This is a genomic window from Bradyrhizobium manausense, from assembly GCF_001440035.1.
GTDB lineage: Bacteria > Pseudomonadota > Alphaproteobacteria > Rhizobiales > Xanthobacteraceae > Bradyrhizobium > Bradyrhizobium manausense.
Genome location: NZ_LJYG01000116.1, coordinates 114,743 through 171,213 on the forward strand (window position 1 = coordinate 114,743; position 56,471 = coordinate 171,213).

A 56,471-nucleotide genomic window follows, 5' to 3' on the forward strand; every position below is an offset into this window, starting at 1 on the left:
CCCGGCCATGACGCGTCGAAGCAGGCGCTCCCGACTACGTCTTGAAAAAACTGTTCGCCGCATCGCGCGAGGCGCGCTTCCTGGTGGCGGCTTCCTCCAGCCTTGCGATCTCGGTCTTGAGCAGGGCGACGCGCTCGGTCAGTTCCTCCACTGACAAGAGTGAGAGATCCTGTCCGATCTCGTGGGTGACCTTCTTGCGCGGGCGGTCGTCGTCTTCCATCGGCATCGTCGTTCCTCCTCTCGTCCGCGGACCGGACCACACCGCTTGAAACCGGCTTGGGCGGTTGCCAGCCAGGACCGCGCTGGCTAATCAAAGGCCTCGTTTCCCTCGCACCTTTGCTCAAGGACACATCATGGACAAGCTGCCAGCGCAAATGACCGTGGTCGCCATCTCCAAGCCTGGTGGACCGGAGGTCCTGGTGCCGGAACAACGTCCCGTTCCGCAGCCCGGTCCTGACGAGATCCTGGTCAAGGTTAAGGCTGCGGGCGTCAACCGGCCCGATGTGGCGCAACGCTCCGGCGCCTATCCGCCGCCGCCCGGCGCCAGCGACCTGCCCGGCCTCGAAATCGCAGGTGAAGTGGTCGCGGTTGGCAGCAACGCCAGGCGGCACAAGATCGGCGACATCGTGATGTCGCTCGTCGCCGGCGGCGGCTATGCGCAGTACTGCATCGCACAGGACGCCCAGGCCATGAGCGTGCCGCCGGCGCTCTCGATCCAGGAAGCCGGCGCGCTGCCGGAAACCCTGATGACGGTCTGGCACAACGTGTTCGAGCGCGGCGGCTTGAAGTCCGGCGAGACGCTGCTGATCCATGGCGGCTCCTCCGGCATCGGCACCATGGCGATCCAGCTCGCGAAGGCGTTTGGTGCAAAGGTGTTCGTCACCGTCGGCTCGCAGGACAAGATCGACGCCTGCCTCAAGCTCGGGGCGGATCGTGCGATCAATTACAAGACCGAAGATTTCGTCGCTGCCGTCAAGGAAGAGACCGACAAGGTCGGCGTCAACCTGATCCTCGACATGGTCGCCGGCGACTATGTCGACCGCAACTACGACGCCGCTGCCGTCGACGGCCGCATCGTCCAGATCGCGACCCTCAACGGTCCCAAGGTCAGCGTCAACATCGCCAAGGTGATGGTGAAGCGGCTGACCCATACCGGCTCGACCTTGCGTCCCCGTAGTAATGCGGACAAGGCGGCGATGGTGGCTGCCATTGAGGCGAAAGTGATGCCGCTGCTGCGCGAAGGACGGGTCAAACCACTGATGGACAGCGCTTTCCCGCTGGAAAAGGCCGCCGACGCCCATCGGCGCATGGAGACCTCAGCACATATTGGCAAAATTGTGTTGGAGGTCTAGGCCGCAGGGCCAGCAAACCGGGCGGAAACCCTTTGATTTTCCTCGCTTTCGTGGCATCTATCGCGAATGCCGAACCACTTCCGTCCGGCCTGAAATCGTCCTTACGTACCAGCCTTGCGTGCCGTTCTTGCACTCAGAGTTTGCGTCCAACGCGGAGAACTGACCTTGCGTCTGATCAGGTGCCTCGCGCCCATCGCGCTGGGCCTCATGATTCTTGTCGCCGCGTATCCCGCGCGCGCGCTTGACGCCGTCAGCGTCCGCAGCGACGCGCCCGCGATCGATCTCACCGGCGTGCTCGAGCATCAGCGCAGCGACGCCGATCGCATCCAGGTCTCCACTGCGCCCGGCACCGACGGCATCGTCCGCCGCATCGAGGTGCGCGCGCGCGAGGGCGGCCAGAACTGGGTGGTGTTCGCGCTCGCCAACAACACCGACGACCAGCTCGACCGCCTGATCGTCGCCCCGCATTACCGCATCGTCTCATCGGGATTGCTCTGGCCAGACCTCGGCCTGTCGCGCATCGCAACCATCACGCCGTCGATCGGCGACCGGCCGGAACGGCAGGAAAGTGCGACGGCCGACGTATTCCGCATCACGCTCGATCCCGGCGCCGTCGTCACCTTCGTCGCGGAACTACGCACCGACAAGCTGCCGCAGCTCTATCTTTGGGAGCCGGAAGCCTACAAGGACAAGGTCAACTCCTTCACGCTGTACCAGGGCATCGTGATCGGCATCTCCGGCCTGCTGGCGCTGGTGCTGACCATCCTCTTCGTGGTGAAGGGCAGCATCATGTTCCCGGCCGCGGCGGCGCTGGCCTGGGCGGTGCTGGTCTATATCGGCGTCGATTTCGGCTTCTGGGGCAAGGTGCTCGACATGTCGAACAACGCCGAGCGCATCTGGCGCGCGGCGGGTGAAGCGATCCTGGCGGCGACGCTGCTGGTGTTCCTGTTCGCCTACCTCAATCTCAGTCGATGGCATGTGCGCTACTCGCACATCACGGTGGGCTGGCTCGCCTTCCTCGGCTCGCTGGTCGCGCTGGCGCTGTTCGATCCGGCCGTCGCCTCCGGCATCGCGCGCATATCGCTGGTGCTGATCGCCTTCGCCGGCTTCGCTCTGATCGTCTATCTCTCCACCCACGGCTTCGATCGCGCGGTGCTGCTGATCCCGACCTGGTTCCTGCTGGTGGTTTGGGTGGTCGCAGCCGGAATGACAGTCGCAGGCTCGGTCACCAATGACATCGTCGGCCCTGCCCTGCTCGGCGGCCTCGTGCTGATCGTGATGCTGATCGGCTTCACCGTCATGCAGCACGCCTTCGCCGGCGGCGGCGCCAGCACCGGCGTCGTTTCCGACATCGAACGGCGAGCGCTGGCGCTGGCCGGTTCCGGCGACCTGATCTGGGACTGGGACGTTTCCGCCGACAAGGTTTTTACCAGCCCCGAGACGGAAGCCCTGCTCGGACTGAAGCGCGGCACGCTGGAAGGCCCAGCGGCCTCCTGGCTCGAGGTGCTGCATCCGCTCGACCAGGACCGCTTCCGCGCCGCGCTCGACAGCGTGCTCGACCAGCGCCGCGGCCGCCTGGTGCAGGATTTCCGCCTGCGTACCCCCGACGGTCACTTCATGTGGTTCGCGCTGAAGGCGCGGCCGGTGGTGGGCTCCGACGGTGAGGTCTCGCGCGTGGTCGGCACGCTCACCGACGTCACCGAGCTGCGCAACGCCGAGGAACGCATGCTGCACGATTCCGTGCATGACAATCTCACCGGCCTGCCGAACCGCAAGCTGTTCATGGACCGCCTGGGTGCCGTCGCGCATTTCGCCAAGTCGATGCCGACGCTGCGCCCGACGCTGATGGTGATCGACCTCGACCGCTTCAAGCAGGTCAACGATTCCGTCGGCATCGCGGTCGGCGATTCCATCCTGCTGACGCTGGCCCGCCGCCTCACCCGCATCCTGAAGCCGCAGGACACGCTGGCGCGGCTCGCCGGTGACCAGTTCGGCCTGATCCTTTTGTCGGAGCAGGACCCGGCCCGGATCACCAATTTCGCCGAGACCATCCGCAAGACCATCCGCGCGCCGATCGCCTTCAACGACCGCGAGATCTTCCTGACCGCCTCGATCGGCATGGCGCTGTCCGATCCGCAGACCCAGCTGACGGACGAGATCATCAAGGACGCCGAGCTTGCGATGTATCATTCCAAGCGCATCGGCGGCGACCGTATCGACGTCTACAAGCCCGCGATGCGCGCGCGGAAGACCGACCGCCTGACGCTGGAAAGCGAGCTGCGCCGCGCCATCGAGCGGCAGGAGCTCACGATCCTGTATCAGCCGATCGTGCGGCTGGAGGACCGTTCGGTCGCGGGTTTCGAGGCCTTGGCGCGCTGGGATCATCCCAAGCTCGGCCGCATGGCGCCGTCGGAATTCATCACCATCGCGGAAGAGACCGGCCTGATCGTCGATCTCGGCATGTTCGTGCTCGACCAGACCGCCAAGCAGCTCTCGGTCTGGCAGCGCGCGATGCGGTCGCGCGAGCCGATCTTCGCATCCGTCAACGTCTCCTCGCGGCAGCTGCTGCGCCACGATCTGATCCACGATATCCGCACCGTGCTGTCGCGCTCGTCGGTCGCACGCGGCACGCTGAAGCTGGAACTGACGGAATCGCTGGTGATGGAGAATCCGGAGCACGCCGCGCAAATGCTGACGCGCATCCGCGAGCTCGGCACCGGCCTGTCGCTCGACGATTTCGGCACCGGCCATTCCTCGCTGGCCTATCTGCAGCGTTTCCCGTTCGACACCATCAAGATCGACCAGTCCTTCGTCCGCACCACCAATCGCGGCACGCGGCCGGTGATCCTGAAGTCGATCATCGCGCTCGCACATGATCTCGGCATGGACGTGGTGGCGGAAGGCGCCGAGACCGATTCCGACGCGGTCGAGCTGTACCAATTGGGCTGCGAATACGCGCAGGGCTTTGCCTTCGGCGAGCCGATGGACGCGGATGCCGCGATGCGCCTGCTGACGGAAGTGCGGCTGGAAGCGGCGAGCTGATCTTTTCGCGCGAGGTGCCGTAGGGTGGGCAAAGGCGCACTTGCGCCGTGCCCACCATTCAGAAGACGTGGGCATGCTTCCGCCTTCGCTCTTCGAGCTACGGCGGACAAGTCGCTTTGCCATCTACGATACTTAAGACCAGCGTTGGCTCTCGTTTCCGCGCATGAACCCATTCCGAGAACATTGACCTGGATCAATGCAGCCTACGGTCCGGGTGCACCGAATGCTGCGCCACTTGGAGGAAGATCCAATGCGCGCATTGGCTTTGACGATTTTGACCACAGGCATGGTCTTAGCAGCAGGGCATTCCCGGGCTCAGACATATGATCCGGCTTTTCCCGTTTGTCTGTACGTCGTCGCCTTCGGCGCTACCCCCTACTATCGATGCAGCTACCATACGATGGACGAATGCAGGGCATCGGCCAACGGTCAGATGTGCGTCCTCAACCCGTATTACGCTGGTGCGACGGCGACGATGAAAGGAAGATCGGCCGCACACGCCAAGACCAGATCGTATGTGCCACCCAAGTCACCGATCCGCTCCCGGTCCGCACCATACAATCAATCCAATGAACCGTATTACGGAGCTTCCCAGGGTTACGCGCCTGGCGAAAAGCAACAATTTCTCGAGAGCGTGAGACGAAGCCTGTAGAGCAGGATGTCTTGGTGCGCGGTGCCGGAGGGTGGGCAAAGGCGCACTTGCGCCGTGCCCGCCATCCAGAGGACGTGGGCACGCTTGCGCTTTGCCCACCCTACAAGACCTGATTGCCGGCCGTCATTCCGGGGCGCCTCGAAGAGGCGAACCCGGAATCTCGAGATTCTCTGGTGCGCAAGTGCGCACCATAGTTCGATGCTTCGCATCGCCCCGGAATGACGGCTTGGCTCTACCTCCGCCCGTCCTTCTTCCGCTTCGTGAACCGCACGCTGGCGCCATCCGGCATCCGTGTCGCGACAAATCCCGCGGCGAGGCAGGCTTCGCGTTGCGGCATCTTGATATCGGGGCTGCGCAGGCTGTCCCACCATGACGCACGGTTGGCCGCGCGCGGCAGGGCTGCGCCGATGATCTCCTCGATCTGCTCAAAGCTCAGCACGAATTCCGTCTGCTTCTGCCGCAGCAGATAGTCACGTAGCGCGTCGTAGTCGTTCACATCAGTCCTCTCGTCCGAAGCCGGGATCCAGCCGATCAGGCCTGCCGAAAATCGTCAGCCGGATAAACCAATCCTTAACTGATCGCGGCAGTGCCGTCGCGGCTTAAACACTACGCAAGATTTCAGGCGCATCCACTAGGATCGGGAGCAAAGGATGCTGTCTGGATGGCGCGAAGCCACGGCCCGCCGGCCCTGGCGTATGTCGGCAAAGCTGTTGATCATCACGTCGGTCGTGACGGTGATCGGCTTTTCCGCCATTTGCGTCAACGTCATGCTGGACATGCGTCGCGGCGAAGAGGCGCTGGCCCGCCAGACGCTGGAAAACCTGGCCACCTCGATCGACGCCGACATCAGCCGCAACATCGATATCTACGACCTGTCCCTGAAGGCGGTCGTCAACAACATGCTGCTGCCGGAAATAGCCACGGTCTCGAAGCCGATCCGGCAGCTCATCCTGTTCGATCATGCGACCACGGCACGGCATTTCGGTGCCATCCAGGTGTTCGATGCCGACGGCAGACTGAGCATCGATGCCTCGACGCTGGATCCGCAACCGGAGAACCGCGCCGACGAAGAGTATTTCAGGGTTCATCGCGACAACCCGGACGTCGGACTGTTCATCAGCCGCCCGATGCTGTTCCGCAGCGCCTTTTCGATCGTGCTGAGCCGGCGCATCAGCGATAGCGACGGCGGCTTCATGGGGGTCGTCGCCGGCTCGATCCGCTACACCTATTTCCACGAACTGTTCGAGCGGCTGAGCCTCGCCACCGAAGACACCATCACGGTGCTCAAGCGCGACCGCACCATCATGATGCGGCGGCCGTTCGATCTCGACATCGTCGGCAAGAATCTGGGAACGCAGCAGGACTGGAAACCCGAAAATCTCAAGGCCGGCGGATCCTACGCCGGAAAAGGGCCGGTGGATGTGACGCCGCGCCTCTACGTGCGCAGCAGCGGCGCCGGTCCGTTGTTTGTCGTGGCAGGCAAGCCGCTGAGCGCGGTGTTTGCACTGTGGCAGAGGGAAGCGCTGCGCATCGGCGCCGTGGTGCTGGTGCTCTCCCTGTTCGTGCTGGGCTCGGCCATCGTGCTCGCCCGCGAGATCGGCCGGCGCGCGGATGCCGAAAGCAAGCTCGAGGAGATGGCGACGACCGACGCGCTCACGGGCCTGCGCAACCGCCGCAAGTTCGACCAGGTCATCGACATGGAATGGCGGCGCGCCATGCGCCAGAAGACGCAAGTAGCGCTGCTGATGATCGATGCCGACCATTTCAAGGCCTACAACGACACGTTCGGCCACCAGGCCGGCGACCAGGTGCTGGTCGGCATCGCCATCTGCATTTCGGACTCGGTGCGTCGCGCCAGCGACTGCGCCGCGCGCTATGGCGGCGAGGAGTTCGCCGTGCTGCTGCCGAACACGTCGGCCGCCGACGCGTTCAAGATCGCCGAGACCATTCGCGCCAAGGTGCTGGGCTGGTCCGATGGCGGCGCGGGATCGACCGTCTCCTGCGGCGTCGCCAGCCTTGCGCCCACGGCCGGCATGGACTGGGCCGTGCTGGTTGCGGCAGCCGACAAGGCGCTCTATGCCGCGAAGGCCGGCGGGCGGAATCAGTCGGTGGTGGCGAGCTTGCCGCAGCTGTCGCTGGTGGCGTGAAGACCGCTGTCATTCCGCGGCGATGCGAAGCATCGAACTCTGGTGCGCACTTGCGCACCAGAGAATCTCGAGATCCCGGGTCTGGTCCTTCGGACCATCCCGGGATGACATCGAAGGCATTTCGCCTTCGATGTCACTGCCCGAGATACTTCTTCATGTCCGCGATCAGCCCCTCGCGCAACTCGGGGCGCTTGAGCGCATAGGCGATGTTGGCGCGGAGGAAGCCGGGCTTGGAGCCGCAATCATGGCGCTCGCCCTCGAACTCCACGCCGTAGAACTTCTGCGATTTGGAAAGGCCGATCATCGCATCGGTGAGCTGGATCTCGCCGCCGGCGCCGCGCTCCTGGGTCTCCAGAATCTTGAAGATCTCGGGCTGGAGAATGTAGCGGCCGGTGATGGAAAGGTTTGAGGGCGCGGTGCCCTTGGCCGGCTTCTCCACCATGCCGTCGACCTCGAACATTTTGCCGCTGCGTTTTCCGACGCCGCAGATGCCGTATTGATGGGTGAGATGGTCGGGCACCGCCTCGACCGCGATCAGGTTGGACTTCTCGCCGAGCGTTGCAGCCGTCTCGATCATCTGCTTCAGGCAACCCGGCGTGTTGAGCACGAGCTCGTCGGGTAGCACCACCGCGAACGGCTCGTCGCCGACGATGTCGCGCGCGCACCAGACCGCGTGGCCGAGACCGAGCGGCGCCTGCTGGCGGGTGAAGCTGACGGCGCCGGCTTCCGGCTGGTTCTGCGCCAGGATTTCTTGCTCGGTCTTCTTGCCGCGTGCGGCAAGCGTCGAGTCGAGCTCGAACATCCTGTCGAAATGATCCTCGATGACGTTCTTGTTGCGGCCGGTGACGAAGACGAAGTGCTCGATGCCGGCTTCCCGCGCCTCGTCATAGACGTACTGGATCAGGGGCTTGTCGACGATGGTGAGCATTTCTTTCGGCATCGCCTTGGTGGCGGGCAGGACGCGGGTGCCGAGGCCGGCGACGGGAAATACGGCTTTGCGGATTTTCATGTGATTGATCGAATACCTTGGAGCGCGCGTGAAAGAAGCAATGGCATCTTGCTAGCCGTTTTGCAGCCGGTAACAAAGGCGGATGTTGGGCTCCGTCTCCGAGAATTTGCGAAAAAGGTGACCAGCAAAAATTCACCTTTGTTAAGATATTGGCAATCGTAACGAGGCCTCCTGATGGCGGATTTTCGGCCGACGAGTGGGATATGAGACGATTGGTGACAGCGGTAACCTCAACATTGGCCGGCGCAACAATGCTTGCGGCCGGCTTGCTGTTCCCCGCGCAGGCCCAAGCGCAACAGGGGCAAGCACAACAGGGGCAAAACGGCCTGTCCAACCTGTTCGGCGGTATTTTCTCCGGCTCGAACCCGCAGCCGTCGCAAGCCCCGCCCGGCCCTGGCGGTGCCCAACCGTGGTCTGGCGAGGACGGCGCCTCCGGCCATCCGCTGATGACGGCGGCTGCGATCCGCGAGGCGGCCGGCAATTTCGACAATTGCGTTGCGGGGATGTGGCCGGATGCCGCACGGCGCGGCATCACGCAGGAGAATTTTCAGCGCTTCACCGCCGGGCTTACGCCCGACCTGCGCATCATGGACCTGATGGATTCGCAGCCGGAATTCTCGAAGTCGATCTGGGACTATCTCGACATCCTCGTGAATGACAACCGCCTCGCCAAAGGCAGGGAGATCCTCGTCCAATACAAGGCGCAGTTCGACGCGACCGAAAAGGCCTATGGCGTCGATCGCTATATCATCGCCGCGATCTGGGGCATCGAGTCCAACTATTCGACGCAGATGGGCGACCGCAGCGTGCTGCAATCGACCGCGACGCTCGCCTGCATCGGCCGCCGCCAGGCCTATTTCAAGGACGAGTTCCTCTCGGCACTGGAAATCCTCAACCGCGGCGATCTCAGGCCGGAGCAGATGCGCGGCTCCTGGGCCGGCGCGTTCGGCCCGACCCAGTTCATGCCGACCGCGTTCAAGCGCTTTGCCGTGGACGGCGACGGCGACGGACGGCGCGACGTCGTCGACAACCCGACCGACCTGATCGCCTCGACCGCCAACAATCTGAAGAAGGACGGCTGGCAGAGCGGCCAGAGCTGGGGCTTTGAGGTCGTGGTGCCCCAAGGCTTCAACTACATGCTGGCCGACCGCGCCAAGATGATGACGCTGGCGCAATGGGAGAAGCTCGGGCTGAAACGGGCGACGGGCCAGCCCTTCCCGCATCCGGCGGAGAAAGCCTATCTGCTCGCGCCCGCAGGCGCGCAAGGGCCGGGCTTCCTGATGCTGCAGAACTTCCGGGTCATTATGAAATACAATCCCGCCGAGGCCTATGCGCTGGCGATCGGCCATTTCGCCGACCGCCTGCGCGGCGGGCAGCCGTTCGTGCAGCCCTGGCCACGACAGGAACGGGAGCTCTCGCGGACCGAGCGGCTGGAACTGCAGCAGTTGCTGGCCCAGCGCGGCTTCTACAAGGGCACCCCGGATGGTCAGTTGGGCGGCCAGACCCGGGATGCGCTGCGCAATTTCCAGGTCTCGATCGGGCTCCCTGCCGACGGATTTGCCACCTCCGACGTGCTGGACCGGCTGCGCGGGAGGTAGAAACGGCCCGAAAGTAACCCTGAGCGGCGATTTCGTCGATCGGCGGTGCATTGCCCCAAGAAATTGCCCAAGAAATTGCCCCAAGAATCTGCAAGAGAATTTGCCCGTTTGGCGCCCGATTCCGTTATTATAACGACCTGTTTCCAGACCCCGTTGCGCGCGCCCGAGATCGCATGTCGAAGCCAAAATCCTTTTTCAAGGCGCTGACCGAGACCGGCCCGCTGATCGCGCTGGGGACGGCGCTTGCGATCCTGGTCTCGGTCGCGGGACCGGCCTCGGCGCAGTTCTTCAGCTTCCCCGGCTTCGGCGGCCCNCGCAGCGCCAGGCGCCGCCGCCGCAGCGTGGCGGCGGCTGGTTCGGCGGCGATTTCTTCGCGCCGTTCCAGCAACAGCAGCCGCAGGCTCCGCGCCAGGATTTTTCGCGCGCGCCGGCGCCCGCCAAGCGCGACACCGTTGCCGACAAGAACGTGCTGGTGATCGGCGATGCCATGGCCGACTGGCTCGCCTACGGCCTGGAAGACGCCTATACCGAGCAGCCCGACATGGGCGTGATCCGCAAGCACAAGACCACGTCCGGGCTGATCAAGTATCAGCCGAAGGGCGAGCCCTCGGACTGGGCCGCTGCCGCAAAGGGCATTCTGGAGACCGAGAAGCCTGACGTCATCGTCGTCATGCTCGGCCTCAACGACCGCATTTCGATCCGCGAGCCCGTCACCGACAAGCCGGCGGACAAGGACAAAGACAAGAAGAACGACAAGGGCGCGCGCGCCAAGCCCCAAGGCAAGCAGGGGGATGCGAAGCCCGGCGATGCCAAGCCCGACTCTGCTGCGAAACCGGACGACAAACCTGTCGATACCGACCTGCCGCAGGACGACGCCGATAACGCTGATGCGCCGGCGAGCGCGCCGGAGAAGACCGCACGCAATCCAAATGGCGTCTACGAATTCCGTGACGACCATTGGGTCGAGCTCTACAGCAAGAAGATCGAGGAGCTCGCGAACGTCCTGAAGGCCAAGGGCGTGCCGGTGCTCTGGGTCGGCTTGCCTGCGATCCGCGGCCCCAAGGGCACCGCGGACATGCTGTTCCTGGATTCGCTCTATCGCGAAGGCGCGGCCAAGGCCGGCATCACCTATGTCGACGTCTGGGACGGCTTCGTCGACGAGGCCGGCCGCTTCCTGCAGAAGGGCCCTGACTTCGAAGGTCAGATCCGTCAGCTGCGCAGCGGCGACGGCGTCTATTTCACCAAGCCCGGCGCGCGCAAGCTCGCGCACTATGTCGAGCGCGAGATCACGCGTCTCCTGGCGGGCCGCTCCGGTCCCATCGCCCTGCCGAGCGAACCGGCGACGCCCGACACCAATGCCGAGCCCGGCAAGCCGCCGCCGCGACCGCTCGCCGGCCCGATCGTGCCGCTGGTTGCGGCCTCGATCGCGACCGATCAATTGCTGGGTGGACCAGGGACGCGTCCAGCCGCTGTCGATGCGCTCGCCGCCAAAACGCTGGTGAAGGGCGAGCCGCTGGCCGCGCCCGCGGGCCGCGCGGATGATTATTCCTGGCCGCGCCGCGAGGTCGGCCGCGAGCAGGCCAAGGGCGATACGCCGGTTGCGGCGACGACGCCCGACGGAGGTGCTGCGGCTCCCGGAGCCCCCGGCACGCCTGGTGCAGCTTCTGCGGTCGCGCCTCCCAAGCCGCCCGCACCGAAGAAGCCGCCGCAGCAACCGGCACAGGCAACCCCGTCACTGCGTGATTTCTTCGGCTTCGGCTCGCCGCAGCCCGCGCCGCGCCAGCTGGCGCCGCCGCCGCGCAACCCGAATCCGAATCCTGCGATCCCGCGTCCGCCCGGCAATGTCGGGCGTGCGGCGGAAGTTCGGTAGGCGCAGGTCATTCCGGGGCGCGCCTCTTGGCGCGAACCCGGAATCCATTCAACAGCATTGATGGTGGCACGATGGATTCCGGGTTCGCCCTACACGCGCCCCGGAATGACGGACGGGCTCAGCCGTAATAGCGCCAGCGCGGCGGCGGGCGACGTGCCGGGCGCGACATCAGAAGCGCGAGCGCAAAGCCGATGCCGCCGGCAACCAGCAGCGCGCCGAGCGGATTGTCCTGCACCTTTTGCGCAATCGCCTTGGAGCCATCGCGGAAGGTGTCGCCGCTGTTCTCATAGGCGTCCTTGGCATAGCTCGTGGCGGTGTCCGCAGCGTCGCGCACGGCGTCCTTGGCCTGGCCGTAGAGATTCTGCACGGTGCCGGCGGCTTCGCGCGCCTTGCCCGACGCCTGTGTCTGCGCATCGCCTGCGAGATCGCCGACGGCGCCTTCCGCGCGTCCAGCGAATTCCTTGGCCGATCCGACGATCCTGTCCTTGTCCATGATGCTCCTCCTCGGGGGTCTGCCCAAGTAACCGATCAGGAGCAGCGCAGTTCCACGGCGCGACGAAAGTGTGTAGCCCGGATGGAGCGGAGCGAAATCCGGGAATTTCACCTTGCGGATAGTAACCGCATTGAAGAAACCCCGGATTGCGCTCCGCTCCATCCGGGCTACAGGATGCGCTACAAGATCAGCCCGCCATCGACCACGAGCGTCTGTCCAATGATGTACGACGACAGCGGCGAGGCCAGGAACAGCGCGGCACCCGCCATGTCGGCCGGCGTGCCCAATCGCCGCAGCGGAATCCGTGCCAATGCGCCTTCGAGCCGCTTCGGATTGTCCGTCGTCACCTTCGTCATTTTGGTGTCGACGAGGCCGGGCGCGATGCCGTTGACGCGGATGCCGTCCTCGGCCCACGCCTCGCCCAAGGTCCGCGTCAAGCCGACCGCGCCGGTCTTCGAGGCGTTGTAGGCAGGATTGCCCATGGTGGAATGATAGGCCGCGGTCGAGGACACCATGATCAGCACGCCCCTGGAATCCCGCAACATGGAATGAAATCGCATCGCGCACGCCATCAGGCTCGTGAGATTGACCTCGACAACCTTGCGGAAGCCCGCCATCTCGAACTCGCCACGGCGATAGATCACCGCGCCCTGCGCGAGCACGAGAATGTCGAGCCTATCGAACGATGGCTTGAACGCTTCGATGGCACCGGCATTGCTGACGTCGAGCTGCGCGTAGGCAAGACCGGTGAGATCGGAGCCCTCCTCCGCCTGATATTCCGTTGCACGCGCGCGTGTGCCGCATACCGCTACGCCAGCACCCCTCGCGCGAAAGGCCTGTGCAATGCCATTGCCGATGCCGCTGGAACCACCGACCACCAGCACCTGCCTGCCTGAGAAATCGAGTTCGTTCGCCATCGCGGCCTCCCCTTTTGTCTTGCTTGTTTGACCTGTCTGCGGATCGATGCCAGCCTTGTCCATCTCATAACAAGAAACAAGAGACCGCGAGGAAACAGCATGTCCGAGTTCAAAGAGCTCAGCCGCTCCGTGAAGGGTCTGACCGTTCTCGTCACCGGCGCGGCCAGCGGCATGGGCCGCGCCACTGCGCGCGTGTTCGCCGGCGAGGGCGCCAACGTCGCGGTCACCGATTATGACGAGCAAGGCGCCCACGCCGTCGCGAAAGATATTACGGCGAGCGGCGGAACGGCGAAGGCGTGGAAGCTCGACGTCGCCGACGGCGGCGAGATCAAGCGCGTGGTTGGCGATGTCGCCGCGCATTTCGGCGGGCTCGACATCGTCATCAACAATGCCGGCATCTCTGTGCGCGTCGCGATCGACGACGAGGCCTACGACGACGCCTGGGCCAAGGGCATCGCGGTGATGTTGACGGCCCATCCGCGCATCATCCGCGCCGCGCTGCCTCACTTGCGCAAATCGAAGTCGGCGCGCATCGTCAATATTGCTTCGACCGAAGCGCTGGGCGCCACAGCATTGCACAGCCCCTATTCGGCGGCGAAGGGCGGCGTCGCGAGCCTGACGCGATCGCTCGCAGTCGAGCTCGGCCGCGAGGGCATCACCGTCAATTGCATCTGCCCGGGCCCGATCCGCACCGCCATCACCGATCGCATCTCCGAGGAGCACAAAACCATCTACGCCAAGCGCCGCACCGCACTCGGCCGCTACGGCGACCCTGAAGAGGTCGCGCATATGACGCTGAGCCTGTGCCTGCCGGCGGCATCGTTCCTGACCGGTGCCGTGATCCCCGTCGACGGCGGCGTGATGGCGCGGAACGCGTGACGGTATGGCGTAGCCCGGATGAAGCGAAGCGTAATCCGGGGTTCTCATCTGGCGGAAAGCCCCCGGATTGCGCTCCGCTCCATCCGGGCTACAAGGGAGCCATGCGACGAGGAAAAGGAAATGTTCAAGCCGGTGCTGCAGCGGCTGGTGCGGACCCATCCCGTGCATCGCCGCAAATCGCTGTATCTCTCATCGCATGCCGGCAAGGTCGTCGGCATGAGTGTGCCGGAAGGACGGCTGTTGCTGCGCGACCTGAATGAGCACGCCACGCAGGCAGAGTTCGTCTACGTCCACAAATGGAAGCTGCATGACCTCGTGATGTGGGACAACCGCCAGACCATGCACCGCGTCCGCCGCTACGACCAGTCGCAGCCCCGCGACATGCGCCGCGCAACGGTGGCGGGGACCGAGCCGACGGTGCAGCAGCAGGCGGCGGAGTAGGGCAGCACTGCGCCAGCAAATTCCGTCATTGCGAGCGAAGCGAAGCAATCCAGAATTTTTCAGCGGAGACAGTCTGGATTGCTTCGTCGCAAGGGCTCCTCGCAATGACGGCGGTATATTACGCCATCAGCAGCTACGCGTGCCCAGCCTCGTTCGACAGCATGCCGGGATCAATGCCGATCTTGCGCAGGGCGCGGCCGTATTTTTCGTCGACGTCGTCGCCGAAGATCAGGTCCGCATCCGCATCGCAGTGCAGCCAGCCGTTGCTCTGGATCTCGGTCTCGAGCTGGCCCGGCCCCCAGCCGGCATAGCCGAGCGCAAGGATGGCGTGCTTGGGGCCGGAACCATTGGCGATCGCGCGCAGGATGTCGACCGTCGCGGTGAGGCAGACGCCGTCGTCGATCCGCAGCGTCGCGTTCTCGATATAGAAATCGCTGGAATGCAGCACGAAGCCGCGGCCGGTGTCGACCGGACCGCCACGCAGCACCTTCATGCTTTCGGCATTTTCGGGCAGCTTGATGTGCTCGCCCTTCTTGACGATGCCGAGCTGCTCGAGCAGCTCGGGAAAGTCGATGCTGCCAGCGGGATGATTGACGATGATGCCCATCGCGCCCTCGGCGGAATGGGCGCAGAGATAGATCACCGAGCGCTCGAAGCGGGAGTCGCCCATCACTGGCATCGCGATCAGGAGCCGGCCGTCGAGGTAAACGGCGGAATTGGGGAGCCCGGAGCCTGTGCTGCGGGTGCTTTCGCCCGTCCTCTTGCCTGTGGGAGCCATCAGTGAAGCACTCCGGTTTGAATTCCTATCCTGATGTCGGGCCGGCCTGCTGTCAAATCAAGGCTTGCAGAGATATGATTCGGGTGCATCCATCACAAGCAATTCAATGGTTTGACCAGGGGCGACCCTGTAAAGACGTGCCATGCTGACCAGAGTTCCCCTGCAGGCGGCGATTGGCGTCGCAGCAACCTTGCTTGCGTCGTCACTGGCGATGGCTGGCCATACCGACGATGCGTCGCCGTGGCAGCGAGACGGACATTCCGCGGTGCGCCTGCTCGCGGGATCGCGCAGCGGCACGGTGTTGCTCGGCGGTATCGCCATCCAGCTCGAGCCCGGCTGGAAGACCTACTGGCGCATGCCGGGCGATTCCGGCGTTCCACCGCGGTTCGACTTCTCCAAGTCGGACAATGTCGAAGCCGTGACCGTGATGTGGCCGGCGCCGCAAAAGTTTGACGACGGAGCGGGCGGCCATTCGATCGGCTATCACGATCAGATCGTGCTGCCCTTGCGCATCGTCGCCAAGGCGGCCGACAAGCCGGTGACGCTGCGCGCCGAGATCAACTACGCGGTCTGCGAAAAGCTCTGCATTCCCGTCGAAGCCAATGTCGAGCTCGGCTTCAACAACGTCGCATCGACTGAAGACGGCAATTTGCGCGCCGCGCTCGACGCCGTGCCGAAGCCCGCCAATATCGGCGATCCGAATCCGCTGACCATCCGCGACGTCAAGCGCGACGGGCCCAAGAACGTGGTGGTCGATGTCGTCGCCCCCGAGGGCAGCAAGGTCAATCTGTTCGTGGAAGGGCCGACGCCGGAGTGGTCGCTGCCGATTCCCGATGTGGTCGAGCCCGGCCCGCCTGGCGTGAAGCGATTTTCCTTCGAGCTCGAAGGATTGCCGCCGGGCGTCAAGCCTGACGGCGCGGCACTGAAATTCACGCTGGTGGGGCCAGACAAATCCTACGAGTTCAATACGAACTTGCAGTGAAGCGAAGCTGCCGCTCCCCTCTCAGCTGTCGTCCTGGATCTGCGCTGACACTTGTCCGGGACGACACTGTTGGCTGTTGCGACACCGCTCCCACCCAACCGAATCTTAACGAATGGTTGCTAAGTCCGGACCCTGCCGCAGCATGCGGACGTCTGGGGATCTCGACTTGGCCGTGATGGATGCAGAACCCGCAACGACCAGACCGGCCGGCCTGATCACACGGCTGCGCGGAAAACTGACGGGCGGCTCGAGCGAAGCATCGCTGACGCGGCGGCTGGCCGGCACCATCTTCATCATCCGCCTCATCAGCGCGGGCCTCGCCTATCTTTCCCAGGTGCTGCTGGCGCGCTGGATGGGAACATCCGACTACGGCATCTATGTCTATGTCTGGACCTGGGTGCTGCTGCTCGGCAGCATGATGGATTTCGGCATCTCCGCTTCGGCGCAAAAGATCATTCCGGAATATCGGGCCAGCGGCAATCATGCACTGCTGCGCGGTTTTCTGTCCGGCAGCCGCTGGCTGGTCTTCGCTGTCTCGACACTGGTGTCGCTCGCGCTTGCCGGCATCGTCAGGCTTCTCTCGCCCTGGATCGATCCGGCCGAGGAGCTGCCGCTCTATATCGGCTGTATGACGTTGCCCGCCTTCGTCGTCGCCAACACCCAGGACGGCATCGCGCGCTCGCATGACTGGATGCAGCTCGGCCTGATGCCGCAATTCATCATCCGCCAGGCGCTGATCATCGGCATCACCGCCGGCGCCTTCCTGCTCGGCTATCATCTCGGTGCGGTCGCGGCGATGGTGGCGAGCCTGGGTGCCGTGTGGATCGCGATGGCCGGACAGATGGTGGTGCTGAACCGCAGGCTCGCCGATCACATCGCGGCGGGCGCCAAGGCCTACGACATCAGCGGCTGGCTCGCGATCTCGCTGCCGATCCTTTTGGTCGAAGGTTTTTATTTGCTGCTCTCCTACACCGACGTGCTGGTGCTGCAGCAGTTCCGTCCCTCCGACGAGGTCGGCGTCTACTTTGCTGTGGTGAAGACGCTGGCACTGGTGTCGTTCATTCACTACGCGATGTCGGCAACGACGGCGCATCGCTTCGCCGAATACAACGCCAGCGGCGACAGAGCGCGCCTGTCAGCCTATGTCGCGCACGCCATCGTCTGGACATTCTGGCCGTCGCTGGCGGCAACCATCGCGCTACTCGCACTCGGCAAGCCGCTGCTCTGGCTGTTCGGACCGCAATTCGTTGTCGGCTACGACATCATGTTCGTCGCCGCTGTTGGCCTCGTGGTGCGCGCCGCGATCGGCCCCGTGGAGCGGCTGCTCAACATGCTGGGCCAGCAGAAGATCTGCGCGCTGGCCTATGCGCTGGCGTTCGTCATGAACCTCGTGCTCTGCATCGCGCTGGTGCCGCGCTTCGGCGGCCATGGCGCCGCCGCCGCGACCTCGATCTCGCTCACCTTCGAGACCGTGCTGCTGTTCTGGATCGTGCGGCAGCGGCTGGGGCTGCACGTGCTGGCATTTGGTAAATAGGTCCGACGGAACCAGCTCCGGCGCACTCGCGGGGAACGACGACCTCGCAATACGTCCAGGAACAGAGAGAAACTTCTGCCTATCCGCAACACGGAGTACAATTTTTCTTATTCGTCTGAGATAGTTGCGTCTCTGGGAAAATTTATTCTACGTCATATTGCCCGACTGACGAGATAGACCTAGACTCCGCCAGCCATGATTGACCCGCCCTACCTCGCCCCGGGATTTAGTCCTCGGCATGAGCTGCGTCGGCAGCGGCACGCTGAGGACGACACGCGGCCCGCTGGGATGAAAGCCAAAGATGCCTCCGATTGACACCGCTTTGATCGTTCTTGCAGGGATCGCCCTGTTTGCGGCCTTCGTGAACGGTGCGCTTGGCTATGGATTTTCGTCCCTAACCGTGCCGGTCGCGCTCGTTTTCTATGCCAACCGCGTGCTCAATCCGGCTTTGGTCCTGATCGAAGTCTTCGTGAACGTGTACGTTCTCTTTATCAATCGAGCCGGCGTTCCAGCTGTCTGGAAGCGCGTGTTTCCCATCCTCATCGGCATGCTGCCTGGCATCGCGGTCGGAGCCTATGCGCTTTCCCTGGTTCAGCCCGTCTGGATCAAACTCGCCACCTACTCGCTTATCCTGCCTCTTATTCTATTGCAGGCAGCCGGCTGGCGGAGGCCCATTCAACTACGCTGGCTGGTTGGCCTGCCCTTTGGAGCGACCCTGGGAATCCTGTACTCGTTGACAACCATTTCAGGCCCCCCTTTGGCGATGTTGTTCAACAATCAGGGTCTGGTCAAAGACGAGTTTCGAGCCGGCCTGGCGCTGGTTCGGGTAACCGAGTCCTGCCTGACTGCGCTCGCTTACTACTATCTCGGCCTCTTCATCGCAGAAAGCACCGCCATTTTGCCGGTGCTAGCTGTTTGTGCCACCGTTGGTATTCCGCTTGGCGCCTTTTTCATCCACCGGATGGATCCCGAGACATTTCGCCGGATATGCATGAGCTTTGATGCCTGGGTCGTGGGATTCGGTCTCTCGCGCGTGTTGATCGAGCTCAACCTGGCGGCAAGCCCATGGGCATATAGCGTGATGGCGGGTACGATCCTGATAGACGTCTATTTGTTGTACGTCTTTTTCAGCTCCCCCAAAGCGGCCTCGCGCGGCTCAAGAATTCCTGCGGGTTTGGCAGCCCGTTCTTCATCCGCGCTGAGGCACTGAAGCCCTGTCGCTGGATACGACTGGCCCGCGCGGACCAGTTTGCATCGATGTCCAATTTCAGTCGTAGGGTGGGCAAAGCGAAAGCGTGCCCACCACCTTTTTCAATCGGAGACAGATGGTGGGCACGGCGCAAGGGGCGCCTCTGCCCACCCCAGGGGCATCCCGGCCGTTATTCCGCCGTCCAGCCGCCGTCGATCGACAGATTCGTGCCGGTAATCTGCGCGGCATCGTCGCTGCACAGGAACAGCGCGAGCGCTGCGACCTGCTCCGACGTCACGAACTCCTTGGTCGGCTGCGCGTCGAGCAGCACGTCGTTGATGACCTGCTCGCGCGTGAGGTTGCGCGCCTTCATCGTATCCGGGATCTGCTTTTCCACCAGCGGCGTCCAGACATAGCCGGGGCTGATGCAGTTGCAGGTGATCTTGTGGGTTGCGACCTCCAGCGCCACGGTCTTGGTCAGGCCGGCGATGCCATGCTTGGCCGAGACGTAAGCCGACTTGAAGGGCGAGGCGACCAGCGAGTGCGCCGAGGCGGTATTGATGATGCGGCCCCAGCCCTTCTTCTTCATGCCGGGAACGGCGGCGCGGATGGCATGGAAGGCCGAGGACAGGTTGATCGCGATGATCTGGTCCCATTTCTCCGGCGGGAATTCCTCGATCGGCGAGACGAACTGGATGCCGGCATTGTTGACGAGAATGTCGACCGAGCCGAACGACTTTTCGCCGAGCGCGATCATCCCGGCGATCTCGGCCGGCTTGCTCATGTCCGCCGGCGAATAGACCGCCTTCACGCCGAAATCGGATTCGATCTTGGCGCGCTCCTTCTCGATGTCCTCGGGCGAGCCGAAACCGTTGATGACGACATTGGCGCCGGCAGCCGCGAACGCGCGCGCATAAGCAAGGCCAATGCCGCTGGTCGAACCTGTTACGACGGCGTTCTTGCCTGAGAGAGTACCCATATTATTCACTCCTTTTTGCCGGGGGCGCGGTGACGTCCCCCGTGAGATCGTAAGTCACCATGGTCTCGCCGGACTGCGGCTTCTCCAGCCAGTCCTTGTGGCGCATCGACAGATGCACGTCGCGCACGCCGCTTTCCCAGTGCTCGACCATGGCGACATGCGAGAAGTCGTAGTCCTTGGACGAGGATTCGTAGTTCTTGCTGCGATAGATCAGGTGCACCACCGTGACAGTGCTCTCACGGGAGACCTTCGCGAGGAACTCGACGGACGGGTCGTTCTTGAGATAATCGGGCAATTTGGCAATCAGCTCGCGCGCCGCCCTGCGGGCGTTGTGCAACTGCTTGTTCTTGTCGGTGTTCATTCGCGTGCGGCTGGAGAAGCGGATGTCCTTCTCGCGCTCGGTCGCCTCGAGCAGCGAATTCGGCAGATCGCCGCGGGCGCTGAACAGATCGACCTGGAAGATCAGCATGTCGCGATCAACCTCGGCATCGAGCACGAAGTCGAGCGGCGTGTTGGAGGCGATGCCGCCGTCCCAATAATGCTCGCCGTCGATCACGACCGACGGAAATCCCGGCGGCAGCGCGCCCGAGGCCATGATGTGCTCGGGGCCGATGAGCTTGCCGAGCTTCTTGAACTCGTAATTGTCGAAATATTTGAAGTTGCCGGAGGTGACGCCGACGGCGCCGACCGACAGCCGCGTCTTCAGATCGTTGATGCGATCGAAGTCGACGAGACGCTCCAGCGTCTTCCTCAGCGGCGCGGTGTCGTAATAGCTCTCGGCCTGGGGACTGCCCGGCGGCCAGAGCGGCGCGGGCGGGACGCGCGGCGTGAAGAAGCCGGGCACGCCGAAGGTCGCGATCAGCGCGGCACTGGTGGAATTAAACAGCTCGCGGCTGTGGTCGCTCTTGCCGATCGGTTTCCACGGCACCGGCGCGGAGACCATCTCCCAGAATTCCTTGAGCCGCTTGACGCGGGTGTGGCCCTCGTTGCCGGCGATGATGGCGGCATTGACCGCGCCAATCGAGATGCCGGCGACCCATTCGGGCTCGAAGTCGAAATGGCACAGCGCCTGATAGGCGCCGGCTTGATAGGAGCCGAGCGCGCCGCCGCCCTGGAGGACCAGGACGCGCTGCGCCTTCGCGGGGACTGTTGCGACTTCCGGGCTATGATCGGTCATAGGGGGATATTAGCAAATAATCGCAAAACGCGAGCCACCGTGGCGACAGTCTAGCGCGACGTCAATGCACCCGGGATCAAGTCTGGCTTATCGGGGATCGGTCGACGCCAGGATCATGGTCCAGAACACCTTGTACTTGGTGCCCGGAGCATAGCTCGCCGCGATGCCTAATTTTGTGACACCGCTCTTGAGCATGTTGGCGCGATGCGGAGGCGAGTCGCGCCAGCCTGAAAACGCTTCCGCCAACGTATGATAGCCGGCCGAGATGTTCTCGACCGCAACGGTGGCCGGATAGCCCCCGGCGTTGAGCCGCTTACCCAGGGGCGCGCGGACGTCATGGTCCATCTTGTTGGCCGCAGCCATGGCGGCCGACTGGGATTCGGCGAGCCGCATCAATTCGGGGTCGATCTCGACGCTGCCGAGGCCGTTGTTCTGGCGATATTGCGAGATCATGATCGCCGCGGCCGGCGCGTCGAGCTTGGCGCCCGGGACCGACATGTCGGTATACATCGACGGCTGCTGGATCGGCGCCTCATTGCCGGCGCAGCCGGCGAGAAGCAAAATGAGAAGGATCGCGGCCGCAGCGCGCATGTTCAGGGGCCCCCAAATGAAGGGGCGTTGTTGCATACCAACAATGGCTGAAAGGTGAATTTTGAGGAAAATCGCAGTCGTCATTCCGGGGCGATGCGAAGCATCGAACTATGGTGCGCAAATTGCGCACCTGAGAATCTCGAGATTCCGGGTTCAGTGCTGCGCACTGCCCCGGAATGACGGGCGCCTCAACCCGCAAAGATGCGGTAGCGGCGGGGCTCGAGGCCAACGGTGTCGCCGGCGCGCAGTCCCCGGTCGCGGGGGGCGTCGATCTCGATGGTCTCACCGCCTGAGAGCGTGACCTCGGCCCGCTGCACCGGGCCGAAATTGCGGACGTGCTGGACCGCGCCTTCGAAGGCGCCCGAGCCGGCCGGGCCGACCACCATGTCATGTCGCCGCACGAACAGCCTTGACGCGCCAGGCGCCAGCCCCTCCGCGGCGAGCTGCAGCGGGCTGTCGCCCAGCCTGACCACGCCCCCGTCGACTTGAACCGGCAACTCGATGGACTCGCCGATGAAGCTGTGCACGAAGGCGGTCGCCGGCGTCTCGTAGACATCGTCGGGCGAGCCGACCTGCTCGATCCTGCCCTTGTCCATGACGACGACGCGGTTGGCGACTTCGAGCGCCTCCTCCTGGTCGTGGGTGACGAAGATCGAGGTCACATGGATCTCATTGTGGAGCGAGCGCAGCCATTTGCGCAGCTCTTTGCGCACCTTCGCATCGAGCGCACCAAAGGGCTCGTCGAGCAAGAGAATGCGCGGCTCGATCGCGAGCGCGCGGGCGAGCGCGATGCGCTGGCGCTGGCCGCCGGAGAGCTGGCTCGGATAGCGGTCGGCGAGCCAGTCGAGCTGCACGAGATCGAGCAACTCTTTCACGCGCCTGCGGATGGTCGCCTCGTCCTTCCGGACCGCCCGCGGCTGGACGCGCAGGCCAAAGGCGACGTTCTCGAACACGCTCATGTGGCGGAACAGCGCGTAGTGCTGGAACACGAAGCCGACATGGCGCTCGCGCGCGCCCTGTGCCAGCGCGTCCTCGCCGTTGAAGGAGACCTCGCCGGCATCAGGCCAGTCCAGGCCGGCGATGATCCGCAGCAATGTGGTCTTGCCGGAGCCGGATGGGCCGAGCAGTGCGAGCAGCTCGCCGTCATTGACCTTGAGGTCGACGCCGTCAAGCGCAGCAAAGCTGCCGAACTTCTTGACGAGATTTTTGACTTCAATGGTCATGGACGTCGCGTCCTTCGTCGAGGTGACGTTCGAGGATGATCTTTGCGACCAGCGTGACCAGCGCCAGCATCGCCAGCAGCGAGGCGATCGCAAACGCAGCGACGAACTGGTACTCGTTGTAGAGGATCTCGACCAGCAGCGGCATGGTGTTGGTCTCGCCGCGAATATGGCCGGAGACGACAGAGACGGCGCCGAACTCGCCCATCGCGCGGGCATTGCAGAGCAGAACGCCGTAGAGCACGCCCCATTTGATGTTGGGCAGCGTGACGCGGAAGAAGGTCTGCAGGCCCGAGGCACCCAGCGAGATCGCGGCTTCCTCTTCCTGCGTGCCCTGCTCCTGCATCAAGGGGATCAGCGCGCGCGCCACGAAGGGAAAGGTCACGAAGGTGGTGGCGAGCGCGATGCCGGGCACCGCGAACAGGATCTGGATGTCGTGATCCCTGAGCCAGCCGCCGAAATAGCCCTGCGCGCCGAACAGCAGCACGAAGACGAGGCCGGAAATGACGGGGCTCACCGAGAACGGCAGGTCGATCAACGTGATCAGGACCGTCTTGCCGGGAAATTCGAACTTTGCCACCGCCCAGGCGGCGACCAGGCCGAAGACGAGATTGAGGCTGACCGAGATTGCGGCGACCGCCAGCGTCAGCTTGATCGCCGCCAGCGCCTCCGGCTCGGCAAGCGCCGCGAGATAGGCGAGAATTCCTTTCGCGAAGGCCTGCGCGAACACCACGACCAGCGGCAGCACGACGAAGACGGACAGGAACGCGATCGCCAGCGTAATGATGACGAGGCGCACCGCCTTGGGCTCGGTGCGGAGATCGTTGCGCGCTGCGGCCGCATGGGCGCGCGACTTCGCGTCGGGCGAGGACAGCGAAACATTATCGGCGATCTGCATCGTCATCGCATTTCGCCCTAGTGCACCGGAATCCGGTCCTGCGCCCAGCGCTGCAACCGGTTCACCGCGAAGATGATGACGAAGGAGACGACGAGCATGACCACCGCGATGGCGGTCGCATCGGCGTAGCGGAATTCGGAGAGACGGATCACGATCAAGAGCGGCGCGATCTCGGAGACATTGGGCAGATTGCCGGCGATGAAGATCACCGAGCCGTATTCGCCGACCGCGCGCGCAAAGGCGAGCGCGAGGCCTGTGAGCAGCGCCGGCGCGAGCGAGGGCAGGATCACGCGGATGATGGTCTGCCAGCGGCTGGCGCCAAGGCTGCCCGCGGCTTCCTCGATCTCGGGATCGAGATCCTGCAGCACCGGCTGGACCGTGCGCACCACGAAGGGAATGCCGATGAAGATCATGGCGACGAAGATGCCGAGCGGCGTGAACGCCACCTTGATGCCGAGCGCGGCAAGCGGCGCGCCGAGCCAGCCCTTCTCGGCAAACAGCGAGCTCAGCGCAACGCCGGCCACGGCCGTCGGCAGTGCAAACGGCACGTCAACGATGGCATCGAAGAGTCGCCGGCCCGGAAACCGATAACGCACCAGCGCCCAGACGATGATGCTGCCCATGACGAGATTGACGCAGGCCGCCGCAAACGCAAGCCCGAAGGAGACGCGCAGTGCGTTCAACGTGCGGCGGCTGGAGAGGATGGCCCAGAACTGATCGAAACTGAGCTCGGTGGACCTCAGAAACAGCCCGGCGAGCGGAATCAGGATGATGACGGACAGCCAGGAAAGCGTCAGTCCCATCGTGAGACCGAAACCCGGCAAAGTCCGGCGTCGTAAAGCGATTGCGCTCACAAGGCCCCCTGTCAAACCCCCTCCGACGGCGCCCGATCAGTTCTTGTAGATCTGATCGAAGACGCCGCCATCGGCAAAATGGTCTTTCTGCGCCTTGGTCCAACCACCAAAAACGTCGTCGATGGTGAATAGTTCGACCTTGGCGAAGGAATTTTCGTATTTCTTGGCAATTTCGGCGTCGCGCGGCCGGTAGAAGTTGCGCGCGGCGATCTCCTGACCTTCCTTTGTATACCAGAACTGGAGGTAGGCCTCGGCAACGCTGCGGGTGCCCTTCTTGTCGACGACCTTGTCGACCACCGCGACCGGCGGCTCCGCCAGGATGGATTGGCGCGGCGCGACGATCTCGAACTTCTCCGGGCCAAATTCCTTCAAGGCGAGGTAGGCTTCGTTCTCCCATGCGAGCAGCACGTCGCCGACACCACGCTCGACGAAAGTCACGGTCGAACCACGTGCGCCGGTGTCGAGCACCGGCACCTGCTGGTAGAGTTTGGCGATGAAATCCTTGGCCTTGTCGGCCGAGCCGAACTTCTTCTCGGCATAGCCCCACGCCGCGAGATAATTCCATCGCGCCCCGCCCGACGTCTTCGGGTTCGGCGTGATCACGGCGACGCCCGGCTTGATCAGGTCGTCCCAGTCCTTGATGGCTTTCGGATTGCCCTTGCGCACCAGGAACACGATCGTCGAGGTGTAGGGTGATGAATTCTGCGGCAGGCGCTTCTGCCAGTCTGCGGCGGTCAATCCCTTGGCCGCAATCGCGTCGATGTCGTAGGCGAGCGCGAGCGTCACCACGTCTGCCGGCAGGCCATCGATGACGCTCCGCGAGGACGCGCCCGAGCCATTATGCGACTGCTTGATCTCGACGCTCTTGCCGGTCTCCTTCTGATAGGCCGTCGCGAACGCCTTGTTGAAGTCGACATAAAGCTCGCGCGTCGGATCGTACGACACGTTCAGCAGATTGATGTCGGCGGCGAGAGCCGAGCTTGCCAAGAATCCCGTAACGAGCAGTCCTGCTGCGAGCGGAACGATACGGCGCATCATGTCCATCTCCATTCACATCGACGACAGCGGCGGCGTCGATGGCAGGCATAACTCGGGGCGAAACGCGCTTAAGTCAACGGAACCGGATTTTCTTGTTTGTAGAAAGGCAGCGTGCCTGTGCTACGAAGTCTTCATCGTATGGATGCCGCATTCTGTCTTGGCGCGGCCACGCCAGCGACCGGCGCGCTCGTCCTCGCCTTCGGCCGTTCTGCTCGTGCAAGGCATACACCCAACCGAGCGAAAACCCGACGCCGCAAGCGGGTGACGCGGCAATTTGGCGCGGACGAAGATCGCTTCCAGTTCCTCGCGCGAGACATTGGCGAACGGGTTGAACTTCAACCGCGCACCATCGTCCTCGACGACAGGAATATCGGCGCGCGCATTGCCCTGAAATCGCTTGCGGCCGTTGAGCCAGGCCGAGAACGGCTTGAGCGCACGCGCGAGCGGCTCGACTTTGCGGATACGACAGCAGGCATCGGGATCGGAGAACCAGAGATCGCGGTCCGGATCTTCGCGCGTCAGCGTCTCCTCGGCAGGCCTGATCGAGCGGACGTCTTTCAGGCCAAGCGTTTCGATCAGCGTGTCGCGATAGGCCAGCGTCTCCTCGAACAGCCAGCCGGTGTCGAGAAAGATCACGGGGATCGCCGGATCGACGTCCGCCATCACCTTCAGCAGCGTCGCCGATTCCGTGCCAAAGGACGACACCAGTGCGAGCTTGTCGCGCCCGACCGCCTTCAGCGCAGCCGCGATGACCTCCGCGGGCGAGGCATCGCGCAACGCACGATCGAGCTCCTCCGCCGAAGGCAGCGCGGACACGGACGAGACCTGAGGCGCGATGGCGTTCACGTGCCGACGCCCTCGGAGTGACGCAGCTGCATGCGCCGGTGCAAGGCCGTGATACGGCCATCGCCGGTCGGCTGGTAGAACACCGAGTAGCGCTTTGCGGTCTGCATGAAGGCTTCGGCGTCGGCCTGCTTTTTGACCTCGAAGGAATCGAAGCCGGCGCGCAGCATGAACACGAACTGGTCGCGCAGGATCTGGCCCGTCGCGCGCAGCTCGCCGCGATAATTGTAGCGCTCGCGCAGCAGCCGGGCCTGGCTGTAGGCGCGGCCGTCACGGAAGGTCGGGAACACCAGCGCAACGGCGGCGACCTTGCCGAGATACGGCACGAGTTCGTCAATATCGCGGTTGTTCGGCCAGATCACACCGACCTTGCCGGTGCGCTTGAGCAAGGCATCCGCCTCGGCAATGAAGCGCTCGGCCGGCACCAGGATGTCGCCGCCCTCGGGCAGCGGCGTGTCGACGGCCAGCTTGACGAAGCTGTCGTCGACGATTTTTCCGCCATTAACGAGTGGCATAGACGCGCTCCTTGAAGGGTTCGACGCCGAGGCGCTTCACGGTGTCCATGAACAGCTCTTCGGGCCGCTCGCGCAGCGCGAGATAGGCCTCCACGACGTCCTCGATGACATCGGCGACTTCGTCGAACTTGACGCCCGGGCCGATCAAGGTGCCGAGCGCAGCGTTCTCGTCGGCGCGGCCTCCGATGGTGATCTGGTAGACCTCCTCTCCGTTTTTCTCGACGCCGAGAATGCCGATATGGCCGACATGATGGTGGCCGCAGGCATTGATGCAGCCGGAGATGTTGATGTGCAGACGGCCGATCAGGTTGGCGAGCTCGTGGTTGGCGAACCGCCGCGTCAGCTCCTGCGCGATCGGGATCGAGCGCGCATTGGCCAGCGAGCAATAGTCCAGGCCCGGACAGGCGATGATGTCGGTGATCAGATTGACGTTGGGCGTGGCGAGGCCAAGCTTGTCGAGTGCCTTCCACAGTGCCGGCAGATCGCGCTTGGCGACGTGCGGCAGCGCCAAATTCTGTTCGTGGCCGACGCGGATCTCGCCGAACGAATATTTGTCGGCGAGATCGGCCAGCGCCTCCATCTGCTCCGCGGTCGCATCGCCTGGGGGCTTGCCGATTGGCTTCAGCGAGATGGTCACGATGGAATAGCCCTGCACCTTGTGCGGGGCCACCGAATTCTTGCGCCATGCCTCGAAGTCGGCGTCGGCCGCGGCCTGACGCAGTTCATCCGGCATGTGCGGCAGCTTCTCGTAATTCGGGTAGGAGAAGCGGGAGCGGATGTCCTCGATCACCTCGTCGTCGATCTGGAGCGAGGAATTGCGGATGTGCTGCCATTCCTCCTCGACCTCGCGCGAGAATTTCTCGATGCCGAGCTCGTGCACCAGGATCTTGATGCGCGCCTTGTAGATGTTGTCGCGGCGGCCGTACTGGTTGTAGACACGCAGGATAGCCTCGATATAGCTGAGGATATCGCGGCCATGCACGAAATGCTTGATGGTCTTGCCGATGAACGGCGTGCGGCCGAGACCGCCGCCGACCAGAACCTCGAAGCCGGTCTCGCCCTTCTCGTTCTTGATCAGCTTCAGACCGATGTCGTGGATCTTGATCGCGGCGCGGTCATGATCCGACGCGGTGATCGCGATCTTGAACTTGCGCGGCAGGAACGAGAACTCCGGATGCAGCGTGGTGTGCTGGCGGATCAGCTCCGACCAGATGCGGGGATCCTCGATCTCGCCGGGTGCGACACCGGCCCACTGGTCCGAGGTGACGTTGCGCATGTTGTTGCCGGAGGTCTGCATCGCATGGATGCCGACCTTGGCGAGATCTTCCAGCGCGTCCGGCAGCTCGGCGAGCTTGATCCAGTTGAACTGGATGTTCTGCCGGGTGGTGAAATGGCCGTAGCCGCGGTCATATTTGCGCGCAACATGGGCGAGCGCGCGCAGCTGGTTCGTCGCCAGCGTCCCGTAGGGAATCGCCACGCGGAACATGTAGGCGTGCAGTTGCAGATAGACGCCGTTCTGGAGGCGCAGGATCTTGAACTCGTCCTCGGTGAGCTCGCCCGAGAGGCGGCGCTTCACCTGGTCGCGGAACTCCGAGACGCGCTCGTTGACGAGCGTGCGGTCGATTTCGTCGTAAGCGTACATCAGCGAATGCCTTAAGCCTGGGCCGACTGACCGATGGTCACGCCGGTGCGGCGGATCTGTTCGCGCAGATTGCCGGGTTCGATCTTGCCGTCTGCGCCGACCTGCACCGGGGCGATATAGGCTCCCACGGCCCCGACGTCATCAGCCACGGATTCAGCAAGCAACGTTTTCGCCTCGTCGGAGTTGCGCACGATCGCGGCTTCCGAGAGGTCTGCGGACCAGCTCTTGGCGGCGGTGCGGTAGACCACGATGCCGTCCCAGGTCCGGTTGGCGGTCACAACCGAGGGGCCGGCGATTTTGATCTTCTTCTGTTCAAGCGGGGAGGTCATTCGGCTGCATCCAATAGGTCAGAGATGATTTGCTTCGGGGTTTGACGACGAAGCGACCCGGCATGCCGGACCACGTCGCCGATGATGAGGATGGCGGGACCGCCATGGGTCTGCCGCACCAGCTCAGGCAGATCGCGCAGCATGCCGATCGCGCCTTGCGCGTCCGGCCGCGTGACACGGGCGAACACGCCGACCGGCGTCTCCGGCGAGCGGCCGGCGGCGAACAGGCCGGCGCGCACGGCAGGTGCCGCGGTCATGCCCATGTAAACAACGACGGTCATTTTGGCGTCGGTCAGCGTCGACCAGTCGACGGTCTCTGCATCGCGCGCCTTGTGCGCCGTGAGGAAGGTGATGCGGGTGGCTTCATGACGGTAAGTGAGCGGCACCTCGAAATCGGCAGCGCCGCCGAGGCCGGCGGTAATGCCGGGGATGATCGAATAGGCAACGCCCGCCGCGCGCAGCGCCTCCACCTCTTCGCCGCCGCGGCCGAATACGAAGGGATCACCGCCCTTCAGTCGCACCACGCGCTGACCGGCTTGCGCGGCCTCGATCATGCGCTTGTCGATGGCGTCCTGGCCGATGCCGGGCTTGCCGACGCGACGGCCGACCGCAACGCGCGTGGTATCACGACGAATGCGATCGAGAATCTCCCCCGAGACCAGCTCGTCGTGGAAGACGATGTCGGCATCCTGCAATGCGCGCAGCGCCTTGATGGTGAGAAGGTCAGGATCGCCAGGGCCGGCGCCGACCAGCGCAACCGAGCCTTCCGGCTTGTCGTCACGCGCAAAATCGGACGGATCGGAAATAGCCTTCAGCGCCGCGCCGGCCTCGCTGTTGCGGCCAGCCAGCACGGCTGCGCCGATCGGACCATCGATCACGCGCTCCCAGAAGCGGCGGCGCAGCGGAAACTCGGCGATGCGCTCGTTGATGGATTTGCGGAAGCCGCCGATGAACTCGGCGAGCTCGCCGATCCGCGCCGGCAGCAGCGCCTCGATCTTCTCGCGCACGCGCCGCGCCACCACCGGCGAGGTGCCGCCGGTGCCGATTGCGACCACGACATCGCCGCGATCGACGATGGCCGGGAAGATGAAGCTGGAATGTTCGAGGTCGTCCATGACGTTGACGGGCAGACCAAGCGATTTTGCCCGCGCCGACATCGCCACGCCAATATCGCCTGCGCCGGCGCAGACGATCGCAATGACACCGCCAAGATCAGATGCGAGCGGATCGCCGGAGGCGATCTCGATAGGCGCGGTGTCGTCGGAGTGCAGACCCAGATCGTGATTGCCGTCGATCGCGTACACACGGATGCGCGCGCCGGCAGCGGCGAGAACGCGCAGTTTTGCGCGCAAAAGCTCACCCGCGCCGATGAGACCCACCGGGCCGGCCTTGAGATCGAGGAACACCGGCAAGAACCGCATGCGATACTCGCTTCCCCCACATCCGGGGTTGACTGGAATTATTTTCTATATATGTGTCATTTCGAGCGTGCAAAGAGAAAATTTTTTCTTCTCTTCCGCACCGCAACTATAGAAAATTCGCCTCCAAACGCAAAGTGGCAGAGATGCATCTTCTCAAGACCGATTCCGGCACAGATGGGCTGAGCTTCGCAGCTTCCGTTTCCGAGCAAGTTCCGGTCGAGCAGACCGCCCCGAGCATGGACCATCTCGACCAGCTCGAAGCCCAGAGCATCTACATTTTCCGCGAGGCGTTTGCGCGTCTGAAAAAGATCGCCCTGCTATGGTCGCTCGGCAAGGATTCCAACGTGATGATCTGGCTGGCGCGGAAGGCGTTCTTCGGCCGCGTGCCGTTCCCGGCGCTCCACGTCGACACCGGCAAGAAGTTTCCGGAGATGTATCGCTTCCGCGATCACTACGGAAAGGAGTGGGAACTCGATCTGCGCGTCGAGCCTTGCCCGCCCATCGATGCCGTCGACCCAACGCTGCCGCCCGCCGCCCGTTCCGCCGCGCGCAAGACCGAAGGTCTCAAGATGGCGCTGGCCAAATACGGCTTTGACGGCCTGATCGCCGGCATTCGCCGCGACGAGGAAGCCACCCGCGCCAAGGAGCGCGTGTTCTCGCCGCGCGGCCTCGAAGGCAATTGGGACGTCCGCGACCAGCCGCCGGAGTTCTGGGACCATTTCAACGCCTCGCCGCCGCAGGGCGCGCATTTGCGCATCCATCCGATCCTGCATTGGACCGAGGCCGACATCTGGGCCTACACCAAGCGCGAGAACATCCCGATCATCCCGCTCTATCTGGCCAAGGACGGCAAGCGCTATCGCTCGCTGGGCGATCAGGACATCACCAATCCGGTCGCATCGTCAGCGTCGAACATCGACGAGATCCTGGCCGAGCTCGAACAGACCAAGGTGCCGGAGCGTGCCGGCCGCGCGCTCGACCACGAGACCGAGGACGCTTTCGAGCGCCTGCGCGTCGCCGGCTATCTCTGATTCAAGGACGCATCGCGGTCATGAACATGCTCGTCACCCCCACCTCGCCCGCCACGCCGAACGGGACCACGCGTCCGCAAGTGCGCATCGTCATCGTCGGCCATGTCGACCATGGCAAGTCGACGCTGGTCGGCCGCCTCCTGCATGAGACGGGCAGCCTGCCCGACGGCAAGCTTGAAATGCTCAAAGCCGTCAGCGCGCGGCGCGGCATGCCGTTCGAATGGTCGTTCCTGCTCGACGCGCTCCAGACCGAGCGCGACCAGGGCATCACCATCGACACCACGCAGATCCGCTTCCGCACCAATTCGCGCGACATCGTGCTGATCGACGCGCCCGGCCATGCCGAATTTCTGCGCAACATGATCACCGGCGCCTCGCAGGCCGACGGCGCGGTGCTGATCATCGATGCGCTCGAAGGCGTGCGCGACCAGACCCGCCGTCACGGCTATCTCCTGCACCTGCTCGGCGTGAAGCAGGTCGCAGTAGTCGTCAACAAGATGGACCGCGTCGACTTCTCCGCTGATCGCTTCAAGGAGATCAGCGACGAGATTTCCGCGCATCTCAACGGCCTCGGCGTGACGCCGACGGCGGTGATCCCGATCTCCGCGCGCGACGGCGACGGCGTTGCGGAGCGCACCGGCCGCATCGGCTGGTACAAGGGTCCGACCGTGGTCGAGGCGCTGGATCGGCTGGAGCCGGCGCGGCCGCTGGAAGCGTTGGCGCTGCGGATGCCGGTGCAGGCGATCTACAAGTTCGATGATCGCCGCATCGTGGCAGGCCGCATCGAATCCGGCAGCCTCATCGCAGGCGACGAAATCGTGATCATGCCGGCCGGCAAGATCGCCAGGATCAAGTCGGTCGAGAGCTGGCCCGTGACGCCGCTCGGCAGCCGCCAGGGGGCGGGCCGCTCGGTCGGCATCACGCTCGACCGCGAATTGTTCGTCGAGCGCGGCGATATCATCGCGCATGCGAGCACAGCCCCGCGCGAGACGCGGCGGCTTCGCGCGCGCATCTTCTGGCTGCACGACAAGCCGCTCGCCAAGGGCGATCAGCTCTTGGTGCGCTGCGGGCCGAAGGAAAGCCGCGCCACGGTCGTCGCCATCGAGAAGGCGGTCGATCCGGGCGAGCTCTCGAGCAGCGAGAACAAGGCGATCGGCCGCAACCATGTCGGCGAGATCGACATTTCTCTTTCGAATCCGATTGCAACCGATCCCTACACCGAGAATCCGCGCACCGGCCGTCTCGTGATCGAAGTCGCGGGGCGCATCGCCGGCGGTGGCCTGGTGCTGTCGGTCGATGCCGGCCAGCGCGCCGTGCCCGTCGATATCGTGCCGGTGGAATCGGCGCTCCGTCCCGACGAGCGCTCAGCGCGCTATCGCCACAACGGCGCCGTGGTCTGGCTTACGGGTCTGCCGGCCTCCGGCAAGTCGACGCTGGCAAAAGCACTGGAGCGGCGTTTGTTCACCAATGGCGGCTCGCCCATCCTGCTCGACGGCGACACGCTGCGCGCCGGGCTCAACGGCGATCTCGGCTTCTCCGCCGCTGATCGCAGTGAGAACATCCGCCGGCTTGCCGAGGTCGCGACGCATCTGGCGCGCAATGGCCATATCGCGATCGTCGCCGCCGTCTCCCCGTCGCGCGAGGACCGTGCCACCGCCCGCCGCATCGCCGACATCGCGTTCCGCGAAATCCACGTCGCGACACCGGCGCAAGTGTGCGAAGAGCGTGACCCCAAGGGCCACTACAAGAAGGCCCGCGCAGGTGCGCTGGCCTCCTTTACAGGCATCGGCAACGACTACGAGGCGCCGCAAGCCGCTGAGCTCGTGATCGACACGTCGAAGCGGACGGTTGCGGATGCCACGGATGAGATCGAGCAGATGCTGAAGTCGTCAGGCGTGCTGTTCGACGAAGTCGTGGACCTCGCCGCGAATATTTGAGCGGCCGATTGTCGCGCCACATCATCGGTGTCGTCCCGGCGAAGGCCGGGACCCATACCGCGTGATCTTCCGGTGGGGATGAGGTGCGAGTCCCGGACTCCTAATCGTCGCCAAATTTTCTCCCTGTGGTTATGGGTCCCGGCATCGCCGGGACGACACCGGGGAGAGATCGCGCCCATTACTTTGGCATTTGCCCCCTAGGTGCCGCCCTCACGGGCCCACACTCCGTCTTGACATTTTGACAGACGCTCAGGGGTCTTCTCACCGCCCCGATTTTGAGGCTAATAGGTCTCGAAAGCTGCCCCCTGTGGGCGCATTTTGCTGCTGCCGGGTCAAAAGCAGCCAAAAACAGCCATTTCCAACAAGAAAGCCCATCATGAAACGCGTCGACGCCCACGGATTGAAGATCGCCCCCGTCCTTTTCGATTTCATCGCCAAGGAAGCCGCACCGAAAACGGGGATCGCGCCGGATGCGTTCTGGGCCGGGGTGGCCGCGCTCATCAAGGAATTGGGGCCGAAGAACCGCTCGCTGCTGGCCTTTCGTGATCAGCTCCAGGCCAAGATCGACGAATGGCACCGCGCCCACAAAGGCAAGGCGTTCGCTCTCGATGCCTACACCGCTTTCCTCAAGGAGATCGGCTATCTCGTCCCCGAGCCGGCGACGCAGAAGGTCGAGACCGCCAATGTCGACGAGGAGATCGGCAAGATCTGCGGCCCGCAGCTGGTGGTGCCGCTCACCAATGCGCGCTACGCGCTGAACGCGGCGAATGCGCGCTGGGGCTCGCTCTATGACGCCTTCTACGGCACCGACGCGATCCCGCACGATCCGTCCGAAACCGGCAAGGGTTACAACAAGGCGCGCGGCGACAAGGTGATCGCCAAAGCCAAGGCGTTCCTCGATACCGCCGTACCGCTCGCAACCGGCAGCCACACCGATGTCACCGCCTATAGCGTCGTCGCCGGCCAGCTCGCGGTGAAGCTCAAGAGCGGCAACGCCACCGCGTTGAAGAACGCCGCGCAATTCGCCGGCTTCCAGGGCGATGCAGCGGCGCCTTCCGCCGTCCTGCTCGTCAACAACGGCCTGCATGTCGAGGTGACGATCAACCGTGGCAGCGCGATCGGCAAGGACGATCCGGCCGGTGTTGCCGACATGATCATGGAGGCCGCAGTCTCCACCATTCTCGACATGGAAGACTCGGTCGCCGCGGTCGACGCCGAAGACAAGGTGCTGGTCTACCGCAACACGCTCGGCCTGATGAATGGCACACTGTCCGCCGATTTCGAGAAGGGCGGCAAGACGCTGACGCGTTCGCTCAACGCCGATCGCAGCTACAAGACACCTGATGGCAAGGGCGAGGTGAAGCTGCATGGCCGCAGCCTGCTCCTGATGCGCAATTGCGGTCACCACATGTTCACCGACGCGGTGCTGGACGAGAACGGCGAAGAAGTGCCGGAAGGCCTGCTCGATGCCGCCGTCTCCGGGCTTCTTGCCATTCATGACTTGAAAGGCAACTCCAGGGTCAAGAACAGCCGCACGGGCTCGGCCTATATCGTCAAGCCGAAGATGCACGGCCCGGACGAGGTCTCGTTCACCTGCGAGATATTCGACCGAGTCGAGAAGATGTTGTCGCTGCCCGAGAACACGCTCAAAGTCGGCATCATGGACGAGGAGCGGCGCACCACCGTCAACCTCAAGGCCTGCATCCAGCGCGCCTCCAAGCGCATCATGTTCATCAACACCGGCTTCCTCGACCGCACCGGCGACGAGATTCACACCTCGATGGAAGCGGGTCCGATGATCCGCAAGAACGAGATGAAGGCGCAGGCCTGGATCAAGGCCTATGAGGATTGGAACGTCGACATGGGCCTGACCTGTGGCCTGCCCGGGCATGCCCAGATCGGCAAGGGCATGTGGGCCGCGCCCGACAAGATGGCAGACATGCTGGCGCAGAAGCTTGGCCATCCGCAGGCCGGCGCCACCACGGCGTGGGTGCCCTCGCCGACCGCCGCGACCCTGCACGCGCTGCACTACCACCAGGTCAATGTCATCGCGCGCCAGCAGGAGCTGACCAAGGGCGGCCCGCGCGCAAAGCTCTCGGACATTCTCACCATTCCGGTCTCGAAGTCGAACTGGGCGCCCGATGACGTCAAGCAGGAGATCGACAACAACTGCCAGGGCATTCTGGGCTACGTCGTACGCTGGATCGACCAGGGCGTCGGCTGCTCCAAGGTGCCCGACATTCACGATGTCGGCCTGATGGAAGACCGCGCCACCTTGCGCATCTCCAGCCAGCATCTCGCCAACTGGTTGCACCAGGGCGTCATCACCGAGGCGCAGGTGATGGAATCGCTGAAGCGCATGGCCGTCGTCGTCGACAAGCAGAACGCGGGCGATCCGATCTACAAGCCGATGGCGCCCGCCTTCGACGGCGTCGCCTTCAAGGCCGCCTGCGACCTCATCTTCAAGGGGCGCGAGCAGCCGAACGGCTACACCGAATACATCCTCACCGCGCGCCGCCGCGAGGCCAAGGCGCTTGGCTAAGAGGCGCTTGGCTGAGAAGGCGCTGGGCTGAGGCCGTTTGTTCGAACGTTGAAAGCCCCGACGTGAGCCGGGGCTTTTTTGTTGCGCACCCGTAGCCCGGATGGAGCGAAGCGCAATCCGGGCTACAAACTGAGACCGCGCTAGAACACCGCGAGATATTTCAGCAGCGACACGATGCCGATGATGATGACGATGACACGCGCGATCTGTTTGGCGCGCCCGTCCATCGGCAGCATGTTGATGAGATAAAGCACGAGGATGACGACGAGGAATGTAACGAGGACGCCGACCAGCATTGCAAGCCCCCTTCAGGCCAGTTGTTAACGAGATCTAACGTCGAGGCTTCGCATCGGGTTCCATGCCGGAAACCCATGCATTCGACAGTGCTTTTCGGCTGAAAGGGGCGCGCCATACAGCAAAAATGACCTGCCAGCGGCCGTAATCCTGCGGTCGCGACCAAGTCTTTACGCTTTTATGGCCAAATGCCCGGAGACTGCCGCCGAGCGACGCGCAAATGCCCGCTCTGCGCCCCCGATTGAAGCCAGGGGCGCGGTGGAGTTCTTCACTGCCGGGGGGACGGGCGCCATGCTGAACCGCTTGACGGTATCTGCACTGCTGAGAAGCGTGATCCTGACCACGTCATGTTGCGTGGTCGTCGGGGCCTCGCTGATCGCCTGGGATTCCTGGCAGCGCCTCCAGATTGCCAACCGCATCGCCGTCATCGCTGACGCATCCGCCGACATGTTCAAGGCGATGGACCGGATGCGGGCCGATCGCTCCACGTCGAACCGGGTGCTCCACAACGATCAATCGCTGGATCCGGCGATCGAAAAATATCTGCGTGACCTGCACGACGTGGAGATGCCGGCAATGGCCCGTGCACGCGGTCTGCTCGGCAGCATCGACTTTACCGAGAAGCCGGCGCTGCTCTCCGAGTTCGACCGGCTGTTCGGCGCGCTCGGAGCTATGCAAAAGGAATTTTGGCAGGAGATCGCGAAGCCCAAGGCGTCGCGCCGCGTCGCTCTCGGCAAGGAATACATGGATACGGAAACCGCACTGGTCGTATTGCTCGACAAGGTATCCGGAATTCTCGCCGCCTCCATCAACCACCAGGACGCGGCCGTCGATCAGTTTCTGATCATCAAGCAGGCGGCCTGGCTGCTGCGAAACACGGCGGGCGACGCTTCGATTCTCGTTTCTAACGGTCTCGGCGCCGGAAAGGTCACTCCGGAGGCACGACTGTCCTACGTCAAGCTGGTCGGGGGTGTCGAGGCCGCCTGGAAGGGACTCGAGGTCTCAATCGGCGGCATGCAATTGCCGCCGGCGCTCTCGGACGCGATCGCCAAGAACAAGAGCGCTTATTTCGATCCGCAATATGTGGAGCTGCGCGATCGCCTGATGAATGCGCTGGCAGCGGGCGAAAAGCCCGAGATGGTGGCCAATGAATGGAGCCCGCTCAGCGTCGCGCGGCTGGGCGCCGCAGTCGGCGTGGCCGAGGCCGCGCTGGACGGGGCCAGCGAGCACATTTCAGCTCAGCGCGCTTCCGCGCTGCAGGCACTGACCCTGCAGCTGGTGCTGGTGCTCCTTGCGATCTGCCTCGCCGTCGGTCCGATGCTGGCTGTGAGCCGCCGTGTCATCAAGCCGCTGCATGACATGCGCGACGCCATGTTGAAGGTCGCGGGCGGCGATCTTTCGGTCGAGACGGGATACGAAGACAGGATGGATGAGATCGGCGCACTGGCCGGTGCACTGGAGACATTCAAGCAGCAGGCCACCGACAAGCTGGAGATCGAAGCCAAGGAACGCGAGCGCAACGCTGCGGCAGCGACCCGTCAGCGTACCATGGAGAGCCACATCGGCGAATTCGAAGGGCTCGTGCGCAAGGCACTCGATGAGCTCAGTGAAGCCTCCGGCCAGATGCGAAAAACCTCATCCGATCTCTCCGCAGTGTCGCGGCAGACCAATGATCGCGTTCGTTTCGCCGAGAAGGCTTCTGGAGATGCCTCGCTGAGCGTCGACAGTGTCGCTGCCGCGTCGGAGGAGCTGAGCTGCTCCATCAACGACATCAGCCAACAGGCAGCGCATGCCGCAGGCATCGCCAGCCGGGCCGTGTCTCAGGCGCAGCAGACCGACGGCACGGTGCAGGGACTTGCCCGATCAGCGAGCCGCATCGGCGAGGTCGTCGGCCTGATCAACACCATCGCGGCGCAGACCAACCTGCTGGCGCTCAACGCCACCATCGAGGCCGCGCGCGCCGGCGAAGCCGGCCGCGGCTTTGCGGTCGTCGCCTCCGAGGTGAAATCGCTGGCGAGCCAGACCGCGAAGGCGACGGACGAGATCTCCGAGCAGATCGCCGACATCCAGAAGGTTGCGGGGGATGCCGTCAACGCGATCCAGGCGATCGGCGGCATCATCGGCGAGGTCAACGAGGTCGCCACCGCGATCGCGGCCGCCGTGCAGCAGCAGGGCGCGGCGACTCAGGAGATCACGCGCAGCACCCAATATGCCGCGCAGGGCACCAAGAACGTCTCCGACACCATCTCCGGCGTGAAGGCCGACGCCGACACCGCGGCCGGTGCGGCTGACAACGTCAAGCAGGCCTCCGAATTGCTGGAGACCCAGAGCCGCCAGCTCGGCGATCAGGTCAGCGATTTCCTGGGCAAGATCCGGGCGGCGTAGGCTGTTCTACTCCTTCGCCACCACGGGCAGCTGGCGGAATTTTGCCCGTACGGACTCCGGCAGGGGCGAGAAATTCATCGCGACGCCGCGGCGGTCGTCGGCGTTGCGGTTGGCGATGACGAGGCCGTCGTTGCCCGCGACGATGTCGCCCTTGCGCAGGGTTGGGTCGTCCTCGATCTTGACCTGGGCAAGCCCGACAGGGTCCTTACCGTTGCAGGTACAGCCCGCGACAATCTCGTTGCGATAACGGAACGCGTTGGGCAGATCGGAATAGGATTTGCCTCTCTCCGTGGTGGCCTCGTCGATGCTGCTACCATAGACCAAGGACGTCTCTGAAGCCGGGCAAAAGCTCTTGCAGGATTGCGTCTTGCTCTCCGCATCATTGCCTTGCGCCGGGAAATAGCGGCCATCGCAGCCACGCACGCAATAGGCCGTGCCGCCGCCATAGGACGCGCGCTGGCGCGGCGCGTCATAGCGCGGCATGTCGGCATTCGGGAACGGCACGCGAATCTCCGGCGGCGGCCGCATGCGGAAGCCCCCGAACAGCGCCGAGAAGAAGTCCTCCGCATGCGCCGCGGGCGCGAGCGCAAGGCCAAGCGAAGCGACCGTGACGAACGCGGCGGCGCCCCCAGCGAGCTTGCTGATCGAACGTCTCATCATGTAACCTCACTCAACTCGTCAATCCACCGACGGCGGCGAGACGTTCAGCGCCTGGCGCCCGGAGGGTAGTGTCGTCACCGCCGGCCGCTTGCGGACGGGATCACCCCCGCGCGCCATCAACGGCGCATTCTTCGGCAGCACAACGACCTTGGTGCCGACGTTGACGCGGTTGAACAGGTCGGTGACATCCGCGTTGGTGAGGCGGATGCAGCCGGACGAGACGAACTTGCCGATCGTGGTTGGATCGTTGGTGCCGTGGATGCGATATTCGCTGGAGCCGAGATACATCGCGCGCGCGCCGAGCGGATTGCCCGGACCGCCGGCAACGAAGCGCGGCAGATAGGGCTGGCGCGCGATCATCTCCGCCGGCGGATGCCAATCCGGCCATTCGGCCTTGCGGCTGATGCTCTGCACGCCCGACCAGGTGAATCCCTCGCGGCCGACGCCGACGCCGTAGCGGATCGCGCGCCCGTTGCCGAGCACGTAATAGAGATAAGTGTCGGCGGTATCGATGACGATGGTGCCGGCGGGCTCATTGCGGTCGAAGCTCACGATTTGCCGGCGCAGCCGGTCGGGCAGCACTGCACCTTCGTCGGTGGCCTCGGGCGCCTCGCTGGCATAGTCCTGCGAATGCGTCTGGCCCAGGGGATAGGCCTGCGGCTGCATTGGCGCATAGCCTGACGTCTGCGCCTGAGCCGCGAATGGTACGGTCAGCAAGGCTGTCGCGAAGGCACAAGCGGTAACGACGCGCGGCGCGAAGCTGCGGCGGACGACGGAGAACTTTGTCATGTGCTGCCCCGTTGGATGTGTGCATCTGGGTGATGCTGCTGGCCGATAAACGCGGGAGCGCCGGCTCAAGTTCCGCCGCTTTTGCGGCAGATGCGTCACAGTCAAGCGAGCTCAACTTCACGAAGCCGCGACGGAACCTCGGCACATGGCGCGCGTTCTCCTGTGAGCAATGGGCGCGCGGAGGCTTCCGTGCGGGGAGAGATATATTGTGCGCGTCCTTCCCAGTGAACGTCTGATCTCCGGCAACGACGAGGGTTCTCCGCTTCCTGACAGCCATCTCGAGCTGCCGCCGGTGATCCGCCGTACCGAGTTCGTCGCCTTTGCGCTCGCCGGCTTGCTTTTGATCGCCGTCGTCGCCGTGCTCTATGTCGCCAAGGCGTTCTTCCTGCCTGTCGTGATGGCCATGGTCGCCGGCACCATGCTGTCGCCCGCCGCCACCTTCCTGGAAAGGCGGCGCGTGCCGCGCGCCATCGGCGCCGTCCTCATCGTCATTGCGGTCACCGCGATGGTCGCGTTCGTGGTCGCACTGATCGCTGCACCCGCCATGGAATGGAGCTCGCGCTTGCCGGAGCTGGGAGCGCAGCTGAAGGACAAGCTGCATGTCTTCGACCGGCCGCTGGCGCTCTGGAGTGAGCTGCAAGCCATGGTCGGCGGCTCGGAGGGACTGCCAAGCTTCCAGATTCCCAAATTCGAATGGGTGCAGCCGACGCTGGAATTCCTGTCGCCGACTTTCGCCGAATTCCTGCTGTTCTTCGCCACCCTGATCCTGTTCATCGCGAGCTGGGGAGATTTGCGGCGCGCCTTGATCATGACATTCGGTGAGCGCGACGCGCGGCTGCGCACCTTGCGAATCCTCAACGAGATCGAGGTCCATCTCGGCAACTACCTGCTGACTGTGACCGTCATCAATATCGGCGTCGGGATCGCCACAGGCATCGTGTGCGCGGTCACCAGAATGCCAAATCCGGCCGGGCTTGGTGCGCTTGCGGCTGCGCTCAACTTCATTCCCATCATTGGTCCGGTTGCAATGTTCGCCATATTGGCCATCGTCGGTGTCCTGGCGTTCCCGACCATCGGCGGCGGCCTGGCTGCGGCGATCGCCTTCGGCGGTATCACCTTCCTGGAAGGGCACTTCGTCACGCCGACCATCATCGGCCGCAGGCTGGCACTGAATGCGCTGGCGGTCTTCGTCGCCCTCGCCTTCTGGACCTGGCTGTGGGGACCGATGGGCGCCTTCCTGTCATCTCCGCTGCTAATCGTCGGGTTGATCCTGAAGGAGCATCTGTTGCCGGAGGACGCACCCCAGCTCCCGCCGGAGTGACGGCCGCCGCAAACGGAACTTCCCCGAAGACGACGCGTTTTCCGGCTATCTCCGCCGACAGCTTTGGAGCCCTTTGATGTCAATGACCAATGGCGAAGCCGGGACGAGAGACTGGATCGACAAAGCCACCGCAGAACGCCTCGAGAAGGATGTAGCAGCCGTGAAAAGCGATATCGCCGCCCTCACCGATCAGATCACCGACGCCCTCAACACCTTCGCCAACGCCACGGGCAAGCAGGCCCGGCGCGGCTACAAGCAGGCACGCGACAACATGGATTCGACGCTCGACGATGTCTCGGAGCGCGGCAGCGCGATGATGGACGCGGCGCAGGATGCCTATGGCTCGATCGAGGAGACGCTGGAAGAGGCGATTACGCAGCGGCCGCTCGCGACCGTCGGTGTCGCGCTCGGCATCGGCTTCCTGATCGGCTTTGCTTGGCGCCGCTGAGGCGCGATGAACAACGAGGTCACGACGGCCGTCGCTGCCGTGACCGGCAGGTCGCGAATTGGCTGGTGAGGATCCGAGGAGCAAGGCTGTGTTTCAGCGTATCATCGACGGCATCAGCGCATCGACGGGCACGACCGTACGATTGACCTCGCTGGCGGCAGGTGCGGCGCTCGCGCTGTTCATCACCACATGCTTCCTCTGCGCCGCGGCCTTCATCTCGGTCCTCGACAAATACGGCCCGGTTCAGGCCTGCCTTGCCGGCGCCGGCATCTTCTTCCTGCTGACGCTCGCTGCCGCCGGAAGCTATTGGGGCTACAAACGGGAAATCCAGACACGCGCCCGTGTCGCGGCCGAGCGCGCCGCGAAGGCCGCCCCGAGCATGCTCGCCGATCCCATGCTGATCGCCACAGGCCTGCAGATCGTCCGCGCCATCGGGGTCAAGCGGCTGCTACCGATCCTGGCGATCGGGGGCGTTGCGCTTGGCATCATGGCAAGCCGCATTGGCGTCCCCGACGAGGCACCGGCCGAGCCTGCCGAATAGGACCGAGTCACGCTAAGAAAGTTGCGCCACCAACCGAGCAGGAAGGGTCGCGGCGACTCGACGCGCCGTCTCTGCGCAATATTTCGCCAGTCGCGGAAAATCCTTGTGGCCTCACGTAATCGCTACTCGGATGGGCAGACGGTTGCCGTTAAAAGCATCGCCCTGATTCGAATTGAAATAATTAGCAATGAAGCCGTCGGTCAAGGCGAACCTCGCCGCATTCCAACACGACGCCAGGCTCTATTTGACGCTCGGCATTGCCAACTGGTCGGTGTTTGTCGACCACATTCCGAACAATGTCGTCAATCTGCTGACGCTGCGCAACTTCGGCTTCAGCGGCGCCGCCGACCTGCTCGTGTTCGTGGTCGGCTATGGCGTTGCCATCATCCACGGCAGGATGGCGCTGGAGCGCGGCTATGTCGTCGCCGCAACACGCATCTTTCGTCGCGTCTGGCGGCTCTATGCCGCCTATGTGGTGCTGTTCGTGATCTACATCGACGCCATCGCTTACGTCGCCTCGCAATCGATGGCGCCGGAGATCATCAGCGAGTACAACATCTCGGGGATTCTCGAGCACCCGTTGCGCATCCTGGTCCAGGGATTGGTGCTCCAGGAGGAGCCGCTCAATCTCGACCTTCTGCAGCTGATGATTCCGCTGATGGCATTCTTTCCGCTTGCCTTGTGGGGCCTGCTGCGGCGTCCGAACGTGACGCTGGCGGCTTCTGTCGCGCTCTATCTGGCTGCACGCCGGTTTGGCTGGGCGTTTCACGCCTATCCTGACCTGGAATGGACATTCAACCCGCTGTGCTGGCAGATGCTGATGGTGCTGGGCGGCTGGTTCGCCGTCACCGGCGCGTCAGGACACAAGCTTCACGGGCTCTCGTGGCTTCGCGTGCTCGCCGGCGCCTATCTCGTGCTCGCGATGGCCATCACCTTGATGCGCCATTCGCCGACGCTCTCGACTTATTTGCCTGACATCGTGCTCAACACCATCTCGCCGACCGACAAGGAAAATCTGGCGCCCTATCGCGTGCTCCATTTCCTCGCGCTCGCCTTCCTTGCGACCTATCTCATCCCGTCTGACCATCCGGGGCTGCAATGGAAGTCGCTCCAGATGGTAATCAAATGCGGCGAGGAATGGCTTGCCATATTCTGCATCGGTGTCTTCCTGTCTTTCGCCGGCCATCTCATCCTGATCACCGGCGCCAATCTGGTCGTGATGCAGATCGGGGTGAGCCTGGCCGGTTTCGCCGTGATGACGGTGGTGGCCTATTATATTTCCTGGTCGAAGCGCCAGGACGAGCCGGCGGCCTTGCGGCAACGGGCCTGATTATCGTGCGATTTTGCTAGGCCAGGAACCTCCGCTGCGCTATGCGGAATGAGGTGGCCCTGTGGCAATGGCGGCCTCTGCGCAAGGAGAGACCGGCTTGGTCATGGCGAAACACACGAGCGATGCGGCCGAGGGTGCACCCCGGCGCGGCCGGCCGCGATCCATCGAGACCACCAACGCCATCCTCGAAAGCGCCTATGCGCTGATGGCTGCGACCGGCCTTGCCGCGACCACGATCGACGCAGTGGCACGCCACTCCAACGTCTCCAAGATGACCATCTACAAATGGTGGCCGTCGCGGGAGGCGCTGCTGATCGACGCCTTTCTCCATCACGCCGCCCAAATGCTGCCGCTGCCGCCGGCGAGCGCGGGCACGCCCGCCGCGCGCGCCCGCCGTCATGCCGTGGCCTATGCCGAAGCCCTGCAGGGCGAATTCGGCAAGGTGCAGCTTGCCGTGATCTCCGAATGCATCTCCAAGACCGGCTCGGCCGAGCTTTTCTATGCCCGCTATCTGCAATTCCGCCGCGACGCGCTGGTGGAGATGATCGCGGCCGGCCAGCGCGACGGCAGCATCCTGGCGCAAGCGCCGGCCGAAGATCTCTACGACGCCATCTATGGCAGCCTGTTCTACCGCTACGTCTTCGGCATCGCGCCGATCACGCCGGCCTATGCGCGGTCCCTGGTCGACCTGGTCTTGCGGCCGAAGGGCTAAAGCCGGCGCACAAGATACGGCCCAATCTCACAACTTCCCGGAGGAGCATCGTTCCCATCATGGTCAAGCGCATCCTGCCCTACGAAGGACTGCTCCACGAAGTGGTCGAGCATGCAGGCGTTCTCTACATCGGCGGAATCGTCCCCGAGGACACGAGCCAGGACATGTCGGGTCAGGCCAATGATGTGCTCGGCCAGTTGTCGCGTCTGCTCGACACCCTCGGATCCGACATGGCCAACGTCCTGCAGGTGACCATCTTCATGACTGATCTCAGCGAGAAGGCTGCATTCAACGCGGCCTGGAAAGCGCATTTTGCGGGAGCTCATTTGCCGGCGCGTGCCGCCGTCGGCGTGGCCGATCTCGGCCCTGACGTCAAGCTCGAGATGACCGCCATCGCGGCTCGCGTGGGCGCGGCCTGAAGCGCGGGCGACAAGCCTGCCTCGCGCCTACTTCGCCGGGCGCACCGGCGCGGAAATCTTGTCCGTGCGGTCGCGCTCGGTCATGTCGACGACCGTCTCCATCGGAGCCGTCAGCTCGTAGACGTAAGAGACGTCGGTGAAGTAGCGCTTGGCGTTGCCGCCGAGCGCTTCGGGGGCGACGCGGTCAAGCAGGATCAGGCCGAAATCCGAATCCGGGCGACGCGTCGCCTCGCTGGTGTTGAACTCCTCCCAGCGGAAATGAAACACAGTCTCGGGCTCCTCACCCGTCACCGTCCAGTTCGCGGTGATGTGTGGATGCTTGCCGACCAGCGACAGGCCTTCATCCGAATGCGAGGCGAGCTCGAAGAACAGCAGCGACAGGCTTTGCGCGGCGCGCGCGCTGACGGCGATATCAGGGCCGCTGACGGCGATGCGGTCAGCGTGCGGAATCGCGCGCGCCTCGAACAGGCCCTTCAGCTTGACGCCCTGCCATTGGCTCTCGCTGAGCAGCGAGACCACGTTGGACATGGCGTGGATGCGGCCGATCAGGAGCTCGCGCGCAACGTCGATGTCGGAGCCATGGCGCAGCGTGCGCGTCACGATCGACTGGATCACCGCGAGGATGTTCTTCACGCGATGATTCAGCTCGTCGATGACGGCCGTCAGCCGCCGCTCGAAGCCGATCCGCACCTGGATCTCGCGGCTAAGCCTTAAGTTGTTGTAGGCGACATAACCGAACAGGCCGCACACCATCGCGGTGATGGCAAAGCCGATCGCCGCCACGATGATCGCGGTCTGCTCGGCGCGCCGCGCCGAATTGGTCTTGGCGTAATAGCCGAGCTGCCAGTCGCGACCGCCGAAGCTGATGGTGCGTGTCGCCGACGGTGCCGGCCCGTCCGGTGAGGTCATGCGGGTCGAGACGACGCCCTGGTCGCTGGCAACGAGCTCGCTGCCCTCCTTGCGCGGATCCTTCAGCGCGACCGAGAACAACGACAGGTCGTCATTGGTCAGCATCAGCGAGGCCAGCTCGTAGGAAAACGTGATGAAGCCGGCCGGCTCGGTCGCGCCTTCGGGAATGACGGGGGCCGCGACGATGACGCCGATCGGTCCGTTCTCACGCAACAACGGTATCGGATCGGAGGCAACCGACCGTTTCTCGACCCTGGCCCGGGTCAGCATCGCACTGCGAACCGGATCGTCATCATAGCTGCGGCCTGGCAGCCTCATGGTCTCGTCGCTGCGCGGCTCGAGGTCCATCAGCACATCTATCGGCTGCGTTACGCTTGCCGGATCGATTGGCTTGTCGTTGAAATCACGGATCTGCGGCTTCGGGAAGCCGGCGGCGGCAAGGGCGGCCTGCGCCGCGGCGAGCTCGCTCGGGCGAAGCCGGGCAACCCAGCCGGCCACCACGAAGTCGGTCTTGAAGGCGTAGATCGCCGAGCGCAGCGGCTCCAGCATATTGGGCTTCAGCACCGATGGCGCCCGGAACAGGCCTGAGGCGACACGCGCCAGCAGCTCACGCTCGGTTGAGCGGTCCTGGACCAGGCTCGCATGAACGTCGATCGCGCGCGCCAGCGCGATCCGGTCCAGCGCCAGCTCCTGATCGTGGACACGATAAGCCGCAAGCCCCGAGAGCAAGGCTCCGAGCAGAGCGATGAAGCCGATGATGAAACCCAGCCGGACCACGCGACTACTCAGGCGAAGGAAGAAGGTCGGCAACAAACACGGAGCATATGAACGCCGCTCGAACGGCCCTGTGCCGAAACAGGGTGGACCCCAGTGGCAAGGATAATGACGGAGGAGGCATCTGTACGCAACTTGGGTCGCCCAAAAAGCTTAATCCGCCCGGCCGATCGTCCGACCATCTGCGGCTTTGCCCCGGGCACCGGAGGTAGATAATCGCCGTGTCCGAAATTTGTTCCGTTGGCTGCGTTTTGCCTTAGGCGTTAACGGCGGGAAAGGCCTGCGCCGCGTCGCCGCGGCCCGTTAGCCCGTCCGCTTCAATCCGCTCGTTTCAGACCACCTTTGGTCTCGATGAAGCTGACGATGCGATCGAGCCCGTCGCTCCTTTTGAGATTGGTCATGACAAAGGGACGCTCGCCGCGCATGCGTTTGGCATCCGTGTTCATCTTCTCCAGGGACGCACCGACATGAGGCGCGAGGTCGATCTTGTTGATGACCAGGAGGTCGGAACGGGTGATGCCCGGGCCCCCCTTGGAGGGGATCTTGTCGCCGGCTGCAACGTCGATCACGTAGATGGTGAGGTCGGCAAGCTCCGGGGAAAAGGTGGCAGCGAGATTGTCGCCGCCGGATTCGATCAGCACGAGATCGAGCCCGGGAAATTTCGCGCGCATGTCGGCGACCGCCGCAAGGTTCATCGAGGCGTCCTCACGGATCGCAGTGTGCGGACAGCCGCCGGTCTCGACGCCGGCGATGCGATCCGGCGTCAGCGAACCCGAGCGCACAAGGAATTCCGCATCCCATTTGGTGTAGATGTCATTTGTGATCGCTGCGATGTCGTAACGCTCGCGCATGGTCTTGCAGAGCAGGTCCATCAGCGCGGTCTTGCCCGATCCGACCGGGCCGCCGACGCCGACGCGCAAAGGACCGTGAGAAGTTGCCATTTAATTGCTCTCTCTTAAATGCTGTCCCGACGGAGGCCGGGACGACGCTGTGGCAAGATCGTGCCTCATGACCGAAACAGCCGCGTATATTGCGTCTCGTGGCGCAGGCTGGCGAGATCGGCGCGAAAGGTTGCACTGCCGAGATCGTCCAGTGTCGCGCTCAGCGCCCAGCTCGCGGTCGCAGCGACGGCAGTTTCCAGCCTCACCAGCACGCGCTGGCTGTCGGTCTGGCCGAGCGGAATCAGCCGGCTCGCTGCGGAAATCCAGTTCGAGACCAGCGCATGCAGGAAGGCGTGCAGCGTCGCTGCCAGGGGCACGCCGTGCAGCGCGGCGACAACGCCCACCGCAACGGGATAGACCAGTGGCGTGCGGCATGCCGCGACCATGGCATCCAGGCCGTCCGCATCCCACGCCGTGCGCGAGATGTCGATGAAGGCGCGGCCTTGCGAGGTGGTTTCGAGCTGCCGCTCGCGCGACGGCACGAAGGCGGCGGCGAGCTCGGCGACGTCGCTCAGAGCAGCATCTTCGCCCGCCTCGGCGGCACCGTAAGCGTGAACGAGAAACGTCGCGTCACAAGCGCCGGAGCCCTCACTAAGCATGGCATCGAGCCAATCGGCGAGCGACGAGAGGTCTGTGATATCGCCGGCCTCAACTGCCCATTCGATGCCGCTGGAATAGGAGAAGCCGCCGACGGGAAACGCCGGCGACAGCCACGTCATCAGCCGGTACAGCGCCGCCGCCTCGCGTTCGGCGAGGTCGCCGGCACCGTCAGGCTCATTTGCGGTCATGAGCATGCTTGTGGCCGTGATGATGGTCGGGGTGGTCGCAATGTTCGTCATGGTGATGGTCGTGATCATGCCCATGGTCATGCGCGGCATGGCCATGATGATGATCATGGCCGTGATCATGATCATGGTGACCGTGATCATGATGTGCATGATCGTGATGGCCGTGATCATCGTGGCCATGCGCATGGCCGGCATCGGCGTAGGCCCCACCCTCAGGATCGAACGGCGCCTCGATCTCGACCACCCTCGCGCCAAGCCCCTTCACCATGGCTTCGATGACGTGATCGCGGCGAATGCGCAAGGCTTTGGTCATGAGCTGCGTCGGCAGATGGCGGTTGCCGAGATGCCAGGCCACGCGGATGAGGTGGTGCGGATCGCGGCCGCGGATCTCGAGCAGCGGCTCGGGCGCTGCCACCACTTCGACGAGCCTTCCGTCCTCCAGCACCAGCGCATCCCCGGCGCGCAGCGCAACCGCGTTCTCCAGGTCGAGCAGGAATTCGAGGCCCCGGGTCCCCGTCATCGCCATGCGGCGGCGGTGCCGATCGTCGAAATCGAGCACGACCGTATCCGCCGGCGTTTCCGCGAAGCGGTGCTGTCCCTTAACCTGCGTCGCCCGGATCATTCGCTGTTACCTCGTCTCGACCTTCTCGGGCGTGATATATTCGATCTTCGGCGGCGCCGTGAAGCACTTTACCGCGACCCGGCCGAACGTCTTCATGTGCTCGGCGGCACGATGTGGCCCCAGCGCCTCCATGTTCTCCCACTGCTCGACGAACACCATCTTGGTGGGATCGGTCACGCTCTCGTGCAGATCGTAGGCGATATTGCCGGGCTCCTTCCGCGTCTCCTTGATGCAGGCGGTGGCGGCTGCGATGAACTCGGCACGGGTTTCGGGCTTGATGGTCAAGGTGGCAACGACGTAGATCACGAGAAATCCTCCCGGCTTTTCTTCTCTGGTTAGATACCGGGCGAGACATTAGACCAGCCGGGATCGAACGCAAAACCGCAAAAAGCCGTCCCCGGAGGTGCCGGGGACATGCGTTGAGGCGCTATTTCAGTACATGAAATATCGTTGTGCCATCGGCAGCACCTCGGCGGGCGGACAGGTCAGCAACTCGCCGTCGGCGCGCACCTCGTAGGTCTCCGGATCGACCTCGATAGTGGGCGTGGCGTCGTTGTGGATCATGCTCTTCTTGGAGATCTTGCTACGGGTGTTCTGGACCGCATAGAGCTTCTTCTCGATGCCGAGCTTGCGGGCGAGCCCGCCGGTGACGGCGGCTTTCGAAGTGAAGACCACCGAGGACGCGGTACGGGCCTTGCCGAACGCGCCGAACATCGGCTGATAGTGCACAGGCTGCGGCGTCGGGATCGAGGCGTTGGGATCACCCATCGGAGCTGCAACGATGGTGCCGCCCTTGACGATGCAATCAGGCTTGACGCCGAAGAAGGCCGGCGACCACAGCACGAGATCGGCGAGCTTGCCCTTCTCCACCGAGCCGATCAGCTTCGACACGCCATGCGCGATCGCGGGGTTGATGGTGTATTTGGCGATGTAGCGCTTGACCCGGAAATTGTCGTTGTCCTTGCCCTTGTCCTGCGGCAGTGACCCGCGCTGCTTCTTCATCTTGTCGGCGGTCTGCCAGGTGCGGATGATGACCTCACCGAGACGACCCATCGCCTGGGAGTCCGAGGACATCATGGAGAGCGCGCCCAGGTCGTGCAGAATGTCTTCGGCCGCGATGGTCTCCTTGCGGATGCGGCTTTCGGCGAACGCGAGATCCTCCGCAATCGAGGGATCGAGGTGGTGACACACCATCAGCATATCCAGATGCTCGTCGATGGTGTTGCGGGTGAAGGGCCGCGTCGGGTTGGTCGAGGACGGCAGCACGTTCTTGAGCCCTGCGACCTTGATGATGTCAGGCGCGTGGCCGCCGCCGGCACCTTCGGTGTGGAAGGCGTGAATGGTGCGGCCCTTGAAGGCCCTGATGGTGTCCTCGACGAAGCCTGACTCGTTCAGCGTGTCGGAATGCAGCATGACCTGGACGTCGTAATCGTCGGCGACGGACAAGCAGTTGTCGATCGCGGCCGGCGTCGTGCCCCAATCCTCGTGCAGTTTTAGTGCGCAGGCGCCGGCCTTGACCATCTCGACCAGAGCAGCGGGCCGCGAGGCGTTGCCCTTGCCTGATATGCCGAGATTGACCGGAAAGGCGTCGAACGACTGGATCATCCGCGCGATATGCCAGGGGCCGGGTGTGCAGGTCGTGGCGAAGGTGCCGTGCGACGGACCGGTACCACCGCCGAGCATCGAGGTGACGCCACTCATCAGCGCGTGCTCGATCTGCTGCGGGCAGATGAAATGGATGTGGCTGTCGAAGCCGCCTGCGGTGAGGATCTTTCCTTCGCCCGCGATCACGTCCGTGCCCGGGCCGATGATGATGGTGACGCCCGGCTGGATGTCGGGATTGCCGGCCTTGCCGATCGCCGAGATCATCCCGTCCTTGATGGCGACGTCGGCTTTCACGATGCCCCAGTGATCGACGATCAGCGCATTGGTGATGACAGTGTCGGCCGCGCCCTGCTTGTTCGTCACCTGCGATTGGCCCATGCCGTCACGGATCACCTTGCCGCCGCCGAACTTCACCTCCTCGCCATAGGTCGTGAAATCCTTCTCGACCTCGATGATGAGATCGGTGTCGGCCAGCCGCACCTTGTCGCCGGTGGTCGGGCCGAACATGTCGGCGTAGACGGAACGCTTCATCTTGACGGACATCACAAGCCCCGTTTGCGTTTGAATTCTTGGTCAGTGCTCACAGCGAAGCCCTCGCCTTTCGCACCATGTCGTCGAATGTCGTGTCGAGCCAGACGCTACCGCAACGGCAACCGGCGACGACCTGCTCGGCCCAGCCGGTGTAATCGGCGAGGTCATCGCGTTCGTCGGAGCTGGGATCGGAATGAATACGCGCCCCGATATTGCTGATCTTGTCGGCGATCTTGATCAGCTTTGCACCGGGAGATTTGTGCGGAGCGTCCTCGATCTGCTTCCGCCGCCGCTCCGGCTTCGGCAGGCTCATGTCGTCAGTGCATTCGACGACCAGCGAAGCGACACGCTCGGAGAATTTTTGCGCCAGCTCCTCGCGCGTGGTGTCGGTGTCCTCGATCGTATCGTGCAGCCAACCGGCCGCAACCAGTTCAGCATCGGCGCCATCGGTCGCCGTTGCCAGCAGGTTCGCGACCTCCGCGAGATGATTGATGTAGGGCTCGTTCCCCCGCCCCTTGCGCGACATGCCGTTGTGCCGGCGCGCGGCCAGTTCAGCAGCTTCGGAGACGAGGCGGACCGGGGGAATCACGACAACACTCCTGGTCAGTGCAGCGCCGGCAGCAAGCCGCGGGTCTTGAAAACCTCGTCGAGCTTCACCCGTGCGAGCCGATAGCCGGCCTTGCGGCGTCGCTCGATACCGCCTGCGGAAAAATCGCGAAAGGCGCTGGAGTCCTCGACCTCCTCCGACAGGCCGGCCGCCTTGACCAGATCGGAATCGGCGAGATCGATGTTGGTGATCGCACCCAGCGTCTTGAAGCGCTGCGCCTGCGTCACCCGCCTGTCGAGGTCCGGCGTTCGCGCCGCTTCAGGAACGGCTGCGGAAAGGGCCTCGATGGTCTGAAGGAGCTCGTTGATGACAGCGGCATTGGCGCCGTCCTGGCGAAGCCGATTGCCATAGCGCAGCTCGCTCAGACGGTCGTTCACCTCGATCATGTTCTTCGGCGCAGCCCGCTTGCCTCGGAAGAGGTTCATCACCACGAGAATGCGATCGACATCTGTCGACCCCGAAAACGCCTCGATCGCGTCGCCGAGCGGCGTATTGTCGACGATACCGCCATCCCAGAACGTCTTGCCGTCGATCGGGGTCGCCGGAAATCCAGGTGGAAGGCTGCCACTGGCCAGGATGTGTCGCGGGCCGATCTGCTTCTGTGGATCATTGCGGAAGCGCATCAGCTCGCCGGAGACCATATCGACCGCGGTCACGACGAAGGCAGTCGGGCTGGAATTCAGCGCCGCAAAATCCACGTGCTCCTTCAGCGTCTCGAGCATGGGCGAGGTATCGTAGAAATTCGTCCAGCTGAGGACATCCCAGTAATCGTAGCGCGTCTTGTAGAAGCCGTGCACGCCGAACAGGGCGAAATCGTGCTCCGCGATGCCCCACCAATAGTTGCGCGGCTCCAGTGCAAGCCCGGACCAAAGGTCCTGCAAACGCCGCCTGGCGTCGGCCCGGTCGGCGGCGCCTACGACACAGGCGGCGTTGATCGCGCCGATGGACACACCGGTGACGGCTGCCAGCGTGATCGTCCGGCCCGTACGATCGATGTCGTCCATCAATTCCAGCAGCGCCTCGATCGCACCGAACTCATAGGCACCGAGCGCGCCGCCGCCCTGGAGCACGAGTCCGATCTCGACCTTGTCCTTGGCGAGCGTATCCATGGCGGACCTTCCCTGTAGTTTCCCTGCCTGTAGTTTCCCCGGCTATAGTTTTCCCATCACGTCGCCGCGAAAACCGTAGATCGTCTTCTTGCCCGCCAGCGCCACGAGCTGGACCTCGCGGGTCTGGCCGGGCTCGAAGCGGACGGCGGTGCCGGCGGCGATGTCGAGGCGCATGCCGCGGGACTTCTTGCGGTCGAATTTCAGCGCCGGGTTGGTCTCGAAGAAATGATAGTGCGAGCCGACCTGGATCGGGCGGTCGCCGGTATTGGCGACCGTCAGTGTCACGGTCTTGCGGCCGGCATTGAGCTCAATCTCGCCGTCCTGGATCAAGAGTTCGCCGGGGATCATGTCGCTCTCCTATCGGATCGGTTCGTGCACGGTGACGAGCTTGGTGCCGTCGGGGAACGTCGCCTCGACCTGAATGTCGTGGATCATCTCGGGGATACCAGGCATCACCTGGTCTCGGGTGAGCACCTGCGCGCCCGACTGCATCAGCTCGGCGACGGTGCGGCCGTCGCGCGCGCCCTCGAGGATGAAATCGGAGATGATCGCGATCGCCTCGGGATGGTTGAGCTTGACGCCGCGATCCAGCCTGCGGCGCGCCACGATGGCGGCCATCGAGATCAGAAGCTTGTCCTTTTCGCGGGGAGACAGGTTCATGCGAAATCTCTTCGGTTCAACACTTCAATTCAGCCGGCCGTCAATTCAGCCAGAGTCGCGGCAGGGCCGCACCGGTGCGCGCCAGCACGGCCATCATGTCGGCACGCAAACGCGCCGCATCTTGGGCACAGAACCGCGCCATTGCAAAGCCATTCCAGGCTGAAATCCCGACCTCGCCGGCGAAAGAGTCCGACACTTCGCGGAGGCGCTCGACCAATGCCTCGTCGCCCGGCACGATCAGCGCCGTGCCGATCGCGGCAGCGCCCTTCGCGACCGCCGGTCGCGCGAGCTTCGCACCGATATCACCGTCGAGCCTGACGGTCTCGGCGAAGACCAGCTTGGCGCCACGGGAGAGCCGCCAGCGGTCGACAAATTCGCCCTGCTCCATGCGCTCGCCCATGGCGGTGCGGCCGAATACGACAATTTCACAAAGCAGCAGCGAGGCGGCCTCGTCGAGCGCGATGTCGAAGCGGCGGTGGACCCGCGCGCGGTCGAACAGGATCGTCTCCTGCGGCAGCCAGCCGAGATGCGCACCGGCGCCAACCTTCAGGGAAATGTTGAGCTGCGCTGCCGCTCCCGGCGCGCGGTAGACCTTTTCCGCGGCCGCCGTCGTCAGCGTCAAACGCGAGCTATCTGCGGCCGAGATCTCGATGTCGAACTGGTCACCGCCGGCGACGCCGCCGGCCGTATTGACGAACACGCCGGACAGGCCATCATCCTCCGGCGCGGGAAAGCGCACCCGGAGCGAGCCGGATTCATGCAAGGCGCCCCGCCGCGTCACGCCGTCACGGGCGTGCACGTCGAAGCGCACGGCACCGCGGGCGCGATTGGCTTCGAACACCGAAGATGTCGCCAAAGATGTGACCAAGGCGTCGCTGCGCATCCGTCTCCCCCAGCCGGCTGCGGCAGGATTTCTCCAGCCTACAATGCCCCGGCCTACAGCGCCATCTGACGGCTGATCTCGCTTGGGTCGAGATTGGAGCGGTCGCAGGTGAATTTCACCGCACCACGATCCATCACCGCAAAGCTGTCGCCGAGTTCGCAGGCAAAGTCGAGATATTGTTCGACCAGCACGATGGCGATGTTGCCGAGGTTGCGCAAGTAAGAGATCGCCCTGCCGATGTCCTTGATGATCGAGGGCTGGATGCCCTCGGTCGGCTCGTCGAGCAGCAGCAATTTTGGCCGCATCACCAGCGCGCGGCCGATCGCGAGCTGCTGCTGCTGGCCGCCGGAGAGGTCGCCGCCGCGCCGGCCGAGCATGGATTGCAGCACCGGAAACAGCGAGAACACATCGTCGGGAATGTTCTTGTCCTGGCGCTTGAGCGGGCCAAAGCCGGTCTTGAGGTTCTCCTCGACCGTCAGCAGCGGAAAGATCTCGCGGCCCTGGGGCACGAAGCCGATGCCCTTGCGCGCCCGCTCATAGGGCTTGAGGCCGCTAATGTCGCCGCCGTCGAACAGGATCGAGCCCGAGGAGATCGGATATTGCCCGACCATGGCGCGCAGCAGCGAGGTCTTGCCGACGCCGTTGCGTCCGAGCACGCAGGTCACCTTGCCAGGCTCGGCGGCGATCGAGACGCCGCGCAGCGCTTGCGCCGCGCCGTAGAACAGGTTGATGTCCTTGACCTCAAGCATCGCTCACCGTCCCAGATAGACTTCGATGACCCGGTCGTTGGACGAGACCTGGTCGATGGTTCCTTCGGCGAGCACGGTGCCTTCGTGCAGACAGGTGACCTTGACCCCGAGCTCGCGCACGAATGTCATGTCGTGCTCGACCACCATGACGGTGTGGGTCTTGTTGATCTCCTTCAGCAGCTCGGCAGTGAGGTGGGTCTCGACGTCGGTCATGCCGGCGACGGGCTCGTCGACGAGGAGCAGTTTCGGATCCTGCGCGAGCAGCATGCCGATCTCGAGCCACTGCTTCTGTCCGTGGCTGAGGCTGCCGGCGAGGCGGTTGCGGGCGTCGGTGAGGCGGATCGTCTCCAGCACCTTGTCGATGCGCTCCGACTCGGCCCTGCTGCCGCGCCAGAACAGCGTGCCCTTGACGCTGTGATCGACGTTGAGCGCCAGCAGCAGATTGTCCTGCACGGTCTGGCTCTCGAACACCGTCGGCTTCTGGAATTTGCGGCCGATGCCGAGCTCGGCGATGCGCGTCTCGTCGAGCCGCGTCAAATCGGTGACGCCGTCGAACAGCACGGTGCCCTCGTCCGGCTTGGTCTTGCCGGTGATGATGTCCATCATCGTGGTCTTGCCGGCGCCGTTCGGGCCGATGATGGCGCGCATCTCGCCGGGCGCAAGCGTCAGCGACAGGTTGTTGATGGCGTGGAAACCATCGAACGAGACGTGCACGCCGTCGAGATAGAGCATCGCGGAGGTCGCGCGGGTATCCATGACGTTCATGACCGCTACTCCGCCATGTTCGGTTCGGTGATGCCGTCTTCGGCCGCCGCGCTCGCACTCGTCGCGGCCGGACGCCTCTCTCTCGTCGACTCGCGCCAGGCGCTGAAGGTGCCGACGATGCCCTTGGGCAGCAGCAACGTCACCAGGATGAACAGCGCACCCAGCATGAACAGCCAGTACGGGGCCAGCACACCCGAGGTGAAGAAGGTCTTGGCGTAGTTGACGACGATGGCACCGAGCGCGGCGCCGACCAGCGTGCCGCGGCCACCGACCGCGACCCAGATCACCGCCTCGATCGAATTGCCCGGCGCGAATTCGGATGGGTTGATGATGCCGACCTGCGGCACATAGAGCGCGCCGGCAACGCCGGCCATGCAGGCCGACAGCGTGAACACGAACAGCTTGTAGGATTCGACGCGGTAGCCGAGGAAGCGGCTGCGCGATTCGGCGTCGCGGATCGCGATCAGCACCTTGCCGAGCTTGGAGGACACGACCGAGCGGCAGATCAGGAAGCTGAAGATCAGCGCCAGACAGCTCAGTGCGAACAGCGCGGCACGGGTGCCCTCGGCCTGGACGTTGAAGCCCAGGATGTCCTTGAAGTCGGTCAGGCCGTTATTGCCGCCGAAGCCGAAATCATTGCGGAAGAAGGCGAGCAGCAGCGCATAGGTCATCGCCTGCGTGATGATCGACAGATAGACGCCGGTGACGCGGGAGCGGAAGGCGAGCCAG

The 56,471-nt window shown here is 64.0% G+C and carries 54 protein-coding genes and 2 pseudogenes (1 of these 56 cut by a window edge); 21 read left to right on the top strand and 35 right to left on the bottom strand.

The features are described 5' to 3' along the window. Window positions 1-34: 34 nt before the first annotated feature. Window positions 35-226 (bottom strand): DUF1192 domain-containing protein, encoded by a 192-nt coding sequence (locus AOQ71_RS40760; protein WP_057759335.1) that lies wholly within the window; start codon window positions 224-226, stop codon window positions 35-37. Window positions 227-353: 127 nt separating this feature from the next. Here AOQ71_RS40760 and AOQ71_RS40765 point away from each other — a divergent pair, with 127 nt between their 5' ends. The 3 genes from AOQ71_RS40765 to AOQ71_RS45805 all read left to right on the top strand — a co-directional run bounded on the left by AOQ71_RS40765 (window position 354) and on the right by AOQ71_RS45805 (window position 5,046). Next, window positions 354-1,352: an NAD(P)H-quinone oxidoreductase gene (locus AOQ71_RS40765; protein WP_057759337.1), complete on the top strand. Its 999-nt coding sequence runs from the start codon at window positions 354-356 to the stop codon at window positions 1,350-1,352. Window positions 1,353-1,517: 165 nt separating this feature from the next. After that, a complete protein-coding gene (locus AOQ71_RS40770; protein ID WP_057759339.1) occupies window positions 1,518-4,394 on the top strand; it encodes an EAL domain-containing protein in 2,877 nt (958 codons plus the stop codon). A 250-nt stretch (window positions 4,395-4,644) separates the two neighbouring features. After that, window positions 4,645-5,046 (top strand): DUF3551 domain-containing protein, encoded by a 402-nt coding sequence (locus tag AOQ71_RS45805; RefSeq protein ID WP_157083819.1) that lies wholly within the window; start codon window positions 4,645-4,647, stop codon window positions 5,044-5,046. 232 nt (window positions 5,047-5,278) lie between these two features. Here the strand turns inward: AOQ71_RS45805 and AOQ71_RS40775 are convergent, their stop codons facing one another. After that, the gene (locus AOQ71_RS40775; RefSeq protein ID WP_057759341.1) at window positions 5,279-5,542 is read right to left on the bottom strand and encodes a DUF7662 domain-containing protein; all 264 of its coding nucleotides are present in this window, start codon (window positions 5,540-5,542) and stop codon (window positions 5,279-5,281) included. Between the two features lie 154 nt (window positions 5,543-5,696). Here AOQ71_RS40775 and AOQ71_RS40780 point away from each other — a divergent pair, with 154 nt between their 5' ends. Next, window positions 5,697-7,193, top strand: a complete 1,497-nt coding sequence (locus AOQ71_RS40780; RefSeq protein WP_057759344.1) for a GGDEF domain-containing protein — start codon at window positions 5,697-5,699, stop codon at window positions 7,191-7,193. 133 nt (window positions 7,194-7,326) lie between these two features. Here the strand turns inward: AOQ71_RS40780 and AOQ71_RS40785 are convergent, their stop codons facing one another. Further along, window positions 7,327-8,202, bottom strand: coding sequence for a UTP--glucose-1-phosphate uridylyltransferase (locus AOQ71_RS40785; protein WP_057759347.1), 876 nt, complete (start codon window positions 8,200-8,202; stop codon window positions 7,327-7,329). A 251-nt stretch (window positions 8,203-8,453) separates the two neighbouring features. Between AOQ71_RS40785 and AOQ71_RS40790 the strand changes: the two genes are divergently transcribed. Both AOQ71_RS40790 and AOQ71_RS40795 read left to right on the top strand, forming a co-directional pair. Continuing rightward, window positions 8,454-9,800 carry a lytic murein transglycosylase gene (locus AOQ71_RS40790; protein WP_430648687.1) on the top strand — a complete coding sequence of 449 codons (1,347 nt, stop codon included), beginning with the start codon at window positions 8,454-8,456 and terminating at the stop codon, window positions 9,798-9,800. Between the two features lie 314 nt (window positions 9,801-10,114). After that, window positions 10,115-11,670: pseudogene (locus AOQ71_RS40795) on the top strand (SGNH/GDSL hydrolase family protein); the annotation flags it as partial. A 118-nt stretch (window positions 11,671-11,788) separates the two neighbouring features. Here the strand turns inward: AOQ71_RS40795 and AOQ71_RS40800 are convergent. Next, window positions 11,789-12,163 (bottom strand): CsbD family protein, encoded by a 375-nt coding sequence (locus AOQ71_RS40800; RefSeq protein ID WP_057759352.1) that lies wholly within the window; start codon window positions 12,161-12,163, stop codon window positions 11,789-11,791. 179 nt (window positions 12,164-12,342) lie between these two features. Then, on the bottom strand, window positions 12,343-13,080 hold the full coding sequence (locus AOQ71_RS40805) for an SDR family NAD(P)-dependent oxidoreductase (RefSeq protein WP_057759896.1): 738 nt from the start codon (window positions 13,078-13,080) through the stop codon (window positions 12,343-12,345). 99 nt (window positions 13,081-13,179) lie between these two features. On the opposite strand from AOQ71_RS40805, the gene AOQ71_RS40810 reads away from it, so the two are divergent. Continuing rightward, the gene (locus AOQ71_RS40810) at window positions 13,180-13,959 is read left to right on the top strand and encodes an SDR family NAD(P)-dependent oxidoreductase (RefSeq protein ID WP_057759355.1); all 780 of its coding nucleotides are present in this window, start codon (window positions 13,180-13,182) and stop codon (window positions 13,957-13,959) included. Between the two features lie 96 nt (window positions 13,960-14,055). Beyond that, a pseudogene (locus AOQ71_RS40815) lies at window positions 14,056-14,400 on the top strand (TauD/TfdA dioxygenase family protein); the annotation flags it as partial. A 133-nt stretch (window positions 14,401-14,533) separates the two neighbouring features. Here the strand turns inward: AOQ71_RS40815 and AOQ71_RS40820 are convergent. Further along, window positions 14,534-15,178, bottom strand: a complete 645-nt coding sequence (locus AOQ71_RS40820) for a YqgE/AlgH family protein (RefSeq protein WP_057759357.1) — start codon at window positions 15,176-15,178, stop codon at window positions 14,534-14,536. A gap of 142 nt (window positions 15,179-15,320) precedes the next feature. On the opposite strand from AOQ71_RS40820, the gene AOQ71_RS40825 reads away from it, so the two are divergent. The 3 genes from AOQ71_RS40825 (at window position 15,321) to AOQ71_RS40835 (ending at window position 18,904) form a co-directional block, all read left to right on the top strand. Further along, the gene (locus AOQ71_RS40825; RefSeq protein ID WP_057759360.1) at window positions 15,321-16,160 is read left to right on the top strand and encodes a protein-disulfide reductase DsbD domain-containing protein; all 840 of its coding nucleotides are present in this window, start codon (window positions 15,321-15,323) and stop codon (window positions 16,158-16,160) included. Between the two features lie 166 nt (window positions 16,161-16,326). Further along, window positions 16,327-17,694 (top strand): oligosaccharide flippase family protein, encoded by a 1,368-nt coding sequence (locus AOQ71_RS40830; RefSeq protein WP_057759363.1) that lies wholly within the window; start codon window positions 16,327-16,329, stop codon window positions 17,692-17,694. 301 nt (window positions 17,695-17,995) lie between these two features. After that, a complete protein-coding gene (locus AOQ71_RS40835; RefSeq protein WP_057759365.1) occupies window positions 17,996-18,904 on the top strand; it encodes a sulfite exporter TauE/SafE family protein in 909 nt (302 codons plus the stop codon). Window positions 18,905-19,073: 169 nt separating this feature from the next. Here AOQ71_RS40835 and AOQ71_RS40840 read toward each other — a convergent pair whose 3' ends face one another. From AOQ71_RS40840 to cysG, 12 genes are all read right to left on the bottom strand, one after another. Then, a complete protein-coding gene (locus tag AOQ71_RS40840) occupies window positions 19,074-19,862 on the bottom strand; it encodes a 3-hydroxybutyrate dehydrogenase (RefSeq protein ID WP_057759367.1) in 789 nt (262 codons plus the stop codon). 1 nt (window position 19,863) lies between these two features. Then, a complete protein-coding gene (locus tag AOQ71_RS40845) occupies window positions 19,864-21,039 on the bottom strand; it encodes a DUF3734 domain-containing protein (RefSeq protein WP_057759369.1) in 1,176 nt (391 codons plus the stop codon). 87 nt (window positions 21,040-21,126) lie between these two features. Then, complete coding sequence (locus AOQ71_RS40850; protein WP_057759371.1) at window positions 21,127-21,630, bottom strand: CAP domain-containing protein; 504 nt, start codon at window positions 21,628-21,630, stop codon at window positions 21,127-21,129. 188 nt (window positions 21,631-21,818) lie between these two features. After that, on the bottom strand, window positions 21,819-22,853 hold the full coding sequence (locus tag AOQ71_RS40855; protein ID WP_057759373.1) for a sulfate/molybdate ABC transporter ATP-binding protein: 1,035 nt from the start codon (window positions 22,851-22,853) through the stop codon (window positions 21,819-21,821). After that, window positions 22,843-23,754, bottom strand: a complete 912-nt coding sequence (cysW, locus tag AOQ71_RS40860; protein ID WP_057759375.1) for a sulfate ABC transporter permease subunit CysW — start codon at window positions 23,752-23,754, stop codon at window positions 22,843-22,845. The genes AOQ71_RS40855 and cysW overlap by 11 nt, the downstream gene beginning before the upstream one ends. 11 nt (window positions 23,755-23,765) lie before the next feature. Beyond that, a complete protein-coding gene (gene cysT, locus AOQ71_RS40865) occupies window positions 23,766-24,602 on the bottom strand; it encodes a sulfate ABC transporter permease subunit CysT (protein ID WP_083514865.1) in 837 nt (278 codons plus the stop codon). 36 nt (window positions 24,603-24,638) lie between these two features. Next, window positions 24,639-25,640, bottom strand: coding sequence for a sulfate ABC transporter substrate-binding protein (locus AOQ71_RS40870; protein ID WP_057759898.1), 1,002 nt, complete (start codon window positions 25,638-25,640; stop codon window positions 24,639-24,641). A 120-nt stretch (window positions 25,641-25,760) separates the two neighbouring features. Continuing rightward, window positions 25,761-26,486 (bottom strand): phosphoadenylyl-sulfate reductase, encoded by a 726-nt coding sequence (locus AOQ71_RS40875; protein WP_057759379.1) that lies wholly within the window; start codon window positions 26,484-26,486, stop codon window positions 25,761-25,763. Continuing rightward, window positions 26,483-26,998, bottom strand: a complete 516-nt coding sequence (locus tag AOQ71_RS40880; protein ID WP_057759381.1) for a DUF934 domain-containing protein — start codon at window positions 26,996-26,998, stop codon at window positions 26,483-26,485. Before AOQ71_RS40880 ends, AOQ71_RS40875 begins: the two co-directional genes overlap by 4 nt. Further along, window positions 26,985-28,640 carry a nitrite/sulfite reductase gene (locus AOQ71_RS40885; RefSeq protein ID WP_057759383.1) on the bottom strand — a complete coding sequence of 552 codons (1,656 nt, stop codon included), beginning with the start codon at window positions 28,638-28,640 and terminating at the stop codon, window positions 26,985-26,987. The genes AOQ71_RS40880 and AOQ71_RS40885 overlap by 14 nt, the downstream gene beginning before the upstream one ends. A gap of 11 nt (window positions 28,641-28,651) precedes the next feature. Continuing rightward, a complete protein-coding gene (locus AOQ71_RS40890; RefSeq protein ID WP_057759385.1) occupies window positions 28,652-28,969 on the bottom strand; it encodes a DUF2849 domain-containing protein in 318 nt (105 codons plus the stop codon). Continuing rightward, entirely contained in the window at window positions 28,966-30,390 is a 1,425-nt protein-coding gene (gene cysG, locus AOQ71_RS40895) for a siroheme synthase CysG (protein ID WP_057759386.1), read from the bottom strand. Before cysG ends, AOQ71_RS40890 begins: the two co-directional genes overlap by 4 nt. 236 nt (window positions 30,391-30,626) lie before the next feature. Between cysG and cysD the strand changes: the two genes are divergently transcribed. The 3 genes from cysD (at window position 30,627) to AOQ71_RS40910 (ending at window position 35,900) form a co-directional block, all read left to right on the top strand. Then, window positions 30,627-31,421 carry a sulfate adenylyltransferase subunit CysD gene (cysD, locus tag AOQ71_RS40900; protein WP_057759901.1) on the top strand — a complete coding sequence of 265 codons (795 nt, stop codon included), beginning with the start codon at window positions 30,627-30,629 and terminating at the stop codon, window positions 31,419-31,421. Between the two features lie 20 nt (window positions 31,422-31,441). Further along, a complete protein-coding gene (cysC, locus tag AOQ71_RS40905; RefSeq protein WP_057759389.1) occupies window positions 31,442-33,358 on the top strand; it encodes an adenylyl-sulfate kinase in 1,917 nt (638 codons plus the stop codon). A gap of 376 nt (window positions 33,359-33,734) precedes the next feature. Beyond that, complete coding sequence (locus AOQ71_RS40910; protein ID WP_057759391.1) at window positions 33,735-35,900, top strand: malate synthase G; 2,166 nt, start codon at window positions 33,735-33,737, stop codon at window positions 35,898-35,900. A gap of 140 nt (window positions 35,901-36,040) precedes the next feature. Here AOQ71_RS40910 and AOQ71_RS46550 read toward each other — a convergent pair whose 3' ends face one another. Beyond that, on the bottom strand, window positions 36,041-36,196 hold the full coding sequence (locus tag AOQ71_RS46550) for a Thivi_2564 family membrane protein (RefSeq protein WP_008546817.1): 156 nt from the start codon (window positions 36,194-36,196) through the stop codon (window positions 36,041-36,043). Window positions 36,197-36,485: 289 nt separating this feature from the next. Between AOQ71_RS46550 and AOQ71_RS40915 the strand changes: the two genes are divergently transcribed. Next, on the top strand, window positions 36,486-38,579 hold the full coding sequence (locus tag AOQ71_RS40915) for a methyl-accepting chemotaxis protein (protein WP_057759904.1): 2,094 nt from the start codon (window positions 36,486-36,488) through the stop codon (window positions 38,577-38,579). A gap of 6 nt (window positions 38,580-38,585) precedes the next feature. Here the strand turns inward: AOQ71_RS40915 and AOQ71_RS40920 are convergent, their stop codons facing one another. After that, window positions 38,586-39,239 (bottom strand): DUF2865 domain-containing protein, encoded by a 654-nt coding sequence (locus AOQ71_RS40920; RefSeq protein WP_057759393.1) that lies wholly within the window; start codon window positions 39,237-39,239, stop codon window positions 38,586-38,588. Between the two features lie 18 nt (window positions 39,240-39,257). Then, window positions 39,258-40,028 (bottom strand): L,D-transpeptidase, encoded by a 771-nt coding sequence (locus tag AOQ71_RS40925; protein WP_057759395.1) that lies wholly within the window; start codon window positions 40,026-40,028, stop codon window positions 39,258-39,260. 208 nt (window positions 40,029-40,236) lie between these two features. On the opposite strand from AOQ71_RS40925, the gene AOQ71_RS40930 reads away from it, so the two are divergent. The 6 genes from AOQ71_RS40930 (at window position 40,237) to AOQ71_RS40955 (ending at window position 44,799) form a co-directional block, all read left to right on the top strand. Next, on the top strand, window positions 40,237-41,349 hold the full coding sequence (locus tag AOQ71_RS40930) for an AI-2E family transporter (RefSeq protein ID WP_057759398.1): 1,113 nt from the start codon (window positions 40,237-40,239) through the stop codon (window positions 41,347-41,349). Window positions 41,350-41,425: 76 nt separating this feature from the next. Next, entirely contained in the window at window positions 41,426-41,797 is a 372-nt protein-coding gene (locus AOQ71_RS40935; RefSeq protein WP_057759400.1) for an ElaB/YgaM/YqjD family protein, read from the top strand. An 88-nt stretch (window positions 41,798-41,885) separates the two neighbouring features. After that, a complete protein-coding gene (locus tag AOQ71_RS40940; protein ID WP_057759402.1) occupies window positions 41,886-42,338 on the top strand; it encodes a hypothetical protein in 453 nt (150 codons plus the stop codon). A gap of 187 nt (window positions 42,339-42,525) precedes the next feature. After that, on the top strand, window positions 42,526-43,668 hold the full coding sequence (locus tag AOQ71_RS40945) for an OpgC domain-containing protein (protein WP_057759405.1): 1,143 nt from the start codon (window positions 42,526-42,528) through the stop codon (window positions 43,666-43,668). Window positions 43,669-43,771: 103 nt separating this feature from the next. Beyond that, window positions 43,772-44,380, top strand: a complete 609-nt coding sequence (locus AOQ71_RS40950) for a TetR/AcrR family transcriptional regulator (protein ID WP_057759907.1) — start codon at window positions 43,772-43,774, stop codon at window positions 44,378-44,380. Window positions 44,381-44,439: 59 nt separating this feature from the next. Further along, on the top strand, window positions 44,440-44,799 hold the full coding sequence (locus AOQ71_RS40955) for a RidA family protein (protein WP_057759407.1): 360 nt from the start codon (window positions 44,440-44,442) through the stop codon (window positions 44,797-44,799). 27 nt (window positions 44,800-44,826) lie between these two features. Here the strand turns inward: AOQ71_RS40955 and AOQ71_RS40960 are convergent, their stop codons facing one another. From AOQ71_RS40960 to urtC, 14 genes are all read right to left on the bottom strand, one after another. Then, entirely contained in the window at window positions 44,827-46,485 is a 1,659-nt protein-coding gene (locus AOQ71_RS40960) for a CHASE domain-containing protein (RefSeq protein ID WP_057759409.1), read from the bottom strand. A gap of 314 nt (window positions 46,486-46,799) precedes the next feature. Next, the gene (gene ureG, locus AOQ71_RS40965) at window positions 46,800-47,423 is read right to left on the bottom strand and encodes an urease accessory protein UreG (RefSeq protein WP_057759412.1); all 624 of its coding nucleotides are present in this window, start codon (window positions 47,421-47,423) and stop codon (window positions 46,800-46,802) included. Between the two features lie 65 nt (window positions 47,424-47,488). Beyond that, window positions 47,489-48,217 carry an urease accessory protein UreF gene (locus AOQ71_RS40970; RefSeq protein WP_057759414.1) on the bottom strand — a complete coding sequence of 243 codons (729 nt, stop codon included), beginning with the start codon at window positions 48,215-48,217 and terminating at the stop codon, window positions 47,489-47,491. Then, the gene (locus AOQ71_RS40975; protein ID WP_057759416.1) at window positions 48,198-48,833 is read right to left on the bottom strand and encodes an urease accessory protein UreE; all 636 of its coding nucleotides are present in this window, start codon (window positions 48,831-48,833) and stop codon (window positions 48,198-48,200) included. The genes AOQ71_RS40970 and AOQ71_RS40975 overlap by 20 nt, the downstream gene beginning before the upstream one ends. A 6-nt stretch (window positions 48,834-48,839) precedes the next feature. Next, window positions 48,840-49,139, bottom strand: coding sequence for a putative quinol monooxygenase (locus tag AOQ71_RS40980; RefSeq protein ID WP_057759418.1), 300 nt, complete (start codon window positions 49,137-49,139; stop codon window positions 48,840-48,842). A gap of 126 nt (window positions 49,140-49,265) precedes the next feature. Next, window positions 49,266-50,981, bottom strand: coding sequence for an urease subunit alpha (gene ureC / locus AOQ71_RS40985; protein ID WP_057759420.1), 1,716 nt, complete (start codon window positions 50,979-50,981; stop codon window positions 49,266-49,268). A gap of 37 nt (window positions 50,982-51,018) precedes the next feature. Then, the gene (locus AOQ71_RS40990) at window positions 51,019-51,558 is read right to left on the bottom strand and encodes an HD domain-containing protein (protein ID WP_057759422.1); all 540 of its coding nucleotides are present in this window, start codon (window positions 51,556-51,558) and stop codon (window positions 51,019-51,021) included. A gap of 14 nt (window positions 51,559-51,572) precedes the next feature. Further along, window positions 51,573-52,685 (bottom strand): patatin-like phospholipase family protein, encoded by a 1,113-nt coding sequence (locus tag AOQ71_RS40995; RefSeq protein WP_057759424.1) that lies wholly within the window; start codon window positions 52,683-52,685, stop codon window positions 51,573-51,575. Window positions 52,686-52,727: 42 nt separating this feature from the next. Then, window positions 52,728-53,033, bottom strand: coding sequence for an urease subunit beta (locus AOQ71_RS41000; protein ID WP_057759426.1), 306 nt, complete (start codon window positions 53,031-53,033; stop codon window positions 52,728-52,730). A gap of 9 nt (window positions 53,034-53,042) precedes the next feature. Beyond that, window positions 53,043-53,345, bottom strand: coding sequence for an urease subunit gamma (locus AOQ71_RS41005; protein ID WP_007605424.1), 303 nt, complete (start codon window positions 53,343-53,345; stop codon window positions 53,043-53,045). Between the two features lie 40 nt (window positions 53,346-53,385). Then, the gene (locus AOQ71_RS41010) at window positions 53,386-54,228 is read right to left on the bottom strand and encodes an urease accessory protein UreD (protein ID WP_057759428.1); all 843 of its coding nucleotides are present in this window, start codon (window positions 54,226-54,228) and stop codon (window positions 53,386-53,388) included. Between the two features lie 53 nt (window positions 54,229-54,281). Beyond that, window positions 54,282-54,977 carry an urea ABC transporter ATP-binding subunit UrtE gene (urtE, locus tag AOQ71_RS41015; protein ID WP_057759430.1) on the bottom strand — a complete coding sequence of 232 codons (696 nt, stop codon included), beginning with the start codon at window positions 54,975-54,977 and terminating at the stop codon, window positions 54,282-54,284. A 3-nt stretch (window positions 54,978-54,980) separates the two neighbouring features. Further along, complete coding sequence (gene urtD, locus AOQ71_RS41020; protein ID WP_057759432.1) at window positions 54,981-55,742, bottom strand: urea ABC transporter ATP-binding protein UrtD; 762 nt, start codon at window positions 55,740-55,742, stop codon at window positions 54,981-54,983. Window positions 55,743-55,747: 5 nt separating this feature from the next. Then, window positions 55,748-56,471, bottom strand: the 3' portion of a protein-coding gene (gene urtC / locus AOQ71_RS41025) for an urea ABC transporter permease subunit UrtC (protein WP_057759434.1). The gene runs 446 nt beyond the window's last position; the window shows 724 of its 1,170 coding nt (coding positions 447-1,170); the start codon falls outside the window, past its right edge — the gene reads right to left on this strand; it ends in the stop codon at window positions 55,748-55,750.

Excerpts from the sequence above, each read along its gene's own strand:
- AOQ71_RS40760 (WP_057759335.1), bottom strand. The coding sequence starts at position 226 with ATGCCGATGGAAGACGACGACCGCCCGCGCAAGAAGGTCACCCACGAG.
- AOQ71_RS40765 (WP_057759337.1), top strand. The coding sequence starts at position 354 with ATGGACAAGCTGCCAGCGCAAATGACCGTGGTCGCCATCTCCAAGCCT.
- AOQ71_RS45805 (WP_157083819.1), top strand. The coding sequence starts at position 4,645 with ATGCGCGCATTGGCTTTGACGATTTTGACCACAGGCATGGTCTTAGCA.
- AOQ71_RS40780 (WP_057759344.1), top strand. The coding sequence starts at position 5,697 with ATGCTGTCTGGATGGCGCGAAGCCACGGCCCGCCGGCCCTGGCGTATG.
- AOQ71_RS40785 (WP_057759347.1), bottom strand. The coding sequence starts at position 8,202 with ATGAAAATCCGCAAAGCCGTATTTCCCGTCGCCGGCCTCGGCACCCGC.
- AOQ71_RS40790 (WP_430648687.1), top strand. The coding sequence starts at position 8,454 with ATGCTTGCGGCCGGCTTGCTGTTCCCCGCGCAGGCCCAAGCGCAACAG.
- AOQ71_RS40800 (WP_057759352.1), bottom strand. The coding sequence starts at position 12,163 with ATGGACAAGGACAGGATCGTCGGATCGGCCAAGGAATTCGCTGGACGC.
- AOQ71_RS40805 (WP_057759896.1), bottom strand. The coding sequence starts at position 13,080 with ATGGCGAACGAACTCGATTTCTCAGGCAGGCAGGTGCTGGTGGTCGGT.
- AOQ71_RS40810 (WP_057759355.1), top strand. The coding sequence starts at position 13,180 with ATGTCCGAGTTCAAAGAGCTCAGCCGCTCCGTGAAGGGTCTGACCGTT.
- AOQ71_RS40820 (WP_057759357.1), bottom strand. The coding sequence starts at position 15,178 with ATGGCTCCCACAGGCAAGAGGACGGGCGAAAGCACCCGCAGCACAGGC.
- AOQ71_RS40825 (WP_057759360.1), top strand. The coding sequence starts at position 15,321 with ATGCTGACCAGAGTTCCCCTGCAGGCGGCGATTGGCGTCGCAGCAACC.
- AOQ71_RS40835 (WP_057759365.1), top strand. The coding sequence starts at position 17,996 with ATGCCTCCGATTGACACCGCTTTGATCGTTCTTGCAGGGATCGCCCTG.
- AOQ71_RS40840 (WP_057759367.1), bottom strand. The coding sequence starts at position 19,862 with ATGGGTACTCTCTCAGGCAAGAACGCCGTCGTAACAGGTTCGACCAGC.
- AOQ71_RS40845 (WP_057759369.1), bottom strand. The coding sequence starts at position 21,039 with ATGACCGATCATAGCCCGGAAGTCGCAACAGTCCCCGCGAAGGCGCAG.
- AOQ71_RS40850 (WP_057759371.1), bottom strand. The coding sequence starts at position 21,630 with ATGCGCGCTGCGGCCGCGATCCTTCTCATTTTGCTTCTCGCCGGCTGC.
- AOQ71_RS40855 (WP_057759373.1), bottom strand. The coding sequence starts at position 22,853 with ATGACCATTGAAGTCAAAAATCTCGTCAAGAAGTTCGGCAGCTTTGCT.
- cysW (WP_057759375.1), bottom strand. The coding sequence starts at position 23,754 with ATGACGATGCAGATCGCCGATAATGTTTCGCTGTCCTCGCCCGACGCG.
- AOQ71_RS40870 (WP_057759898.1), bottom strand. The coding sequence starts at position 25,640 with ATGATGCGCCGTATCGTTCCGCTCGCAGCAGGACTGCTCGTTACGGGA.
- AOQ71_RS40880 (WP_057759381.1), bottom strand. The coding sequence starts at position 26,998 with ATGCCACTCGTTAATGGCGGAAAAATCGTCGACGACAGCTTCGTCAAG.
- AOQ71_RS40885 (WP_057759383.1), bottom strand. The coding sequence starts at position 28,640 with ATGTACGCTTACGACGAAATCGACCGCACGCTCGTCAACGAGCGCGTC.
- AOQ71_RS40890 (WP_057759385.1), bottom strand. The coding sequence starts at position 28,969 with ATGACCTCCCCGCTTGAACAGAAGAAGATCAAAATCGCCGGCCCCTCG.
- cysG (WP_057759386.1), bottom strand. The coding sequence starts at position 30,390 with ATGCGGTTCTTGCCGGTGTTCCTCGATCTCAAGGCCGGCCCGGTGGGT.
- cysD (WP_057759901.1), top strand. The coding sequence starts at position 30,627 with ATGGACCATCTCGACCAGCTCGAAGCCCAGAGCATCTACATTTTCCGC.
- cysC (WP_057759389.1), top strand. The coding sequence starts at position 31,442 with ATGAACATGCTCGTCACCCCCACCTCGCCCGCCACGCCGAACGGGACC.
- AOQ71_RS40910 (WP_057759391.1), top strand. The coding sequence starts at position 33,735 with ATGAAACGCGTCGACGCCCACGGATTGAAGATCGCCCCCGTCCTTTTC.
- AOQ71_RS46550 (WP_008546817.1), bottom strand. The coding sequence starts at position 36,196 with ATGCTGGTCGGCGTCCTCGTTACATTCCTCGTCGTCATCCTCGTGCTT.
- AOQ71_RS40915 (WP_057759904.1), top strand. The coding sequence starts at position 36,486 with ATGCTGAACCGCTTGACGGTATCTGCACTGCTGAGAAGCGTGATCCTG.
- AOQ71_RS40920 (WP_057759393.1), bottom strand. The coding sequence starts at position 39,239 with ATGATGAGACGTTCGATCAGCAAGCTCGCTGGGGGCGCCGCCGCGTTC.
- AOQ71_RS40925 (WP_057759395.1), bottom strand. The coding sequence starts at position 40,028 with ATGACAAAGTTCTCCGTCGTCCGCCGCAGCTTCGCGCCGCGCGTCGTT.
- AOQ71_RS40935 (WP_057759400.1), top strand. The coding sequence starts at position 41,426 with ATGTCAATGACCAATGGCGAAGCCGGGACGAGAGACTGGATCGACAAA.
- AOQ71_RS40945 (WP_057759405.1), top strand. The coding sequence starts at position 42,526 with ATGAAGCCGTCGGTCAAGGCGAACCTCGCCGCATTCCAACACGACGCC.
- AOQ71_RS40950 (WP_057759907.1), top strand. The coding sequence starts at position 43,772 with ATGGCGAAACACACGAGCGATGCGGCCGAGGGTGCACCCCGGCGCGGC.
- AOQ71_RS40955 (WP_057759407.1), top strand. The coding sequence starts at position 44,440 with ATGGTCAAGCGCATCCTGCCCTACGAAGGACTGCTCCACGAAGTGGTC.
- ureG (WP_057759412.1), bottom strand. The coding sequence starts at position 47,423 with ATGGCAACTTCTCACGGTCCTTTGCGCGTCGGCGTCGGCGGCCCGGTC.
- AOQ71_RS40970 (WP_057759414.1), bottom strand. The coding sequence starts at position 48,217 with ATGCTCATGACCGCAAATGAGCCTGACGGTGCCGGCGACCTCGCCGAA.
- AOQ71_RS40975 (WP_057759416.1), bottom strand. The coding sequence starts at position 48,833 with ATGATCCGGGCGACGCAGGTTAAGGGACAGCACCGCTTCGCGGAAACG.
- ureC (WP_057759420.1), bottom strand. The coding sequence starts at position 50,981 with ATGTCCGTCAAGATGAAGCGTTCCGTCTACGCCGACATGTTCGGCCCG.
- AOQ71_RS40995 (WP_057759424.1), bottom strand. The coding sequence starts at position 52,685 with ATGGATACGCTCGCCAAGGACAAGGTCGAGATCGGACTCGTGCTCCAG.
- AOQ71_RS41000 (WP_057759426.1), bottom strand. The coding sequence starts at position 53,033 with ATGATCCCCGGCGAACTCTTGATCCAGGACGGCGAGATTGAGCTCAAT.
- AOQ71_RS41005 (WP_007605424.1), bottom strand. The coding sequence starts at position 53,345 with ATGAACCTGTCTCCCCGCGAAAAGGACAAGCTTCTGATCTCGATGGCC.
- AOQ71_RS41010 (WP_057759428.1), bottom strand. The coding sequence starts at position 54,228 with ATGCGCAGCGACGCCTTGGTCACATCTTTGGCGACATCTTCGGTGTTC.
- urtE (WP_057759430.1), bottom strand. The coding sequence starts at position 54,977 with ATGCTTGAGGTCAAGGACATCAACCTGTTCTACGGCGCGGCGCAAGCG.
- urtD (WP_057759432.1), bottom strand. The coding sequence starts at position 55,742 with ATGAACGTCATGGATACCCGCGCGACCTCCGCGATGCTCTATCTCGAC.